General features: G+C 71.8%; 43 protein-coding genes. 12 read left to right on the top strand and 31 right to left on the bottom strand.

What is annotated here, in order from left to right:
• The first annotated feature begins 54 nt into the window (after positions 1 to 54).
• Positions 55 to 1,719 (top strand): ISAzo13 family transposase, encoded by a 1,665-nt coding sequence (locus RB614_RS41230; protein ID WP_308711885.1) that lies wholly within the window; start codon positions 55 to 57, stop codon positions 1,717 to 1,719.
• A 654-nt stretch (positions 1,720 to 2,373) separates the two neighbouring features.
• Here the strand turns inward: RB614_RS41230 and RB614_RS41225 are convergent.
• The 7 genes from RB614_RS41225 to trmD all read right to left on the bottom strand — a co-directional run bounded on the left by RB614_RS41225 (position 2,374) and on the right by trmD (position 7,564).
• Positions 2,374 to 2,697: a DUF2469 domain-containing protein gene (locus RB614_RS41225; RefSeq protein ID WP_173055909.1), complete on the bottom strand. Its 324-nt coding sequence runs from the start codon at positions 2,695 to 2,697 to the stop codon at positions 2,374 to 2,376.
• Positions 2,694 to 3,506, bottom strand: a complete 813-nt coding sequence (locus tag RB614_RS41220) for a ribonuclease HII (protein ID WP_308718168.1) — start codon at positions 3,504 to 3,506, stop codon at positions 2,694 to 2,696. The genes RB614_RS41225 and RB614_RS41220 overlap by 4 nt, the downstream gene beginning before the upstream one ends.
• Positions 3,500 to 4,105, bottom strand: coding sequence for an NUDIX hydrolase (locus RB614_RS41215; protein WP_308718167.1), 606 nt, complete (start codon positions 4,103 to 4,105; stop codon positions 3,500 to 3,502). Before RB614_RS41215 ends, RB614_RS41220 begins: the two co-directional genes overlap by 7 nt.
• A gap of 271 nt (positions 4,106 to 4,376) precedes the next feature.
• On the bottom strand, positions 4,377 to 5,009 hold the full coding sequence (gene lepB, locus RB614_RS41210) for a signal peptidase I (protein ID WP_308718166.1): 633 nt from the start codon (positions 5,007 to 5,009) through the stop codon (positions 4,377 to 4,379).
• Entirely contained in the window at positions 5,006 to 5,965 is a 960-nt protein-coding gene (lepB, locus tag RB614_RS41205; protein WP_428983213.1) for a signal peptidase I, read from the bottom strand. Before lepB (RB614_RS41205) ends, lepB (RB614_RS41210) begins: the two co-directional genes overlap by 4 nt.
• Positions 5,966 to 6,236: 271 nt before the next feature.
• On the bottom strand, positions 6,237 to 6,593 hold the full coding sequence (gene rplS / locus RB614_RS41200; RefSeq protein ID WP_308718165.1) for a 50S ribosomal protein L19: 357 nt from the start codon (positions 6,591 to 6,593) through the stop codon (positions 6,237 to 6,239).
• Between the two features lie 104 nt (positions 6,594 to 6,697).
• Positions 6,698 to 7,564: a tRNA (guanosine(37)-N1)-methyltransferase TrmD gene (gene trmD, locus RB614_RS41195; RefSeq protein ID WP_308718164.1), complete on the bottom strand. Its 867-nt coding sequence runs from the start codon at positions 7,562 to 7,564 to the stop codon at positions 6,698 to 6,700.
• 63 nt (positions 7,565 to 7,627) lie between these two features.
• Here trmD and RB614_RS41190 point away from each other — a divergent pair, with 63 nt between their 5' ends.
• Together RB614_RS41190 and RB614_RS41185 are read left to right on the top strand one after the other, a co-directional pair.
• Positions 7,628 to 7,879, top strand: a complete 252-nt coding sequence (locus RB614_RS41190; RefSeq protein ID WP_308718163.1) for a hypothetical protein — start codon at positions 7,628 to 7,630, stop codon at positions 7,877 to 7,879.
• Between the two features lie 5 nt (positions 7,880 to 7,884).
• Positions 7,885 to 8,196: a hypothetical protein gene (locus RB614_RS41185; RefSeq protein WP_308718162.1), complete on the top strand. Its 312-nt coding sequence runs from the start codon at positions 7,885 to 7,887 to the stop codon at positions 8,194 to 8,196.
• 336 nt (positions 8,197 to 8,532) lie between these two features.
• On the opposite strand, the gene rimM is transcribed toward RB614_RS41185, so the two are convergent.
• The 12 genes from rimM to RB614_RS41125 form a co-directional block, all read right to left on the bottom strand.
• Positions 8,533 to 9,081 (bottom strand): ribosome maturation factor RimM, encoded by a 549-nt coding sequence (rimM, locus tag RB614_RS41180; RefSeq protein WP_308718161.1) that lies wholly within the window; start codon positions 9,079 to 9,081, stop codon positions 8,533 to 8,535.
• A 3-nt stretch (positions 9,082 to 9,084) separates the two neighbouring features.
• Positions 9,085 to 9,345: an RNA-binding protein gene (locus tag RB614_RS41175; RefSeq protein ID WP_173041827.1), complete on the bottom strand. Its 261-nt coding sequence runs from the start codon at positions 9,343 to 9,345 to the stop codon at positions 9,085 to 9,087.
• Positions 9,320 to 9,790 (bottom strand): 30S ribosomal protein S16, encoded by a 471-nt coding sequence (gene rpsP / locus RB614_RS41170; RefSeq protein WP_308718160.1) that lies wholly within the window; start codon positions 9,788 to 9,790, stop codon positions 9,320 to 9,322. The genes RB614_RS41175 and rpsP overlap by 26 nt, the downstream gene beginning before the upstream one ends.
• A gap of 174 nt (positions 9,791 to 9,964) precedes the next feature.
• Positions 9,965 to 10,618: a ribonuclease FAU-1 family protein gene (locus RB614_RS41165; protein ID WP_308718170.1), complete on the bottom strand. Its 654-nt coding sequence runs from the start codon at positions 10,616 to 10,618 to the stop codon at positions 9,965 to 9,967.
• Positions 10,619 to 10,628: 10 nt separating this feature from the next.
• Positions 10,629 to 12,035 (bottom strand): proline--tRNA ligase, encoded by a 1,407-nt coding sequence (proS, locus tag RB614_RS41160; RefSeq protein ID WP_308718159.1) that lies wholly within the window; start codon positions 12,033 to 12,035, stop codon positions 10,629 to 10,631.
• A 33-nt stretch (positions 12,036 to 12,068) separates the two neighbouring features.
• Positions 12,069 to 13,148: an amidohydrolase family protein gene (locus RB614_RS41155; RefSeq protein ID WP_308718158.1), complete on the bottom strand. Its 1,080-nt coding sequence runs from the start codon at positions 13,146 to 13,148 to the stop codon at positions 12,069 to 12,071.
• A 21-nt stretch (positions 13,149 to 13,169) separates the two neighbouring features.
• Entirely contained in the window at positions 13,170 to 13,760 is a 591-nt protein-coding gene (locus tag RB614_RS41150) for a Uma2 family endonuclease (RefSeq protein WP_308718157.1), read from the bottom strand.
• A 108-nt stretch (positions 13,761 to 13,868) separates the two neighbouring features.
• Positions 13,869 to 15,437 (bottom strand): signal recognition particle protein, encoded by a 1,569-nt coding sequence (gene ffh, locus RB614_RS41145; protein ID WP_308718156.1) that lies wholly within the window; start codon positions 15,435 to 15,437, stop codon positions 13,869 to 13,871.
• A gap of 399 nt (positions 15,438 to 15,836) precedes the next feature.
• Positions 15,837 to 16,493 (bottom strand): response regulator transcription factor, encoded by a 657-nt coding sequence (locus RB614_RS41140; RefSeq protein ID WP_308718155.1) that lies wholly within the window; start codon positions 16,491 to 16,493, stop codon positions 15,837 to 15,839.
• Positions 16,490 to 17,584: a sensor histidine kinase gene (locus RB614_RS41135; RefSeq protein WP_308718154.1), complete on the bottom strand. Its 1,095-nt coding sequence runs from the start codon at positions 17,582 to 17,584 to the stop codon at positions 16,490 to 16,492. Before RB614_RS41135 ends, RB614_RS41140 begins: the two co-directional genes overlap by 4 nt.
• 58 nt (positions 17,585 to 17,642) lie before the next feature.
• On the bottom strand, positions 17,643 to 18,467 hold the full coding sequence (locus RB614_RS41130; protein WP_308718153.1) for an ABC transporter permease: 825 nt from the start codon (positions 18,465 to 18,467) through the stop codon (positions 17,643 to 17,645).
• On the bottom strand, positions 18,457 to 19,338 hold the full coding sequence (locus RB614_RS41125) for an ABC transporter ATP-binding protein (protein ID WP_308718152.1): 882 nt from the start codon (positions 19,336 to 19,338) through the stop codon (positions 18,457 to 18,459). Before RB614_RS41125 ends, RB614_RS41130 begins: the two co-directional genes overlap by 11 nt.
• Before the next feature lie 136 nt (positions 19,339 to 19,474).
• On the opposite strand from RB614_RS41125, the gene RB614_RS41120 reads away from it, so the two are divergent.
• Positions 19,475 to 20,617, top strand: coding sequence for a LuxR C-terminal-related transcriptional regulator (locus tag RB614_RS41120; protein WP_308718151.1), 1,143 nt, complete (start codon positions 19,475 to 19,477; stop codon positions 20,615 to 20,617).
• Here RB614_RS41120 and RB614_RS41115 read toward each other — a convergent pair.
• The 6 genes from RB614_RS41115 to ftsY all read right to left on the bottom strand — a co-directional run bounded on the left by RB614_RS41115 (position 20,599) and on the right by ftsY (position 27,501).
• Positions 20,599 to 21,210 carry a DUF3558 family protein gene (locus RB614_RS41115; protein ID WP_308718150.1) on the bottom strand — a complete coding sequence of 204 codons (612 nt, stop codon included), beginning with the start codon at positions 21,208 to 21,210 and terminating at the stop codon, positions 20,599 to 20,601. The genes RB614_RS41120 and RB614_RS41115 overlap by 19 nt on opposite strands.
• Positions 21,211 to 21,353: 143 nt before the next feature.
• Positions 21,354 to 23,573, bottom strand: coding sequence for a [protein-PII] uridylyltransferase (locus RB614_RS41110; RefSeq protein ID WP_308718169.1), 2,220 nt, complete (start codon positions 23,571 to 23,573; stop codon positions 21,354 to 21,356).
• The gene (locus RB614_RS41105; protein WP_173041812.1) at positions 23,570 to 23,908 is read right to left on the bottom strand and encodes a P-II family nitrogen regulator; all 339 of its coding nucleotides are present in this window, start codon (positions 23,906 to 23,908) and stop codon (positions 23,570 to 23,572) included. The genes RB614_RS41110 and RB614_RS41105 overlap by 4 nt, the downstream gene beginning before the upstream one ends.
• Before the next feature lie 25 nt (positions 23,909 to 23,933).
• A complete protein-coding gene (locus RB614_RS41100; protein ID WP_308718149.1) occupies positions 23,934 to 25,295 on the bottom strand; it encodes an ammonium transporter in 1,362 nt (453 codons plus the stop codon).
• Between the two features lie 221 nt (positions 25,296 to 25,516).
• Positions 25,517 to 26,347 carry an aminoglycoside phosphotransferase family protein gene (locus tag RB614_RS41095; protein ID WP_308718148.1) on the bottom strand — a complete coding sequence of 277 codons (831 nt, stop codon included), beginning with the start codon at positions 26,345 to 26,347 and terminating at the stop codon, positions 25,517 to 25,519.
• A gap of 44 nt (positions 26,348 to 26,391) precedes the next feature.
• Positions 26,392 to 27,501, bottom strand: coding sequence for a signal recognition particle-docking protein FtsY (gene ftsY, locus RB614_RS41090; RefSeq protein WP_308718147.1), 1,110 nt, complete (start codon positions 27,499 to 27,501; stop codon positions 26,392 to 26,394).
• Between the two features lie 113 nt (positions 27,502 to 27,614).
• Between ftsY and RB614_RS41085 the strand changes: the two genes are divergently transcribed.
• From RB614_RS41085 to RB614_RS41070, 4 genes are all read left to right on the top strand, one after another.
• Complete coding sequence (locus RB614_RS41085; RefSeq protein WP_308718146.1) at positions 27,615 to 29,333, top strand: alkaline phosphatase D family protein; 1,719 nt, start codon at positions 27,615 to 27,617, stop codon at positions 29,331 to 29,333.
• A gap of 140 nt (positions 29,334 to 29,473) precedes the next feature.
• Positions 29,474 to 30,856: a hypothetical protein gene (locus RB614_RS41080; protein ID WP_308718145.1), complete on the top strand. Its 1,383-nt coding sequence runs from the start codon at positions 29,474 to 29,476 to the stop codon at positions 30,854 to 30,856.
• A 131-nt stretch (positions 30,857 to 30,987) separates the two neighbouring features.
• Entirely contained in the window at positions 30,988 to 31,512 is a 525-nt protein-coding gene (locus tag RB614_RS41075) for a DinB family protein (RefSeq protein WP_308718144.1), read from the top strand.
• 226 nt (positions 31,513 to 31,738) lie between these two features.
• The gene (locus RB614_RS41070) at positions 31,739 to 33,958 is read left to right on the top strand and encodes a putative bifunctional diguanylate cyclase/phosphodiesterase (protein WP_308718143.1); all 2,220 of its coding nucleotides are present in this window, start codon (positions 31,739 to 31,741) and stop codon (positions 33,956 to 33,958) included.
• On the opposite strand, the gene RB614_RS41065 is transcribed toward RB614_RS41070, so the two are convergent.
• The 4 genes from RB614_RS41065 to RB614_RS41050 form a co-directional block, all read right to left on the bottom strand.
• Positions 33,934 to 34,485: a hypothetical protein gene (locus RB614_RS41065; protein WP_308718142.1), complete on the bottom strand. Its 552-nt coding sequence runs from the start codon at positions 34,483 to 34,485 to the stop codon at positions 33,934 to 33,936. The genes RB614_RS41070 and RB614_RS41065 overlap by 25 nt on opposite strands.
• 139 nt (positions 34,486 to 34,624) lie before the next feature.
• Positions 34,625 to 35,221 carry an HAD family hydrolase gene (locus RB614_RS41060; protein ID WP_308718141.1) on the bottom strand — a complete coding sequence of 199 codons (597 nt, stop codon included), beginning with the start codon at positions 35,219 to 35,221 and terminating at the stop codon, positions 34,625 to 34,627.
• Positions 35,222 to 38,803 (bottom strand): chromosome segregation protein SMC, encoded by a 3,582-nt coding sequence (gene smc, locus RB614_RS41055; RefSeq protein WP_308718140.1) that lies wholly within the window; start codon positions 38,801 to 38,803, stop codon positions 35,222 to 35,224.
• Positions 38,804 to 39,084: 281 nt separating this feature from the next.
• Positions 39,085 to 39,279, bottom strand: a complete 195-nt coding sequence (locus RB614_RS41050; RefSeq protein ID WP_173041801.1) for a hypothetical protein — start codon at positions 39,277 to 39,279, stop codon at positions 39,085 to 39,087.
• 370 nt (positions 39,280 to 39,649) lie between these two features.
• Here RB614_RS41050 and RB614_RS41045 point away from each other — a divergent pair, with 370 nt between their 5' ends.
• The 4 genes from RB614_RS41045 to RB614_RS41030 all read left to right on the top strand — a co-directional run bounded on the left by RB614_RS41045 (position 39,650) and on the right by RB614_RS41030 (position 43,433).
• Positions 39,650 to 40,354 (top strand): CAP domain-containing protein, encoded by a 705-nt coding sequence (locus RB614_RS41045; protein ID WP_308718139.1) that lies wholly within the window; start codon positions 39,650 to 39,652, stop codon positions 40,352 to 40,354.
• 58 nt (positions 40,355 to 40,412) lie between these two features.
• Positions 40,413 to 41,786, top strand: a complete 1,374-nt coding sequence (gene pelF / locus RB614_RS41040; protein WP_308718138.1) for a GT4 family glycosyltransferase PelF — start codon at positions 40,413 to 40,415, stop codon at positions 41,784 to 41,786.
• A gap of 61 nt (positions 41,787 to 41,847) precedes the next feature.
• Positions 41,848 to 43,011 (top strand): serine/threonine-protein kinase, encoded by a 1,164-nt coding sequence (locus tag RB614_RS41035; RefSeq protein WP_308718137.1) that lies wholly within the window; start codon positions 41,848 to 41,850, stop codon positions 43,009 to 43,011.
• On the top strand, positions 43,011 to 43,433 hold the full coding sequence (locus tag RB614_RS41030) for a spherulation-specific family 4 protein (RefSeq protein WP_308718136.1): 423 nt from the start codon (positions 43,011 to 43,013) through the stop codon (positions 43,431 to 43,433). Before RB614_RS41035 ends, RB614_RS41030 begins: the two co-directional genes overlap by 1 nt.
• Before the next feature lie 126 nt (positions 43,434 to 43,559).
• Here RB614_RS41030 and RB614_RS41025 read toward each other — a convergent pair whose 3' ends face one another.
• Together RB614_RS41025 and RB614_RS41020 are read right to left on the bottom strand one after the other, a co-directional pair.
• A complete protein-coding gene (locus RB614_RS41025; protein WP_428983212.1) occupies positions 43,560 to 45,755 on the bottom strand; it encodes an MMPL family transporter in 2,196 nt (731 codons plus the stop codon).
• A gap of 397 nt (positions 45,756 to 46,152) precedes the next feature.
• Positions 46,153 to 47,842 (bottom strand): IS1182 family transposase (locus RB614_RS41020; RefSeq protein WP_308710509.1); only part of this gene is annotated, 1,690 nt, incomplete at its 5' end.

The raw sequence follows: 47,842 nt of genomic DNA, 5'->3' as shown, positions 1-47,842 counted from the left end.
GGGATCACCGAAGAATAACTAGCGTTTCTGCTTCGTGCGGGTGTCTGATGTGGTATGGCCGTGACGGTGGAGACCGAGTTGGTGTTGGCGGGGAAGTTTCGGGTGCTGTTTCCGCATTTGGATGAGCGGCAGCGTCGGTTGTTGATGGCTGCCGAGGCTCGCGCGTTGGGGTATGGCGGGATCCGGGCGGTGGCGCGGGCTGCCGGGGTGGCCGAGAACACGGTGGCTCGTGGAGTGTCCGATCTAGACGCTGGCGGTCAGCCGTTGGGTCGCACGCGTCGGCCTGGCGGTGGTCGGAAGCGGCTAGTCGAGTTGGATCCTGAGCTGCGCGCGGCGTTGCTGGCGTTGGTCGAGCCGGACGAGCGGGGCGATCCGATGTCGCCGCTGCGGTGGACGACGAAATCCACCCGCCGACTGGCCGAGGAGTTGACCCGGCAGGGCCACCGCATCGGCGCGGACACTGTCGCTGACCTGCTGCGGGCGGAGGGATTCAGCCTGCAGGCCCCGACCAAGACCATCGAGGGCAAGCGGCACCCGGACCGGGACGCCCAGTTCCGCTACATCAACGACCAGGTCAAGAACTATCAGGACGCTGGAGATCCGGTCATCAGCGTGGACACCAAGAAGAAGGAACTCGTCGGGCAGTTCAGCAACCCGGGCCGGCAGTGGCGGCCCAAGGGCGAACCGGTCGCCACGCGCACGCACGACTTTCCCAGCGACAGCCTGGGCAAGGTCGTGCCCTACGGCGTCTACGATCTGGCCGCTGACGCCGGTTGGGTCAACGTCGGCACCGATCACGACACCGCCGCGTTCGCGGTCGAGTCGATCCGCCGCTGGTGGAACGCGATCGGTCGCGCCGACTACCCGACCGCCGGGCGGCTGCTGATCACCGCGGACGCGGGCGGGTCCAACGGCTACCGCACCCGGGCCTGGAAGACCGAGTTGGCCGCGTTCGCCGCACAGACCGGGCTGCGGGTCACCGTCTGCCACTTCCCACCCGGCACCTCGAAGTGGAACAAGGTCGAGCACCGGCTCTTCAGCCACATCACAATGAACTGGCGCGGCCGGCCCCTGGAAAGCCACGAGGTCGTCGTGCAATCCATCGCCGCCACGACCACCCGCACCGGGCTACGCGTGCACGCCGAACTGGACACCGGCCAGTACCCGACCGGCGTCGAGGTCAGCGACGCCGACATGGCCGCCGTGCCGATCGCCAGACACGCCTTCCACGGCGACTGGAACTACACCCTGCACCCGCAACCAACGATCGGGGACGCCGCCCACCAGCCCGACCGTCCGGCGCCCGACCCAGCCCTGCTATCAGATCCGCTGCTGACCGGACTGTCCACACAGGACCTCCAACAGCTGACCACCGACCTCGACGAGCTGCGCCAAACCCACCGCGACGCCCGACACGAGCAGGCCGCCCGCCTCGCCCAACAGCAAGGCAAACGCACCCACGCGCCAAGGTCCGGCCGGCCACCCCGATTCACCTTGCCCGACCAGGTCTTGGCCACGATCCTGCACCTACGCCTGCAACTGCCTGAGCCGACCCTGGCGGCGATGTTCACCACCAGCCGCCACACCATCCGCCGAGCCATCAACGAAATCCAGCCCTTGCTGAAACTGCACGGAACCACGATCGCACCCATGCCGGAACCGACCACCCTGACCCACCTGTTGCAAACCATTACAGAACAGACAGAGCCTGCGAGTTGATTATCTGCGATCCCTAAGCGGCCTGAGCGGAAATGGGCCGGGCGCTGGACAGTCCGGCCGCCGGGGCAGCGCGTCCGGGCCGATGGCGGCGGCCCGGACGCACCTGGAGCGACAGTGCCGCGTCAGGCACGGCCGCCAACGGGGTCACGAGGGCACTGCCGCAGGTCGGCGGCATGGCCGCCGCCGGAGACGCCACCGCCACCCATCAGGGCAGTGCGGTGGCCGCCAACGTTCATGGGGTGACCAGACGCCGGCGAAGCCGGCAAAAGGTTGGTGGCCACCGCACCAGAGGCTCTGTCAGAACGCATTTGCCCAGCTCATCCGCTTGCCACGCGGCGTCCATCAAACCCTGCCAGCTTCGCCTGCCCCGGCTGGTCACGCGGCCGAAGGCAGCGAAAGAAGCACGCGGCCGAAGGCAGCGGAAGGGGCACGAAGAACCCCGGCGTGCGGGCCCGAGTTATCGCGCCGCGGAGGGCGAGGCCGCGGGAATGCACCCCAAGAAACGCTCCGCTGCGCTCCACGTTTCCTCGGGAGCCCCGCGCAACAGTCTGGACCACGACGCGTCGCGGTAGCTCAAGAATGGTGCAACGGTTTGGGGCGCCGATTGGTGGTGGTTTCCGGCCTGCCGCACGGCGCGGGAAGCCGGGAGCCGCCTTAGCCGCCGAAGCCGTTCTCCGTCGGGAGGGAGATATCGGGCTTTTCCAGCTCTTCCACATTGACGTCTTTGAAGGTCATGACGCGCACGTTCTTCACGAAACGGGCGGGACGGTACATGTCCCACACCCACGCGTCGTGCATCTCGACCTCGAAGTAGACCTCGCCGTCCGAGTTACGCACGTGCAGGTCGACCTGGTTGGCGAGGTAGAAGCGCCGCTCGGTCTCGACCACGTAGGAGAACTGGCGGACGATGTCGCGGTACTCCCGGTAGAGCTGCAGCTCCATCTCGGTTTCGTACTTTTCGAGATCTTCCGCGCTCATCGCACTCCGCCTTCCATGGCCACATCTTCCCCCACTGACAGCGGCAGCCGCGCCCCCTCGGCCAACGCCACGCCGACCGTACCCCCTGCGGGGACCGCTTGCCCCATCGGCTCGAGCACACCGACCGTCGCGGGGCGGCGGGAGCGTGGGGGGCGGGAGTCGCGGCCGGAGACGGTGGCCACATTGACGTACGAGAAGCGATGTTCCGCGCACGGACCGTGACTGGCCAGCGCGGCGTTGTGCTCCGGGGTGACGTAGCCCTTGTGCTCGTCGAAGCCGTACTGGGGGAAGCGCTCGTGCATCTCCACCATGAGCCGGTCTCGGGTGACCTTGGCGAGCACGCTGGCCGCGGCCACGCAGGCGGCCACCTGGTCCCCCTTCCACACGGCCAGCCCCGGCACGCCCAGCCCGTCGACGCCGAAGCCGTCGGTCAGGACGTACTCGGGGCGGGTGGTCAGCGCGGCGAGGGCGCGGCGCATCGCGGCGAGGTTGCAGACGTGCAGGCCGCGGGAGTCGACCTCGGCGGCCGGGATGATCACGACGGCGTAGGCGAGGGCGCGCTTGACGACCTCGGCGTAGACCCGTTCGCGGGCGGCGGGGGTGAGCAGCTTGGAGTCGGTCAGCTCGTCGATCTCGCCGCGCTTGCCCTCGGGCAGCACCGCCGCGGCGGCCACCAGCGGGCCCGCACAGGCGCCGCGTCCGGCCTCGTCGGCCCCGGCCACGATCCGGAAGCCGCGGCGCTGCAGCGCCCGCTCAAGCGCGTAGATGCCACCTTCTCGGCGCACCACCGTGCGCGGCGGGGTCAGCACGGGGACCCCGAGGCACCACCGGTCGGGCGGCGGCCCGGCTCAGACCCGCCCCGTGATGCGCCACCTGGCACGGATCGGGCACCCGACGCGGGCCCGCCACCCATGGCTGTGTCCCCGCCCGACGTGGGCCCGCCGCCCAAAGCGGGCCCACCGGACAGCAGACGCCGCAGTAACGGGGCGAGATCCGTCGGGTAGATCCGCTCATCGGTCGACTCCAGCTCGGCCACCTCCCACCACCGGTGATCGTCGATCGAGTCGCGCTCGACCTGGTCGAAGCCGCGCGTGTCGACCTCCCAGCTTGGCACGCGGACGAGGAAGAACTCCTGCCGCTGCCGGTACCACTGGCCGTCGAACGGGTACTCCGTCACCTCGTCCCAGACCGGCTCGCCCAGCTCCTCGGAGGCCAGGCGCAGGCCGGTCTCCTCGGCGAGCTCGCGGGCGGCGCCGGCCGCGTACGGCTCGTCGGGGTCGAGACCACCGCCGGGCGTGAACCAGTACCGGTGGTGCGGCCGGGCCGGGTCGAAGCCACGAAACAGCAGTACGCGGTCGTCACCGTCGACGAGCAGCACGCGGGCCGCTCGGCGGGGGATAACGTCCACGGCCCCAGCCTATTGCGTCGCCCGCGGACGCCGTGAGCGCCCCGAGGCGCCACAGCACCCCAACACCAGCGCCCCAGACAAGCCCCAGACAAGCGAGCGAGACCACCCGCGAACACCCTGGGGCGCCACCCAGCACCCCAGACCCCGCGAGAAGCAAGGCCACCCCGGAGCCGACCCCCGCCAGCCCGGGGAAGGACCGGAAGGAAACGAAGGACCGGAACGAAAGGAAGGAAAGGAGGGAACAGGCCCGGCCCAGAGGGCGAAAGCGAGATCAGGAGTTGGGGACCTTGTCGAACGGCTCCGGCACGGACAGCCACTTGGCCCGTCCCACCGGCCAGAACACCACGAACGCCCGCCCGATCACCGCGTCTTCGGAGATCGTGGAGGCGTTGAGGTCGCGGGTGCGCTCCCAGTGCTCCAGCGAGTCGCCGGAGGCCGAACGGTGGTCGCCCATCATCCACAGCCGCCCCTTGGGCACGGTGATGTCGAACGACTCGTCGGCCGCCAGGTCGGTGGTGCCCCCCTCGGAGAAGATGTACGGCTCGTCGAGCGCCTGCCCGTTGATGATCAGGCGCTGGTCGGGGTCGCAGCAGACGATGTGGTCGCCGCCCACGCCGATGACCCGCTTGATGAAGTCTTCGCCGTCCGGGTTGCTGCGCCAGTCGGCGGGCGCTTCGAAGACCACGATCTCGCCCCGGTGCGGTGAGCGGAAGTCGTAGACCAGCTTGTTGACGAGCACCCGGTCGTAGATGTCGAGGGTGTGCTCCATCGACGGCGACGGGATGTAGAACGTCTGCAGCACGAAGGCACGCACGAGCACCGCGACCAGGATCGCTACGCCCAGCAGGATGGGAAGCTCGCGCCAGAACGACCCGCGGCGCTTTTCGGTCTGCTCGTCAATCACGGACGGAGCCTACGACGGCGACCTGGAATTGCGCCTCGGGAACGCGCGGAGAGGCCCAAAGACCAACGCGCGAAGGCACCCAAAGACCGCGCAAAGCCGCCCGGAGACCGGCGCCGGGAACGCCCGTAGCCGTCCCGGGACCACAGCGACGTGAGCCGCGTGGTGAAGGCCAGGGGCAGCAGGAGCGGCAGGACGACAGCGAAACCTCCCTGGTCAGGCAGGCGAGGCGAAGACTGCGCCGGCGGTCCGAGCGCCGCGGCCCGCGGCACGTCGTCGAAGTTGGCCGGGACGCCGAGGCCGGCCCACCGGTCGTACGGCCAGACGATCACGAAGGCCCGGCCGATCACGTTGTCAATCGGCACCTGGCCCTGGCAGCGCGAGTCCTGCGAGACCAGGCGGTGGTCGCCCATCACGAAGAGGTTGCCGGGCGCGACGGTGATCTCGTCGAACTGCCGTGAGCGGCACTCACGCGGGTTGGGTGGCAGGTCGGGATCGGAGTTCTCCAACACGTACGGCTCGTCCATCGACTTGCCGTTGACCTGGACGCGCCCCTGGTCGTCGCAGCACTTGACCTTGTCGCCGGGCACGCCGATGACCCGCTTGATGAAGTCTTTCTCCCCGGGGCGGCTGACACCGACCAGGTCGCCGACGGTGCGGCCGAGCTTGGCCATGAAGCCGACCTGCGGCTCGTCCTGGAACTCGGGCGTCCAGTTGGGCGGGCCGCGGAAGACGACGACCTCGCCACGCTCGGGGTCGCGCACGTCGTACACGATCTTGTTGACCAGCACGCGGTCGCCGACCAGCAGCGTGTCCTCCATGGACCCGGAGGGGATGAAGAACGCCTGGAGCAGGAACGTGCGGATCAGCACCGCCAGGCAGAACGCCACGATGAGCAGCAGCGGCAGCTCCTGCCAGAGCGGCATCTGCCGGCGCCGGCCGGGGGTGCGGCGGGGCATCCGCCACGGATCGACGTCGCCATCTTGCTGCACGTCGCGCGCCCCCCGAGTCCGAGATACAGCACTACCGCCCGCGGCGCCTCCTCCGCGGAGGCTCGGCGAGCGGTAGTGCGGGGGTGTCGCGCCGCCGCGGCGTTGGCCGCGGACGAAGCGTTCGTCGTACGTCACCGCGGACAGCGTATCCGGCCGGCACCCGAAGCGGCCAATACCAAGAACACAAACCCGGGGCGGCCACTGTGGGCACCCGGATCGATGTCAGGAGGGGCCAGCCTCAGCTGGCCTGCTTCTCCCGCTTTTCCTTGATCTTGGCGGCCTTGCCGCGCAGCTCGCGCAGGTAGTAGAGCTTGGCCCGGCGGACCGCGCCGCGGGTCACGACCTCGATGCGGTCGATCGCCGGGCTGTTGACCGGGTAGGTGCGCTCCACGCCGACGCCGAAGCTGACCTTGCGGACCGTGAAGGTCTCCCGCAGGCCGCCACCCTGGCGCCGGATGACCACGCCCTGGAAGACCTGGACCCGGGAACGGTTGCCCTCGACCACCCGCGCGTGCACCTTGACGGTGTCACCGGCGCGGAAGTCGGGGATGTCGGTCCGCTGCGACTGGGCGTCCAGTGTGTCGAGCGTGTTCATCGCAAGGCTTCCTCATGGCTCGTTGGGGCGATCACCACCCGGCGGCGGCCGGGAGATGAGCACGCGGGCACACCGAAGAGCGGTGGCTGGTCGCGGCAACCTCACTACTTTGCCATATCGGCACCCCGGACCTGAAATCCGGCCCCGGAGAGGAGGGCGACATCGCGCTTGTCCAGGGTACCGGGGTCGAGCGTGGCGAGCAGGTCCGGGCGCCGCTGTGCCGTGCGTAACAGCGCCTGGTCCCGCCGCCACCGGGCGATCCGGCCGTGGTCGCCGGAGCGGAGGATCTCGGGTACCGGGTGCCCGCGCCACTCCGGCGGCTTGGTGTACACCGGCGCCTCCAGCACCCCCTGCGTGTGCGACTCCTCGGCCAGCGAGTCCGCGTTGCCCAGCACCCCGGGCAGCAGCCGCACGATCGCCTCGCACATGACCAGCACCGCCACCTCGCCGCCGAACAGCACGTAGTCGCCGAGCGACACCTCGGTGACCGGCATCCGGGTGGCCGCGTGGTCGAGCACCCGCTGGTCGATCCCCTCGTACCGGCCGCACGCGAAGATCAACCACGATTCGGCGGCGAGCTCGTGCGCCATCGCCTGGGTGAAGACCTCACCCGCCGGTGTGGGCACCACCAGCCGCACGCCGCCCTCCGGCACTCTGCCAGCTGGCTCGCTTCGCTCGCTTTGGCCCCGGCTGCCGGCGCGCTCCGCCCTCGTCGCTTCGCTCCTCGGACCGGAGCTTGCCGGCCCCGGGACCAGCGCGTCCAGCGCCTCACCCCACGGCTCCGGGCGCATGACCATGCCCGGCCCGCCGCCGTACGGGGTGTCGTCGACCGTCCGGTGCACGTCGTGCGTCCACGCCCGCAGGTCGTGTACGCCCACGTCGAGCAGCCCGCCGGCCCGTGCCTTGCCGATCAGCGACAGGTCGAGCGGGGCAAGGTACTCCGGGAAGATCGTGACAACGTCGATCCGCATCCCTTTTCGACCTCCGCATGGTGGCGGATGTATCCGCACTCGCTCTGGCCGAGTCTTTAACCCATGTACGGATCACCCGAGCAGGCACTCTACGTGCTGGACCAGGCGGCGGAAGTGCGCGCCCGGGCCGACGTCACCTGGCGCTCGGCGATCAGGCAAGCCCTCGCCAGCGAGGCGTCGATCGAGCAGATCGCCGACCGGGCGCACACGACCGTGGAGCAGATCCTCGCGATCGTCGCCACCCCCCTCCCCACCCCCACATCCGAGTCTCCGCGTAGTGGCGGATGTTTCCCCCGCAACACCGGGCGATGGTGAGAGCCATGCCCCGGCTGGACATCACCACGACGCGGTGTGAGGCGCTGTTCGTGTCCGATCTGCAGCACTCGCAGCGCCCCAGCGCGGAGCAGGTACGCGCCGCGGTCGTCCGGACGGTTCGCGCGTACGGCGCGAAGACCTGCGTGGCCATGGTCGCGCAGGAGTTCGGCGACCACCCCGACACCGCCGTCGCCCGCATGCGCTGGGCTCGTGCGGCGGTCGCGGCGGCGTACACGGTTCGCGTAACCGGATGGTCGACCCGAACGACCATCTGCCACATGGCCGCTCCCGCCCTGCCTCCGGCCAAGGCGGCCTAAACAGCCGGTCATCCCCCCGACCGGTGACAGCCCCCCAGGTGGAGGACGTACCACGCCTCCCCTCCACCTGGGGGGTTCCTAAGGAACCCACGCCTCCGGGTTCCGGCGGAGAAGGAAATGACCCCGACCCCGTGGCCAGGGAACTGGGCCCTGGCCACGGAAGGAGGGGCAACTTCAGGACAAGAGATTCCGAGCTGCCGCGACGTCCGCGGTGGTCCGGACCGTTGCTCCCGCGGCCTCACCCTTCGCGTCTGGTCGCGGTCGTCCCTCGTGCGGCTCGCGAGAAAACGCTCCGCCGCGCTCCACGTTTCGGCCGTGCCCCCGGACCCCAGGCTTCTAGAGGTCGAAGAGGCCCTCGGGCGGGTCGACGATCACGCGACCGCCGGCCAGGTCGACCTCGGGCACGATCGCCTTCACGAACGGGACCAGCGCCGTCCGCCCCTCGGGCCGGCGCAGGACCAGCAGGTCGGAGGCGGGCGCGTGGTCGATGCGGGCCACCTCGCCGAGCGTCTCGCCGGCCCGCGTTACCGCCGTCAGGCCGACGAGCTGGTGGTCGTGAAACTCGTCCGGGTCGGAGAGCGGGCCCACGTCGGCGCTGTCGACGCAGAGCAGCACGCCGCGCAGCGCCTCGGCGACGTTGCGGTCGTAGACCCCGTCGAACGCGACGATCAGCCGGCCCTGGTGGGCGCGCACCTCTTCGATCCTGAGGCGGTCCGGCACCTGGTAGGCGGCCGGGTCGGTGGCCGTGGACGGCACCGCCCCCGGATCGGTCGCCAGGACCTTTCCGGGGGCGAAACGCTCGTCCGGGTCGTCCGTCCGCACCTCCACGATGACCTCACCGCGGATGCCGTGCGGCCGGACGATACGCCCGACGTAAAGAAGCATCTATCAGTACGAGTCGACGATGTCGACGCGCACGCCACGGCCGCCGATCGAACCGATGACCTGCCGCAGGGCCTTGGCGGTGCGCCCGCCGCGGCCGATCACGGTGCCCAGGTCTTCGGGGTGCACGCGCACCTCGAGCCGCTTGCCGCGGCGTGAGTCGATCATGCGCACCCGGACGTCGTCCGGGTGGTCGACGATGCCCTTGACGAGGTGCTCCAGCGCGGGCCGGAGTGCCACCTCAGACCTGCTCGCCGGAGTCCGCACCGGCCTGCTCCTCGGTCTTGTCAGCGGAGGCGCCGCCCTCAGCCGAAGCCGCCGCCTTCTTGGTCGCCTTCTTCGCGGTCTTGGCCGGGACCGCCTCCGCGACGCCGGCGGCCGCCTTGGCCTCCGCCTCGTACGCCGCCTTGCGGTCGGCCCGCTCGGGGGCCACCAGCAGCGGCGGCGGGGCCGGCTCGCCCTTGAACTTCTGCCAGTCGCCGGTCTTTTCCAGGATGCGCTGGACGGCCTCGCTGGGCTGCGCCCCGACGGAGAGCCAGTACTGCACCCGGTCCGACTTGACTTCGATCACCGAAGGGTCTTCCTTCGGCTGGTAGATACCGACGTACTCGATCGCGCGACCATCGCGCTTGGTGCGCGAGTCGGCGACGACGATGCGGTACTGCGGGTTGCGGATCTTACCCATCCGCAGGAGCCGGATCTTTACGGCCACGTTTGTTTTCGCTCCTGTGCGATAACGGATGAGCTGACCGGCTCGCCACGTGGGGTTGTGGCGCCGGAGCTCGGGTGGACTGGCCGCACGTCCGGGTTAGAGGGCGCGAACGTGGAACCGGATACCAGCGAACCATTGTGCCAGACCCGTGCGGAAAGCTCCGACCGGGGGTAATCAAATCCGCGCCGGCGGCCGATCCCACCCCACGGGCAGTACCGGCGGAGGAGCCCAGGCCGGATCGGGGGTGAAGTCGGTCCAGGTGCCGTCGAACGGGAACTCGCCCGCCTCGATCCGTTTGACGACCCGCCAGCCCTCGGCCCAGACCGCCGCCTCGTCGGCCACCCAGTAGTGATCCGGAAAGCCGAGCCGCTCGGCGAACTCGTCCTCGTCCTTCCACGCCCAGGACAGGTCCGGCCGGACCACGATGTCGAGGTCCTGGTCGACGATGTCGATGCCGGCCACCTCGCCGTCGTCCCAGCGCACGCCGGGCTCTTCGAGGTTGACGTACCAGTTGGCGAAGCGGTCCGCCTCGTCCCGAAACCACCAGACCGAGTGGTTGGCCCCCGCCGGCAGGAACTTGAGCACCGACGGGCCGGCCCAGGTGCCGGGCGCGACCCGGTAGGGGCCCTGCTCGATCCACTCGGCGAACGGCATCGACCGCAGGCCCCGCCCGTCGGCGGCCACCTCGCCGGCCACCGGCGTGCCCCGGGCGACCCACACGAGCAGGCCGCGCTCGTCGTCGGCGACCACGCGGGCCGGGCGTACCCAGGCGATGCGGCCGCGGTGGACGTTGCGGTGGACGATCAGCTGACCGGGCGTGAAGCCCATCACGGCGCGCTCAGTAAGCCCGAGCCAGGATGGCCCGCAGCTCCGGCTCGTCTTCCGAGTCGGGCACCGAGCCGTCGGCGCGGATGAGGCAGCGGACGGTCACACCCTGCCCGTTCGCCTCCTTCTCACCGGCCGGCCCGACCTCGGACCAGGGCACGTCGGCCCAGCCCGTGGCGCTGGCCTCGATCGCCTCCGCCAGCGTCCCCACCGTGACGGTGCGGTCGAGCCGCAGCTTCAGCGCCTCGTCGTAGAGCGCCTGCTGGTCGGCCTCGAGCGCGCCCAGCACCGCCTTGACCACGTCGGGCACCGCCACCGGCGTCTTGGAACCGTCGGTGCGGCGCACCAGCACCGCATTGCCGGCGGCCAGGTCGCGGGGGCCCACCTCGACCCGTACCGGATAGCCCTTGAGCTCGGCGTCGACGGCCCGGCGGCCGAACGGGGTGTCCACCCGGTCGTCGAACCCGACCCGGACCCCGGCGTCGCGCAAGGCGTCGCGGAGCTTGGCCGCCGCCTCGCCCACGCCCTCGCCGTCCTTGACGATCATCACGTACGCCTGGACCGGCGCCAGCCGCGGCGGCACCCGCAGCCCGTTGTCGTCGCCGTGGCACATGATCAGGCCGCCGAGCATGCGGGTCGAGGTGCCCCAGCTCGTGGTCCAGGCGTGCTCGACCCCGCCGGTCGCCGACGAGTACGTGATGTCGAACGCGCGGGCGAAGTTTTGCCCCAGCTCGTGCGAGGTGCCCAGCTGCAGGGCCTTGCCGTCGCCCATCATGCCCTCGAGCGTGTACGTATTGGTGGCGCCGGCGAAGCGCTCACCGGCCGTCTTGCGCCCGACCAGCACCGGGATGCCGAGCACCCCGACCATGAAGTCCTCGTACACCTCGTGCAGGATCTTGCGGGCGTAGGCCCGCGCGTCGGCCTCGGTGGCGTGCGCGGTGTGCCCCTCCTGCCACAGGAACTCGCTGGTGCGCAGGAAGACCCGCGGCCGCAGCTCCCACCGCACGACGTTGGCCCACTGGTTGAGCAGCAGCGGCAGGTCGCGGTAGGAGTCGACCCACTTGGCCATGAACTCGCCGATCACCGTCTCGCTGGTCGGCCGCACCACCACCGGCTCGGCGAGCTGCTTGCCGCCACCGTGGGTGACCACCGCCAGCTCCGGCGAGAAGCCCTCGACGTGCTCGGCCTCGCGGCGCAGGTAGCTCTCCGGGATGAAGAGCGGGAAGTACGCGTTTTCCGCGCCGGCCGCCTTGATCCGGTCGTCCATCTCGGACTGCATGCGCTCCCAGATCGCATACCCCGTCGGTCGGATCACCATCGTGCCGCGCACCGGGCCGTTGTCGGCGAGCTGCGCCTTCGCGATGACGTCCTGGTACCAGCGGGGGAAGTCCTCCGCACGGGGAGTGAGCACACGTGCCATGAGCCGACATCCTATCCGGGACGTTCCGCCGTTCTACGGGAGCACCCGGCCGCGCAGCACCATCCGCTGCGGGGCGCGGACGACGCGCAGGTCGCGGCGGGGATCCTCGGCGTAGACGACAAGATCGGCCAGGCCGCCCTCGACCAGCCCGGGAAAGCCCAGCCACTCCCTGGCCCCCCAGGACGCGGCGCGCAGCACGTCGAACGGCGCCATGCCGGCCTCTTCGTGCAGGCGCAGCATCTCGTCGGCGATCCGGCCGTGGGTGATCCCGCCGCCCGCGTCGGTGCCGGTGTAGAGGGGCACGCCCGCCTCGTACGCGGCGCGGACGACGGCCGGGAAGCCGTCGTGGAGGGCGCGCATGTGCCGCGCGTACCCGGGGAACTTCTCCTCGGCCCGCGCCGCGATGTCACCGAAAGTGGCAATGTTGATCATCGTGGGCACCAGCGCCGTGCCCCGCCGGGCCATCTCGTCGACCAGGTCGAGCGAGAGCCCGGTGCCGTGCTCGACACAGTCGATGCCGGCCCGCACCAGCACCGCGACGGCCTCCTCCGAGAACGTGTGCGCCGTGATCCGCGCCCCCGCCGCCTGCGCCGCACCCACGGCCGCCTCGAGGGTGGCGGCGTCCCAGGCCGGCGCGAGGTCACCGACCGCGCGGTCGATCCAGTCGCCGACCAGCTTCACCCACCCGTTGCCGGCCCGCGCCTGGGCGGCCACCTCACCCGGCACCTCCGGCGCCTCCACCTCCGCGCCGATATCCCGCAGATATCGCTTGGGCGGCGCGACATGGCGGCCAGCGCGGGCCAGTCGCGGCACGTCGGGGTCGTCGTCGAGCATCGGGTACGGGTACGGCGAACCGCAGTCCCGGATGGCGAGCACCCCGCTGTCGCGGTCGGCGGCGGCCAACTCCTTGGCCTGCGCGATCCCCCCGATCGGCGCCCCACCGGGCGCGATGCCGATGTGGCAGTGCGCGTCGACCAGGCCGGGCAGGACATAGCCACAGTCCGCGATCGTCTCGGCCCCCGCGACGGGCGAAAACGTCACCCGGTCGCCGACCAGCCAGAGGTCGCGCTCTTCGTCGTCCGGCAACAGGACCCCACGCACGTGAAACGCCATGCGCACAGTCCTACCTGATCGTCAGGCCTCGACCTTCGTCCGGGCCAGGAAAGCGTCGCGCCGCGCCGTCAAGGCCGGCAGGTCGACGACGATCCGGTACGGCTCGTCAGTGGTGAAGACCTCGGTGGTCTGCCGGGCGATGGCATACCGCCGGTGCGGCTTCGACTCCAGAACATGCTCGGCGAGCGAGATCTTGTCGCCCAGCGGGTCGATCACCCAGTAGTGCCTGACGCCGGCGGCGGCATACATGCCCGCCTTGTCGTAGACATCGCGCACGTTCGAGTCCTTCGACACGACCTCGACCGCGAGCACCGCGTCCTCGACGGGCGGCGGGTGCTGGTCGACGTGGGAAGTGTCCATCACGACGACGTCCGGCCGAGGTTCGCTGTAGCGGTTTACATCCAGGGACAGGTCTACGACGGGGGCCCAGCCGTCCGGGCAGTTGGTCCGCAGTGCGAAGGCTATCTCTGTGCAGACGAACTGATGGATGAAGGTGGGCGACATGAGGAGCAACCTTCCGTTGACGAGCTCGTACGGAAGGTCAGGCGGCAGCTGGGAAAGATCGTCGACGGTCCACACCTCGCGCTGCGGCAGGCTCAGTGCTGCGGTCATGGGGGCTTTCCTTCCGTGAGGATGCGTCACCGTAACCACCTCACGTCTCATCCTGCCGCCCCGAAAGCGTTGGTCCCAGTCCCCCAATTCGTTAGCCGGCTTGGCGGACTACTTGTCGGTGTCCTTGTCTTTCTTGCCGAGCTTGCCGAAGTCGAGCTTCGGGAGCTTGAAGCCAGGTGGCAGGCCGCCGCCGCCCAGCGCGCTCGGGTCCATGCCCGGGGGGAGCTGGGGCATGCCCGGGGGCATCCCGCCCGGCATCCCGCCCGGCATGCCGCCGGGGATGCCGGCCGAGCGGGGACGGCCGCCGCCCTTGGTGCCCTTGCGCTTGTTCTTCGGCGACTTGGTCGCCTTGCGGCGGGCGCCGGGCAGGCCCATCATGCCGCCCATCTGCTTCATCATCTTTTGCGCTTCGGTGAAGCGGTTGAGCAGCTGGTTGACGTCCATCACGGTCACGCCGGAGCCGTTGGCGATGCGGGCGCGGCGGGAGCCGTTGATGATTTTGGGGTTGGTGCGCTCGCCCGGTGTCATCGACCGGATGATGGCGGTGACCCGGTCGAAGTGCTTGTCGTCCAGCTCGGCCAGCTGGTCCTTCATCTGGCCCATGCCCGGCATCATCGACAGCACGTTCGCGATCGGGCCCATCCGGCGCACGGCGATGAGCTGGTCGAGGAAGTCTTCCAGCGTGAAGCTCTGGCCGCCCATGAGCTTGGCGGCCATCTTCTCCTTCTGCTCCTCGTCGAACGCCTGCTCGGCCTGCTCGATGAGCGTGAGCATGTCACCCATGCCGAGGATGCGGCTGGCCATCCGGTCGGGGTGGAAGACGTCGAAGTCCTCCAGTTTTTCGCCGGTGGACGCGAAGAGGATCGGCTGGCCGGTCACGTGCCGTACGGAGAGGGCGGCACCGCCACGGGCGTCACCGTCCAGCTTGGACAGCACCACGCCGGTGATGCCCACGCCGTCGCGGAACGCCTCGGCGGTGGTCACCGCGTCCTGGCCGACCATCGCGTCGATCACGAACACGACCTCGTCGGGCTGGACCGCGTCGCGAATCGAGGCGGCCTGCGCCATCATCTCCGCGTCGATGCCGAGCCGGCCGGCGGTGTCGACGATGACGATGTCGCGGGCCGCCCGCTTGGCATGCTCGATCGAGTCGCGGGCCACGCGCACCGGGTCGCCGACGCCGTTGCCGGGCTCCGGCGCGTACACCTCGACACCGGCCCGCCCACCGAGCACCTGGAGCTGCCCGACGGCGTTGGGGCGCTGGAGGTCGGCAGCCACGAGCAGCGGCTGGTGCCCCTGGGCCTTGAGCCAGCGGGCGAGCTTGCCGGCGAGCGTGGTCTTACCGGAGCCCTGGAGGCCGGCCAGCATGATCACGGTCGGCGGCTGCTTGGCGAACTGGAGCCGCCGCGCCTCGCCGCCGAGGATCGCGACCAGCTCCTCGTGCACGATCTTGATGACCTGCTGGGCCGGGTTGAGCGCCTGGGAGACCTCGGCGCCGCGCGCCCGCTCCTTGACGTTCGCGATGAAGGCCTTGACGACCGGCAGCGCGACGTCGGCCTCGAGCAGGGCGAGGCGGATCTCGCGGGCGGTGGCGTCGATGTCGGCGTCGGAGAGGCGCCCCTTGCCACGGAGCTTGGTGAAGATCCCGGAGAGCCGGTCGCTCAAGGTGTCAAACACGCCACAACATCCCGTTTGTCGTCATTTGGCGGGCACGTAGCGGGCCGGCTCACGAGCCGGCCGCGCTCCTAGCGTAACCGGACACCTCCGCCCCGGCCCCGCGCCAGCGCGGGCACGCCCGTCGGCGCCGGAAATGTCGCCGCGAACCCCATCTAGTCGCACGGACACGACCGGCGATCGACGGCTGCGCCTCTGTCCAGCGGTACCACAAGTACGTTATGGCGGCCTCATAACGTACTTGTGGTACCGCTGGTGCGTCCGGGGGCCGCTGACGCCGTCCCCCGGCCGGCCGGTTTCGCCTCGGCCGCCTGTGATCGAAGCTCCCGTCAAGTCGCTAGAACGCCTTGACGGGAGCTTCGATCACACCCGAGGGGTGTTTCGATCACACCCGAGGGGTGTCTAGAAGTCGACGAGGCCGGACTGGTAGGCGAAGACGACGAGTTGGGCGCGGTCTCGGGCGCCCAGCTTGATCATCGCGCGGCTGACGTGGGTGCGGGCGGTCGCCGGGCTGACCACGAGCCGCTCGGCGATCTCGTCGTTGCTCAACCCCTCGCCGACCAGCCCCACGATCTCCCGCTCCCGCTCGGTGAGCGTGTCGAGCTGGGGGTGCGGCTTGTGCACGCGGCTGGGCCGGGTGGCGAACTCGCGTACCACCCGCCGGGTCACCGACGGGGACAGCAGCGCCTCGCCGCCGGCGACGAGGCGGATGGCGTGCAGCAGCTCGGCCGGCTTGGTGTCCTTGATCAGGAAGCCGCTGGCGCCGTGGCGGAGGGCGTCGAAGACGTACTCGTCGAGCTCGAAGGTGGTCAGCACGACGACGCGGGTCTCGGCGAGCGAAGGGTCGGCCACGATGCGCCGGGTGGCCTCGATGCCGTCGATGCCGGGCATGCGGATGTCCATCAGCACCACGTCGGGGCGCTCGCGCCGGGCCGCCTCCACCGCTGCGAGCCCGTCGGACGCCTCGCCGGCCACCGCCATGTCGTCTTCGCTCTCGACGAGCGTGCGCAGCCCGAGGCGCACCAGGTCCTGGTCGTCCGCGATGAGTACCCGGATCATGGCAGCGGCAGCCTCGCGTACACCCGGAATCCGCCGCCCTCGACCGGCCCGGCGGTGAATTCGCCGCCCAGCGCCGCGACCCGCTCGCGCATCCCGACCAGGCCGTGCCCGCCGCCGGGCGGGCCGGCCGCGCCGCGGCCGGTGTCGACCACCTCCACGCTCACCTCCTCGGGCAGGTAGGCCAACCGGACGGTGGCGGACGCCGCGCCGGCGTGGCGCAACACGTTGGTCAGCGACTCCTGCACCACCCGGTATGCTGCCAGATCCACCGCCGCCGGCAGGTCCCGCCGGTCGCCGGTGACCTCGACCTCGACCGGCACGCCGGTCTCGGACATCCGCGCCACCAGGTCGTCGAGACGGGCCAGGCCCGCGGTGGCCGCTCTTGTCTCACCTTCCCGGGTACGCCGTACGAGTGCGAGCGTCACGCGCAGCTCGTCCAGGGCCTCCCGGCTGGTACGGCTGATCGCGGTGAGCGCCGCCTCGGCCTGCTCGGGGCGCTTGCCGAGCAGGTGGAGGGCGATCTCGGCCTGCATGTTGATCGCGGAGAGGCCGTGGCCGACCACGTCGTGCACCTCCTGGGCGACGCGCAGCCGCTCCTCGTCGGCGTACCGGCGGGCCAGGTCGTCCCGGGCCTGCGCCGCCGCCTCCCGGCTGATCCGCACGGTGACCCCCACCGCGAACGGGACCGCCACCCACGCCGCCGCCGGCCCCAGGCCCATCGTGTTGCCGTCGACCACGGTGTGCACCAGCAGGACGGTGAGTGCCGCGCCGGCGGCGATCGCGGCCGGCTTGAGCGGCCGGTGCCGGGCCACCGTGTAGACCGACACGAGGAACGAGAAGAAGATCGGCCCATACGGGTAGCCCAGCGACAGGTAGATCGAGACACCGACGGCCGCGACCCCGAGCGTGACCAGCGGCCAGGACCGCCGCACCACCAGCGACAGCGCCACGACCGCGACCAGCACGAACGTGAACGCGGTGACCGGCCGCTCCTGCACCAGCCCCGCCGCCCGGGTGCCGCCCATGCCGATCACGAGGAGCACGCCGGCCAGGAGGGCATCGGCTGCCCACCTCCGGCGTGCCTCGTTCATGACCACATTCTTCCTGTCACGGCCGGTCCTTGCCGGCGCCGACCCTCGCCGCCGCCGGTCAGAGGATGTCCCGCCGGCGGAGCAGGAGGCCGCCGACGCCGACGAAGAGGATCAGGTACCCGGCCAGCACGGCGACCGCGTGCCCGTCCCCGACCAGCGTGGCCACGCCCGGGGTGTCCGGCGAGGTGCCGAGCGACGCGGCGAGCGAGCCGGCGTTCGGGCCGGGCAGCCACTCCTGCAGCTTCGCCACCCAGTCCAGCAGGGGCGCGGCGATGGCGGAGAGGAGGTTTTGCACCGCCATCAGCCACACCAGGCCCAGCCCGATCGGCAGCGCCACGCCGCGCAGCGCGACGGCCAGCACCACGCCGAGCCCGGCCCACATCGCCGCCATCAGCCAGCCCGCCCCGATACCGGCGGCCAGGTCGACGAACGACGGCCAGTCGGCCGGTGCCCCCTCGGCCGCCGCGATCGCCGCGCTGGTCACCGCACCGGTCGCGAAGAGCGCCAGTACGACGGCGAGGCTGGCCAGCGCGACGGCGGCGATCTTCGCGCCGTACACGGTGAGCCGCGACGGCCCCTGGGCCAGCAGCGTCTTCCAGGTGCCCCAGCCGTACTCGCCGCCGACCGCCAGCACGCCGAGGATCAGCAGGATCGCGCCGGCGAACACCGGCAGCCCGCCGATCGAGTTGCCGACCAGGTGCTCGGGCAGCGTCTCGGCGACGCCCCGGGTGGCGTTGGGCGCCCCGTCGGCGGCGCCGTTCGCACCGGCGTACGGGACCAGGTAGGTGAAGGTCAGGCTCAGCACGACGGCGACGGCCAGCAGCAGCCAGCTCGCCGGGCGCCGCACCAGCTTGGTGATCTCGGCTCGCGTACTACCCAACATGTGTCAGCTCCAAGAAGACGTCTTCCAACTCCCGTTCGCGCACGCCCAGCTCACTCACGTCGATGCCGGCGCCCACCAGCTCGGCGTTGATCCAGGCCGCCTTGCCCGCCTCGATGTCCAGCTCCAGGGCGCCGTCCTCGACCCGTACCCGGTCCTGCCCCACCAGGGCCCGTACCCGGGCGGCCGCGTCCTGGATCGGATCGGCGACCACCCGCAGCCGCGCACCCCCGCGCAGCTCGGCCACGGTGCTCTCGGCGATGAGGCGGCCGCCGGAGACGACGCCGACCCGGTCGCAGATCTGCTGCACCTCGCCGAGCATGTGGCTGGAGAGCAGCACGGTCTTGCCGGCCGCGCCGAGCCGCCGGATCAGCCGCCGCATGTCCGCCATGCCGGCCGGGTCGAGCCCGTTGGTGGGCTCGTCGAGGATCAGCAGCTTGGGGTCCTTGAGCAGGGCGGCGGCCACGCCGAGCCGCTGCTTCATGCCGAGGGAGTAAGTGCCGTAGCGGTCCCCGGCCCGGTCGGTCAGGTCGACCAGGTCGAGCACGACGCCGACGCGGCCGGCGGGGCACCCGGCGTAGCGGGCGAGGACGCGCAGGTTGTCCCGCCCCGACAGGTACGGGTAGAACGCCGGCCCCTCGATCAGCGCGCCGACGTCGCCCAGGCTCTGCCCGACGTCCTCGCCGAACAGCCGGACCGTGCCCGACGATGGCCGTACCAGGCCGAGCAGCATCCGCAGTGTGGTCGTCTTCCCCGCCCCGTTCGGGCCGAGGAACCCGTAGACCTCTCCGGGCCGTACGGTGAGGCTCACCCGGTCGACGGCGACCAGCTGGCCGTACCGCTTGGTGAGCTCGCGGGTCTCTACTGGAAACATGCGGCCAGCCTCGCCCGAACCGCGCCGAACGGCGTCCGCAGCGAAGCGTGAGTCGGTGTACGCCCGCCGACGTACACGCGCGACGGGGGCGATCGGCCTATCCCGGGGATCGGGGATCGCTACCTAGCATCACCGCATGCCCACCCTGACCGCCGACGCGATCCAACGCGGCCTGCGACGGATCGACGGTGACCTGCGCACCGCCGAAGCGACCCTGGACGTCCTCCAGGCGGCCACCGGCGGCATCACCCGGCTGGTGCCGGCCGACGTCTGGTGCGGGGTGGTCCTGGATCCGTCGACCCTGCTGGACACCGGCGGTCAGCACGCCAACGGCTTTCCGGAGACGACGATGCCTCGGCTGTTCGAGATCGAGCACATCGAGCAGGACGACGTCGACAGCTTGCGCGCGCTGGTCCGCCGCCCGGATCCGGTCAGCCTGCTCAGCACCTCCACCGGCGGAGACCTGTCGACGAGCAAGTACTACCGCGACATCCTGCGGCCGTTGGGCCTGCGGGACGAGCTGCGGGTCGTGTTGCGCCAGGGCGGCCGCACCTGGGGCCTGCTGGTGCTGTGCCGGGCGGCCGGCTCGCCCGCGTTCACCGAGGCCGACCTCGTCGCCGCCCGGCAGGTCAGCACACCGGCCACGGCGGCGCTACGACGCTCCCTGCTGCTGGGTGGCTCCGACACCGGCGGCGTCGCCGACGCGCCCGGACTCGTGGTGCTCGACGGGCGCTACGACGAGGTGACCGTGTCGCCGACCGCCCGGCGGTGGCTGGACGACCTGCCGGAGCACCATCCCGGCCGCGGCCCCGCCCTCCCGTACGTCGTGCGTGCCGTCGCCGCGCGGGCCACCGCCGACACGGCGACGCCGGCCCGGTCGCGGACCCGCACCCGCAGCGGCCGGTGGGTGGCGCTGCACGCCTGGCGGATCGGCTCGGCCGAGGCCCCGATGACCGCGGTGGCGATCGGCCCGGCCGAGCCGGGCGACCTCGCCGCGATCGTGCTCGACGCGTACGGCCTGTCGCAGCGCGAGCGCCAGGTCACCCAGCAGGTCCTGCTGGGCAACTCCACCGCGCGGATCGCCAGCGCGCTGGCGATCTCGGAGTACACGGTGCAGGACCATCTCAAAGCGGTGTTCGACAAGACCGGGGTCCGCAGCCGCCGCGACCTGATCAGCACCCTGTTCACCCGGCACTACCTGCCACAGCTGGCGCGGCCGTCCACCTCGACGGACGGCCGCGTGGTAGATCCTGACGGGGATCACGCCGCCAGTGCCTGAGCCACCGCGCTCGCCAGTGCCGTCATCTGCGCACTCAGGTCGGCGCCAAGACGATCCATGAGCTTGATGCCGCCGATCTGCGTCGACACACCCCACTTGGCGGTCTTGAATGCCAGCGTGAGTGCTCCGCCCATCTCCTGGTAGTAGACGGCTTCGTCCCATGGGCCCTCGACCTTGCGGAAGTCGGGGTTACCCGTGCTGCCGGCCAGTTGCGTGTAGGTCTGTTCGCCGCCCTCCGCCCAGGGGTACACGTTGATCTCGTAGCTTCCACCGCCGGCGCTGTAGTCGGCCGTCTTGAGCTCGCAGCCGGTCTTGCTCTTCTCCGAGTCCACCACCGTGATCCCGAGCGTGGACTCCACGAGTTCCTTCGGCACGAGTGCGCACGGGTCGACCGGGAATCCGTCGCTGTCGGTCGCGAGTGCCGATGACGCGGCTGTCGACGACGCGACGGTGGCCGGATCGGCTGGCGGCGCGGCCGGATCCGCCGAGTCACCGCCGCAGCCGGCGCCCACCGCCAGTACCGCCGCGGTCGCGCCCACCGCCAGCAGCCGGCGCGCTGCCCTGGCTCCGGGCGTGCTCACCGAAAGTGCCATCCCACGCATCACGGTTCTCCTGTTTTCCGTCGCAGCCCATGCCGATCCGCCCGGCCGGTCCGGCCGAGAGCTGGAACGCTAGTGCGCGCGGGCCGGCGTTCCCATCCCAACAATCTGGGATCGGATCGGAGCGAAGTGGCGGGCTACGTGCCGGCGGCGCCGAGGACGGCGGCCTCGACCTTGTCCCGTTCGGCGTCGTCGGCCCACGTGCCGACCAGGTAGAAGGCGTCGACCACGTCCGTGCCGAGCGTGGAGATCCGGGCGGCGCGGACCTGTGCGCCCGCCTCGTCCAGGGCGGACGTCACCCGGTACAGCAGGCCCGGCGCGTCGGCCGCGCGCAGCTCCAGGATCACCGCGTCGGTGGCCGCCTCCCGGTGCCACACCACGCGCGGGGCGGGCTGCGCGCCACCGGGGCGGGCGGCGAGGGCGCGGCCGCGCAGGCGTTGGGTCACCGAGACGTCGCCGGAGACGGCCCGGCGCAGGTCGCTGGCGAGCGCGAGCGAGTCGGGCGGGGTGCCGTACCGGGGGCGGACCCGGAACTCGACCAGCGCCCGGCCGTCCACCGTGGACGCGTCCGCGGTGAGGACCTCCAGACGGTGCAGGGCCAGGCAACCCGCGACCGCGGCGAGCAGGCCACGCCGGTCGGCGGCGGCCACCGCGACGCGTTCACCATCCAGGTGTACGACCGGAAGGGGGCCGGCCACCAGCGACGGATCGGGCTTGGGGGGCGCCGGCAGCACGCCGGTGTCGAGGGCGATGTGCACGCGGCGCACCAGGTCGGCGATCAGCCGGCCCTTCCAGTCCGACCAGGCGGCCGGGCCGGTGGCCTGCGCGTCGGCGCGGGCCAGGCCGTGCAGCAGGCTCAGCGTCGTGGTGTCGCCGACCGCGTCGGCCACCCCGCGGATGGTCACCGGGTCGGAGAGGTCACGGCGGGTGGCCACGTCGGGCAGGAGCAGGTGGAGGCGGACCAGCTTTTCGATCACCGCCACGTCTTCCGGGGGCAGGCCGATGCGCTGGGCGATCGCGGCGGCGACCGGCGCGCCGGCGACGCTGTGGTCGCCGGGCAGGCCCTTCCCCACGTCGTGCAGGAACGCACCGATCAGCAGCAGGTCGGGGCGCCCCACCTCGCGGGTGAACGCGGTCGCCTCGTACGCGGCCTGCACGAGGTGGCGGTCGAGCGTGAAGCGGTGCACCGGGTTGTGCTGGGGCAGGCTGCGCATCCGGGTCCACTCCGGCAGCCAGCCGTCGACCAGGCCGTACCGGTCGCAGGTCTCCCAGGTCGGCACCAGTCCCAGGCCGGCGCCGAGCAGCGTGACGAACGCGTCGCGGGCGGCCGGTGGCCAGGGCGCGGGCAGCGGCGGGCAGTACGCGGCCAGCCACTCGGAGGTGGCCCGCGCGATCGGCAGCTGGGTGACCGCCGCGGCGGCCGCGACCCGCAGCGACAGGCTCGGGTCGGGGCGTGCGCCGATCGCGGTGCGGGCGAGCACCAGCTCGCCGTCCTGCTCCACGACGTCGCGGGCGACCGGTCGCCGCTGCGGCTTGCCGTCGGCGCCCCGGCGCCGCCCGGAGCGGAGCCGGTCGGCCATCCGCCAGCCGTCGTCGAGCGCGTGCGTGATCGTACGGGCGTCGCTGGCGACCCGGCGCAGCAGCGCGTCGCCGTCGTCCAGGCCGAGCATCCGGGCCACGGAGGCGCGCTCCTGGGCCACCAGCCGGTCGACCCGCCGCCCCACGCTGGCGTGCAGGGCGTCCCGGGTGTCGAGCAGGCGCAGGTGCGCGGCGCGTACCGCCGGGCGCATCGTGTCGGCCAGCCCACCCTGGGCGATGGCCCGCAGGATGCCGACGTCGCGCAGGCCACCGGCGGCTTCCTTGAGGTCGCCTTCGAGCAGGAACGCCAGCTCGCCGTGCGCCTTCCAGCGGGCCAGCGTGATCTCGCGCAGCCGCACCAGCTGGCGTACCGCGGTGCGCCGCCACTGCTCGGCCGCCGCCTCGACGAGCTGCCGGGTGAGGTCGCGGTCGCCGGTGACGTGGCGGGTGTCGAGCAGGCTGAGGGCGACCTTGACGTCGTCGTGCGCGACGGAGAGCGCCTCGGGGATGGTGCGCACGGAGTGGTCGAGGCCGATCCGCGCGTCCCAGATCGGGTACCAGAGCGAGGCGGCCAGCTCGTCGATGCCAGGCACGCCGGTGTGCAGCAGGATCAGGTCGAGGTCGCTGTGCGGGGCGCACTGGAGCCGGCCCAGCCCGCCGAACGCGACCAGCGCGACTCCGGGCGGCCAGGCCGGCACGAGCGAACGGAGCCACATGTCAAGCGCCGCCGCACGCTCCACGCGTGCGGCGGCACCGACTTCGTCGCTTACCTCTATCAGAGCGCGTCCAGGCCGCGCTCGCCGGTGCGGACCCGGACGACGTCTTCCACCGCCGTGACCCACACCTTTCCGTCACCGATCTTCCCGGTGCGCGCCGCCGTGACGACCGCGTCGACGACCTTCTCGACGTCGATCTCGTCGGTCAGCACCTCGACCCGGATCTTCGGAAGGAACTCCACCGTGTACTCGGCGCCCCGGTACACCTCGGTGTGGCCCTTCTGGCGCCCGTAACCCTGGACCTCGCTGACGGTGAGGCCGGCAACGCCGAGGGCGTGCAGCGCCTCCTTCACGGCGTCCAGCTGGTACGGCTTGATGACCGCGGTCACCAGCTTCATGCTCAATCCCTCCATCGGTCCGAGGTTAACCGGAGACCTTTTCGCTCACCGGCGCCTTGTCCGGCGCCGCGCTGTTGGCCGACGGAGCGATGCCCGCCTGGGCGAACGCGCCGCCACCCGCGGCCGGGGACAGGTCGTAGCCGCTCTCCGCGTGCTCCGCGACGTCGATGCCGTCGACCTCGGACTCGGTCGAGGTGCGCAGGCCGATCGTCACCTTGATGATCAGGGCGATCACCGCGGCGATGACACAGGAGTAGACCGAGACGATCGCGCTACCGGCGAACTGCCGGCCGAGCTGGGTCGCCCCGCCGCCGTAGAACAGGCCCTCGTTGGCGCCGAGCACCTCCTCGATCGCCCCGTTGACCTGGAGCGTGGCGAACAGGCCGATCCACAGCGAGCCGATCCAGCCGGCGACGAAGTGCACGCCGACCACGTCGAGCGAGTCGTCGTAGCCGAGCTTGTACTTCAGGCTCACCGCGAACGCGCAGACCGCACCGGCGACGAGGCCGAGCAGGACCGCCGGGAGCGGGGCGATGAAGCCACAGGCCGGGGTGATCGCGACCAGGCCGGCGACGGCGCCGGACGAGGCGCCCACCAGCGTCGGCTTGCCGTCGCGGAACCACTCCACGATGATCCAGCCGAGCACACCGGCCGCGGTGGCGACCTGCGTGTTGACGAACGCGGCACCCGTCGTGCTGTCGACAGTGAGCTCGGAACCGGCGTTGAAGCCGAACCAGCCGAACCACAGCAGGCCGGCACCGAGCATGACGAACGGCACGTTGTGCGGCTTGAAGCTCTCCTTCGGCCAGCCGACCCGCTTGCCCAGCACGAGCACCAGGCCGAGCGCGGCCGCACCGGCGTTGATGTGCACCGCGGTACCACCGGCGAAGTCGAGCGCGTGGATCTTGGCGCCGATGAAGCCGCCGCCCCAGACCCAGTGCGCGACCGGGACGTAGACGAGGGTGAACCAGCCGAAGGCGAACAGCAGCCAGCCGGAGAACTTGAGCCGGTCGGACGCCGCGCCGCTGATCAGGGCGACCGTGATGATGGCGAACATCATCTGGAACGCCAGGAACACGTAGACCGGGATCCCGGTCTCACCCCAGAGGTCCCCGACGAAGTCGGTCTCGGTGCCGAGGTACTGGGTGAAACTACCGATGATGTTGTTGACGCTGGCGTTGTCGTTGGCACCGAACGCCAGAGTAAAGCCGTAGATGACCCACAGAACGGAGATGAGCCCGATGGCGCTGAAGCTCATCATCATCATGTTGAGCACGCCCTTGGACCGGTTGAGGCCACCGTAGAACAGGGCCAGACCCGGCGTCATGAGCAGCACGAGCGCAGACGACAGGAGCAACCAGGCGGTATTCCCGGTGTCGATCTCCACGCTGCCTCCTCTCGGTTAGGTTGCCTCCCTCCGGCAGATCCGGGGCAGCGTTGCCCGTACGCCGGTTGCGCGGAAGCTTTCAGGGCCGAGGTTTCGCGCACGGTGCCTGCGCGATTTCCGACAGGTCACGCTTTGTTTCGTACGTGTGAAGAAAGCCTCAAACTCGCTGGACGGATGGGGGTCCTCTCAACCGAACGTACGGTCGGGTTTGTCACCCCTCGTCACCGGAGTGCGTACTCGAGCGTGTGCCGTTCGTAGTCGAGGAGGCGAAGATCACGCATGGGCCGACGAAGGTGCCCCTTGTGCACGATCCGGACGAACGCCGGGTCGCCGGCCGCCGCCATCCGCCGGATGCCCTCCACGTGGTCGACGATCCGCTTTCGGATCGTGCGCACGAGGCGGTGGCGGTCGCGCGGGATCAGCCCGTACGCGTCGGCGAACAGGCGCAGCCGCCGGGGCCGGTTGGGCCGCTTCCACCCGAGCGTGTACGAGTCGCGGTCGGAGAAGAGAGGCACCCACGTCCAGGCCGCGTACGCCACGTCGTAGATCCGCGCGCCGGGCGAGGCGAGGTCGAAGTCGATCAACGCGAGCGTGCCGTCCGGCCGCCAGATGACGTTGTGCGGGGCGGCGTCGTGGTGGCAGATGACCTCGGTGTCCGGCGGCGGCGGGCCGAAGGAGCGCCACACCGCGCTCGGCGGCGGGGTGAACCCGTACTGCGCGTCGTGAAACATCCGCAGCATCGTCGCGACGGTGACCAGCGCCTCGTCGGTCACCCAGTGCGGGGCCAGCGGGTACTCCCCGCACTCACCCTCCAGATAGGAGAGGACCTCGCGGTTGCGCTCGTCCATGCCGAGGGCGCGGGGCGAGCCGGTGAAGCCGACGTACTCCAGATGGCGCAGCAGCGCGTGCACCGACGGGGTCCACGGGCCGGCGTTGCGCCGCACGGTGTCCCCCACCCGCACCACGGTGCTGACGTTCCCGCCGCGGAGCGGGATCTCATGCGAAGTCACGTATGGTCTCCCGAGGCGCGGCGCCCGATCGTGGTAAGTCACCCGAGGTTACGCGTCCCTGTCGAATGAGGCGTCGACACTGAGTCTCATGCTTCGTCTCCGCTGAGAAGCGCGTCGACGAAGGTGCGCGGCTCGAACGGGGCCAGGTCGTCCGGGCCCTCGCCCAGGCCGACCAGCTTTACGGGAATGCCCAGCTTGCGCTGCACGGCGATGACGATGCCGCCCTTGGCGGTGCCGTCCAGCTTGGTCAGCACCACGCCGGTGACGTCCACCACCTCGGTGAAGACGCGGGCCTGCTCCAGGCCGTTCTGCCCGGTGGTGGCGTCGAGCACGAGCAGGGTCTCGTCGACCGCCTGCTGCTTTTCCACGACCCGCTTGACCTTGCCGAGCTCGTCCATCAGGCCGACCTTGTTTTGCAGGCGGCCGGCGGTGTCGACCAGCACCGTGTCGACGCCGGTCTCGACGCCCCGGCGCACGGCGTCGAACGCCACGCTCGCCGGGTCGGCGCCCTCCGGCCCGCGCACCACCTCGGCACCGACCCGGCCGCCCCAGGTGGCGAGCTGGTCGGCGGCGGCGGCGCGGAACGTGTCGGCCGCGCCCAGCAGCACGGTGCGCCCGTCGGCCACCAGCACCCGGGCGATCTTTCCGCAGGTGGTGGTCTTGCCCGAGCCGTTGACGCCGACCACGAGCACGACCGTGGGCTTGCCGTCGCTCTTCAGCGCGCGGTCCAGCTCCGGGTCGAGGGCGGTGACCAGCTCCTCGGTCAGCAGCCCGCGCAGCTCGTCGGGGGTGCGGGTGCCGAGCACCCGGGTGCGCTCGCGCAGCCGGTCGACGATCTCCCGGGTAGCCTCGACGCCCACGTCGGCCGTGATCAGGCTCTCTTCGACCTCGTCCCAGACGTCGTCGTCCAGCCGGTCGCGGGAGAGCAGGCCGAGCAGGCCCTTGCCGAGGACGGTCTGCGACCGGGACAGCCGGGCCCGCAGCCGGACCAGCCGGCCCGCCGTGGGCTCGGGAACCTCCAGCTCCGGAGCGGCCGGCACCGCTTCCGGCTCGACCTCCACCGGAACGGGCGCCGTCTCCACCTGGGTCGGTGGCGGCGGCAGCTCGGGGCGGCGGCGCAGGCGGGGCACGACGAGCCCCAGGCCGCCGAGCACGAGCACGCCCAGCAGGACGAGCGCGATGACGACGTACTCCATGCGGAAATCCTGACAGATGGCTGCGCGTCCCACACCGTGAGGCTCGCGCCTAGCGCATAGGAATGTCGGGTAGAGAGGATGGTCCCCAGTCCCCCGAGCGGAGGTTTGATCCGTTGTCCGCTGAGCTTGTCATCGGCCCGGTGCTGCGCCGGGTGGTCGGTACGCGCGCCACCGTCTGGGTGGAGACCAGCGCGCCGGCCACCGTCCGGGTCTCCGCCGGGGAGGCCGCTGGGGAGGCGACGACATTCAGCGTGTACGGCCACCACTACGCGATCGTGGTGGTCGAAGGGCTCACCCCGGGCGGCGCGACGCCGTACGAGGTGTTCGTCGACGACGCCCGCGTGTGGCCCGAGCCGGGCAGCCCGTACCCGCCGAGTGTGATCCGCACCCGCGAGGGTGACGACACCGACCAGCCGGTGCGGCTGGTCTTCGGGTCCTGCCGGGAGACCACCCAGCACGCGACGCCGCGCAAGCTACCCCCGGACGCGCTCGACGCCTACGCCCGGCGGCTGATGTCCGGCGCGGTGCCCGCCCCCGACCTGCTCGTCCTCCTCGGCGACCAGGTGTACGCCGATATCCCCTCGCCGGCCGTCAAGCGCTTGCTCAGCAAGGCGCGGCACTCCGAGCACGACCACCCCGAAGACGAGGTGGTCACCTACGAGGAGTACACGCAGCTCTACCTGGAGTCGTGGCGTGACCCGGAGATCCGCTGGCTCTTCGCCACCGTGCCGAGCGCCATGATCTTCGACGACCACGAGATCATCGACGACTGGAACTCCTCCGCCTCCTGGCGCCGCGAGGTGCGCGAGCAGCCGTGGTGGCCGGAGCGGATCTCCAGCGGCCTCGCCTCGTACTGGGTCTACCAGCACCTGGGCAACCTCGACCCGGACCAGATCGCCGCCGACCCGGTGTACCAGAAGGTGATGGCCGCCGCCGACGACGCCACGGACGTCCTGCGCGAGTTCGGCACCGCCGTCGACAGCCCTCCCAGCCCTGTTCGTCGTTTGGCGGGGTCGCCAAACGACGAACAGGGACCCGAAAGACATGAGGCCGACGGCGCGCCCGGCTACCAGTGGAGCTACGCGCTCGACCTGGGCCGCACCCGCCTCGTCGTACTGGACAACCGGTGCAGCCGGGTGCTCGACCCGGGCCACCGCGCGATGCTGCCGCCGGGCGAGTGGGCCTGGTTCGCCGGGCTCGCCCGGGGCGACTTCGACCACCTGGTGGTGGGCTCGTCGCTGCCCTGGCTGCTGCCGCCCGGCATCCACCACATGGAGGCGTGGAACGAGCGGCTGGCCGGCTCGGCGCGGCCCCGGGTGGCGGCGTTCGCCGAGCGGCAGCGCCGGGCGTTCGACCTGGAGCACTGGGCGTCGATGCAGGGCTCGTTCGACGCGCTCGCCGGGCTCTTCGCCGAGGTCGGCTCGGCCGGGGTCGCCTCGATCAGCGTGCTCTCCGGCGACGTCCACCACTCGTACGTGGCCCGCGCCCTCTACCGGGACCGCCCGGTCGCCGCGCCCGTGCACCAGCTGACCTGCTCGCCGGTGCACAACCAGATCCAGTCCTTCATGCGCCCGGTGCTGCGGCTGGGCTGGTGGCGGGGCCCGACCGCGGTCGCCCGCACGCTGGCCCGGGCGGCCCGGGTCGCGGCGCCCGCGGTGCGGTGGCGCAAGCTCGCCGGCCCGTACTTCGGCAACGCGGTGAGCACGCTGGTGCACGAGGGCCGGTCGGCCCGGGTGCTGATCGAGGGCACCACCACCGGCGGTGACCTGCGCGAGGTGGCCGCCGTAGAGCTCACTGCGCGGGCACCTTCGGGGGCCGCCAGCAGCGGCTGAGCAGGGCTCCGGCGGCCTTCACATTTCCTTCACAGGAGCCATACAGAAACTGGACCGGAGTTTGATCGAGGTTCATCCAACCCGGGCCCACCCTGTCTCCGTCAGGAAGGTGAAGATTCCGCACCTGATGGAGGCCCGGATTGTCCACCCACACGGGTAGCCTGCTCGACCGGCCCGCCGCGTACCCCGCGGCGGACCGGGTCCATCGCCTGGTGGCGGGCGGCTCGGAGCTCGGCGTGCAACTCGCGCGTGCGCTCGACCTACCCCTGCGCGACTACCTGCGCGCGCTGGTGCCCGCCCCGCGGTCCCACCCGAACGCGCACCGGCTGCGGCTGGCCCGGGCGGTGGAGACGTACCTGCGCCGGCACGGTGACCCGGACGTGGACGCGACCTGCGACCACCTGCTCCGGGTACCGGTCATCCAGCAGGCCGACCACTCCAACCTGCTGCTGGACGCCGAGACGTTCCTGCACAACTACCTCTTCCACGTGGCCAGCCGGGAGGCCGGCGCGCGGGTGGCGCTGGTCAACCAGTGCTCGATCGTGAGCTGCCTGGCCCGCCGCTCGCCGGTGCTCGGGCCGACGTTCCTGCGCAGCCGCGGCGGGCTGTTCGGCGTGTACCCGCTCTCCAAGACCACGCTGAAGAACTCCTCGTTCTGCGCGCTGCCCGGCCCGCTGGAGATGGTGTTCGAGCCGCTGGAGGGTACCCGCCACGAGGTCGCGTCCGACCCGGTGCTCGGCCCGCTTTCCGGGCTGAAGGCGCCGGACGCGCCGACCGCGTACCGGATGGCCAACGACGAGATCTGGGCGAGCCTGGACCTCGACCACGGGGTACGCCGGGTGCAGATCGACGAGGACGTCGTCTCCGAGTGCGTGGCCCTGCACGTGGCGGACCCGGCCAGCCCGGTCTTCGCGCTGCTGTTCGACCCGGCGGTGCGGGACGCGTTTCTGCGCGCCAAGCGGGACCTGGTCGCCGACCCGAGCAACCTGGCCGTCAACAACGCCTCCCCCGACTTCCTCTGGCTGCGCAAGGGCAGCCGCCTGCACCAGGTGGTGCTGACCGGCTCCGGCGCGGGTGCACAGTGGACCGTCGAGAGCAGCGGCGCTCCGCTGCCGGTACCCATGGAGCCGGCCGCCGTGGCCGCCGCCCTCCGCGCGGGCGTGCTGTACGCGGACCGGATCCTGGCCTACTTCGTGCGCTGCCTGCTGCCCGGCGTGGTCGCGGTCGGCGGCACCAGCCAGCAGGACTACGTGGCGCTGTACCGGCGGATGTTCGTCACCGCGGACGCGGAGGCACCCTTCCTCGACCGCTCCGACCTGGACCGCATCCGCCAGCCCGGGCACAGCGTCACTGGCGGGCGGCCGCTGCTCGAGCCGTACGGCGAGGCGCTGGAGCTGATCCGCCACCTGGGGCCGAAGATCCGCCTCGCCGACCTCGACGACGCCTACCTGGACCGCCCGGTCGGCGAGACGATCGGCGAGCTGCGCTGCGTACGCCACCTGGAGCGGGCGCTCGACCGCTGACGGCGGAACCGGGCGACCGTGACCAAACGCGGAGGGTGAGGCCGCGGGAGCAACGGTCCGGACCGAGACGGACATCGCGGTAGCTCATATTTGTATCCACGAATAGAGCCATCAGCGGTCAGAATGCTCGCATGACCTGGACCGCACCCGAGATAGAACGCCGCAACGAGCCGTACGTCGCCGCCGAGCGGGCCATGCTGGAGGGCTGGCTCGACTACCACCGCGACACGCTGCTGTTCAAGTGCCAAGGGTTGACCGTCGACCAGCTTCGCCGGCGCAGTGCCGAGCCGTCGTCACTGAGCCTGCTGGGGCTGGTGCGGCACATGGCGGACGTGGAGCGCGGCTGGTTTCGGCGCCGGGTGGGCGGCGAGGCCGGCCTGCCCCCCATCTACCGCAGCAAGGGCAACCCGGACGGCGAGTTCGACGACGTGGACAGCGCGGACGCCGAGGCCGACTTCGCGACATTTCTCGCGGAGGTCGAGCTGGCCAAGGCGGCCGCCGGCGGGCACGCGCTGGACGAGACGTTCCGCCACGAACGGACCGGCGCCGAGATCAGCGTCCGCTGGGTCTACGTGCACATGATCGAGGAGTACGCCCGGCACAACGGCCACGCGGACCTCATCCGCGAACGGATCGACGGCATGACGGGAGAGTGACAGACCGTACGGCGAAGTTTTCCGGCGCTCGGCGGCCTCGCTTGATACTGTGTGCGCTGTTGTTGATCAGCCCAGGGCAGCATGCTGGCAGGGGGCGATAGCGATAGAGGAGCCTGCCCCGCCGAGGGATAGCAGAGCCTCTGGGGTCGCGTCCGCCCTCTTCGTCGCCGCTGGCGTAGCAGCGAGCGTACTCTACGTCGCCGCGGGTTCTGATACGGTCGCGGCGGTGCCGTTCGCCCTCATGGCGCTCGCCGCGGTCGCCGCCACCCTCGCCGCGCCGCGCCTGCACCGGGCCACGCCACACCACCCGTGGTACCTGCTCGGCGCGGCCGGCGCGATGTTCCTGGTCGGCGCGCTGCTGCGCCCCTGGTCGGTCGAGCGCACCGGCTGGCAGGCGCTGCTCGGCGACGCGTTCACCGTGCCGGGCTACCTGCTGATGGCCCTGTCTCTGGCCGGGCTGCTGCTGGCCCGCAGCGGCATCCAGCGGCACGCGCTCATCGACGGGCTGATCGTCTGCGTGGGCGCCGCCCTCGCCACGACGCTGCTGCTGGCCATGCCCGCCGCCGCGATCGACGGCCGGCCGCAGGTCGTCTCCGTCCTGGCTGGACTGTATCCGCTCTTCGACGTCGTACTGGTGCTGCTGCTGGTCAGCCTCGCCTTCACCACCACCGGCCGCCGGCCGGCGTACGTGCTGCTCCTATGTGGAATCCTGCTGCTGCTCGCCGGCGACCTGGCGTACGCGATCATCGGCGCGGCCGGGCACCTCACCGGCGGCCGGATCATCGACGTGCCGTTCCTGCTGTCCTGCACGGCGATCGGCGCGGCCGCGCTGCACCCGTCGGTGGCCGGCCTGAGCCGCGCGGCGGCGGTACCCGTGCAGACCTGGTCGGCCCGGCGGCTGCTGGTGATCGTGCCGGCGATGGTCGTGCCCTTCGCCCTGATCCCGATCGTCGCCCACAAGGGCACCGTCGAGCGGATCGTGCTGACGGCCGGCGGCGTGGCGATGGTGGCGCTGCTGTTCGCCCGGGCGGTCGCGGCGGTGCGGGACTACGCGGCCGCTCAGCTCAGGTCCGAGCACCAGGCCACCCACGACCCGCTGACCGGCCTGCCCAACCGGCTCATGCTGGCCCGCGAGATCAGCCGCCTGCTCTCCACCGTCCCGCCGGCCCAGACGCCCTCCGCCGAGCCGGCCGTCTGGGTGCTCTTCCTCGACCTCGACGGCTTCAAGCTGGTCAACGACTCGTGGGGGCACGAGGCCGGCGACCACCTGCTGGTCGAGGTGGCCCGGCGGCTGCGCGACACCGTGCCGGAGCCGGCCATGGTGGCCCGGGTCGGCGGCGACGAGTTCGTGGTCGCCCGGCTCGGCACCCGCCAGGAGACGGTCACGCTGGTCGAGCGGATCATGGAACGGCTCAGCGCGCCGGTACAGGTCAGCAGCGCCGAGGTGGTGATCACGCCGTCGATCGGGGTGGTCGGCACCACCGCAGGCATGGCGCCGGTGCCGGCCGTGGCCGCGGTGACCGCCGAGGCGCTGATGCGCGACGCCGACACCGCGATGTACCGGGCGAAATCGGACGGCCGGGGCCGGTGGACCGAGTTCGACGCGTCGATGCACGAGCGGGTGCGCGAACGGGTCGAGATCGAGCTCGCGCTGCGGCAGGCCCTCGCCACCGGCCAGCTGCACCTGGCGTACCAGCCGATCGTCGAACTGGCCAGCGGCAAGCTGGTCGGCGCCGAGGCCCTGATCCGGTGGAGCGACCCGGTGCGCGGCCCGATCTCACCGGCCGTCTTCATCCCGATCGCGGAAGACAGCGGGCTGATCGCGGCGATCGGCCGCTGGGTGCTCGACGAGACGCTCCGCCAGGTGGCCGCGTGGCGCGCCGACGAGCTGGTCGGCGAGGATTTCTGGGTCTCCGTGAACGTCTCTCCCCGCCAGCTGCGCGACCCCACGCTGCCGGGCAAGGTCTCCGAGGCGCTGGAGCGGTGGGACGTGCCGCAGAGCAGCGTCGTCCTGGAGATCACCGAGTCCGTGATGATCGATGCCTCCACGGTCACCGACCAGGTCCTCTTCGACCTGCGCCGGCTGGGCGTGAAGATGGTGGTCGACGACTTCGGCACGGGCTTCTCCGCGCTGGGCTACCTGCGCCGCCACCCGGTCACCGGCGTGAAGATCGACCGGTCCTTCGTGGACGGTCTGGGCACCGACGCGGAAGACGAGGAGATCGTCCGCGCGGTGGTCGCGATGAGCACCGCGCTCAAGCTCACGGTCGTGGCCGAGGGGGTGGAGACGCCGGCGCAGCAGGACGTACTGTCCGCATTGGGCGTGACGGTGGGGCAGGGTCACCTGTGGAGCGTGCCGGTGAGCGCCGAGGAGTTCACCGAGCGGTGGCTGGTGGCGCTCGCGGTGGTGCCGGAGAGCACTCAGGACGCCGCCGGCAGCTCGTAGCACCAGTACGCCTGGGTGTCGAGCCGGTGACTCCGCACCGTGCCGAGCCGGTCGAGCGCGCCGTGGATCGCCTGCGGCAGCTTGTACCGCTCCTCGTTGCGCCGGCAGAAGTCGAGCCCGACCATGCTCGGCCGCTGGGTACCCACCACCTGGTGCATCGCCTCGACGATCAGCTCGAAGATGCCGCTGCCGCGGTGGTCGGGGTGGATCGCGTTGAAGGGGACGTACCAGATCCGCCGCTCGGCGTACTGCACCGGCCACCGGTGCCGGAAGTAGTCGGGCGAGATCAGCGGCACCGCGTCGAGATCGTTGGTGATCGTGGCGAGCGCCGCCAGGTGCTCCTCGTTCGGGTGCCGGACGACGTACTTGTGGATCCGCTGGTCGGCCATGTGCTCGTCGAACTCGGCCCGGGTCATCACGTGCCGTTGCACCGCCACTGTGCGCAGCTCTTCGAAGGCTTCGGCGTACAGCCGCCACGCCCCGTCGAGCATGGCCTCCGGCAAGACCTCGTGGGTCTCGATCCGCATAGCCTGCCCCTTCTATGACACAGGTGAGCCCGGTTTGGGCCCACCCAATATCAAAAATAACCGAGGGGCCTTCACCTACTCCTCGCGCCGTCAGTAAGGACATAACCGGCGAACGCCGCTTACCGGCGGCCCGGCCGGCTCAGCGTAGGTCGAGGGCGGCGCGCAGGTAGGGCAGGTCGGCGGGGCCGTTCCAGCGGTACGCGGAGAGGCCGGCCACCCGGGCGCCGCGCACGAAGCGGTCGGAGTCGTCGACAAGCAGCACCTGGCTGGGGGCTCGGCCGAGGGCCTGGCAGGCGGCGGCGAAGAACTCGCGGGTCGGCTTGTGCGCGCCGACCACCGAGGAGCTGACCACCGCGTCGACCTCGCCGGTCAGGCCGAGCGCGGCGAGGTCGGCGTCGAGGAGGTCGGTGGCGTTGGTGGCGATCGCGGCCGGTACGCCGGCGGCCCGCGCCTCGCGGACGAACGCCAGCACGTCCGGGTCGACGTCACCGCGGTACCGCTGCCACTCGGCGACCGCCTCCGGCGCGTCCAGTGCCTCGGCCACGCCCGCCATCCAGCCGGCGTGGCTGACCTGGCCGGTGATCGCCGGCAGGAGGCGGGACCACTCCATCGCGGTCTTTTCCAGCGCGCCCGCCGGCAGCCCGTACGCCGCCTCGACCCGCGCCGGCACCTCCGGGTCCCACCGGCGCAGTACGCCGTCCAGATCGACCAGCAGGGCGGTCGGCCGGGCGCGCACTCAGCCTTCCTCGTCGTTGGCGAGGCGCTGGCTGATCACCTCGGTGACACCGCTGCGCATGGTCACGCCGTACAGCGCGTCGGCGACCTCCATCGTGCGCTTCTGGTGGGTGATGATGATCAGCTGGCTCTTCTCCCGGAGCTGCGCGAGGAGCGTGATGAGCCGGCCCAGGTTGACGTCGTCGAGGGCGGCCTCGACCTCGTCCATGATGTAGAACGGGCTGGGCCGGGCTCGGAAGATCGCCACGAGCATCGCGACGGCGGTCAGCGAGCGCTCGCCGCCGGAGAGCAGCGAGAGCCGCTTGATCTTCTTGCCCGGCGGGCGGGCCTCGACCTCGACGCCGGTGGTGAGCATGTCTTCCGGGTCGGTGAGCACGAGGCGCCCCTCACCACCCGGGAAGAGCACCGTGAAGACCTTCTCGAACTCGCGGGCCGTGTCCTCGTACGCGCTGGTGAAGACCTCCAGGATCCGGTCGTCGACGTCCTTGACCACGGTGAGCAGGTCGCGGCGGGTGGCCTTGAGGTCTTCGAGCTGGTCGGAGAGGAACTTGAAGCGCTCCTCCAGCGCCGCGAACTCCTCCAGCGCCAGCGGGTTGACCTTGCCGAGCAGGGTCAGCTCGCGTTCGGCCTTGGCGGCCCGCTTCTCCTGGGTCGGCCGGTGGTACGCGACCGGCTCCGGCGCCGGCTTGCCGTCGGCCTCGGCGGCGTTGACCTCGGCCTGCGTCGGCGGCACGGGCTGCTGCGGGCCGTACTCGGCGACCAGCGTCTCGACGTCGAGCCCGAAGTCCTCGGCCGCCTTGATCTCCAGCTGCTCGATGCGCATCCGCTGCTCGGCGCGGGCCACCTCGTCGCGGTGCACCTCGCTGGTGAGCCGCTCCAGGTCGGCGCCGAGGCGCTTGGCGGCCCCCCGTACCTCGGATAGCTCGGCCTCCCGCGTGGACCGCGACTGGGCGATCTCGTCTCGGGTGCGCTCCGCGTCGGTCAGCGAGACCGCGACGCGGGCGAGCGCCTCGCGGGCGCCGACCTCGACGGCGCGGGCGATGCCGGCACCACGGGCCCGGGCGGCGCGGCGGGCGGCGGCGCGCTCGCGGGCGGCCCGCTCGGCGGCAGCCTGGCGGGCCAGCGAGTCGGCCCGGCCGGCGATCGAGGCGACCCGCTCCTCGGCGGTGCGGACCGCGAGGCGGACCTCCATCTCGTTTTGCCGGGCCTGCGGCACGGCGGCGGCGAGCTGGTCGCGCTCGTCGGTGTCCGGCTCCTCGTCGACCGCGGTGTCTTCGGCCAGCCGCAGCCGCTCCTCCAGGTCGTCGAGGGCGGCCAGGTCGCGCTCGCGGGCCTCCTCGGCCTTGGCCCGGGAGGCGGCCAGCCGCTCGGTCTCCGCCTTGGCGGAGCGGGCCGCGGCACCCAGCTCGGCGAGGCGCCGGGCGGCGGCGTTGCGCTGCCCCTCGGCCTCCTTCTTGGCCGCCGCGGCGACCGTCACGGCCTCCTTGAGGACGGCCACCTCGGCGCGGGCCTCGGTGAGCTCCTCGGCCGCGTCGGACATCACGTCTTCGGCCTCGGCCCGGCGGGCCTTGGCCTCGTCGACCGCCGCCTGGACCTCGATGTAGCTCGGCGCCTTGGCCGAGCCGCCGGCCGCCGCGTAGGCGCCGACGACGTCGCCGTCGGGCGTGACCGCGCGCAGCTCCGGGTTGGCGGCCACGAGCCGGCTCGCGGCGGCCAGATCCGGCACGAGTACGACGTCGCGCAGCGCCCGGTGCACCGCCGGGCGGATCTGGTCGGGGCAGCCCACCACGTCCGGCGCCCACTTCGCGCCCTCCGGCAGGGCCGGGCGGAGCGCGTCGAGCGACCCGATCATGCCGGGACCGCCGGGGCTGCCGACCAGCAGGCTGGCCCGGCCGGCGTCCTGGATCTTGAGCAGCCGCATCGCCTCGGTCGCCTCGTCGACGCCGGCCACGGCCACCGCGTCGGCCAGGCCGCCCAGCGCCGCGGCGAGCGCCGCCTCGTGGCCGGGCGCCACGGTCAGCATGCCGGCGAGGCTGCCCAGCAGGCCGGGCACCTGGTCGGCGCGGGCCAGCAGCGCGCCGGCACCGTCCTTGCGGCGCAGGCTCATCGACAGGGCGTCCTCGCGCGCCTTCCAGGTCGCGGCCTCCTTTTCGGCCGCCCGCTCGGCGTCGCTCAGCGCCCGCACCCGGGCGGCCGCCTCGTCGTGCGCGGTCACCGCCTCGTCGTGCCGCGCGTCGAGGTCGGCGTTGTCGCGGTCGGCCTCGCTGGAGAGCTCGGCCACGGCGTCCACCTCGGCCTGTGCCTTCTCCGCACGGGACTGGGCGTCGGAGTGGGCGGCGGCGAGCCGGGAGATCTCCTCGGCCGCGCTGGTGGTGCGCGCCCGGGCGGCGTTGACCTGGCCGGTCAGCTTGGCCAGCCCTTCGCGGCGGTCGGCGATCGCCTTCGCTGCGGTACGCAGGGCCCGCTCGGCGTCGGCGAGCTGGCGCTCCAGCTCCTGGCGGCGCTCCACGGCCTCGGCGAGGTGCGCTTGGTCGGCTTTGAGCGCGGCGCGCAGCTCCTCCTCCTGGGCCCGTACCTTTTCCGCCTCGGCGGCCAGCTGCTCCGGGTCGCGGCCCGGGCGCTCGTCGTCGGGCGTGGCGGACAGGTGGCGCAGCCGCTCGCTGGCCAGCTGCTCGGTGGAGCGGAAGCGCTCCTGCAGGGCGGAAAGCTTGTACCAGGTGTCCTGCGCGGCGGCGAGCAGCGGGGCGTCTTCGGCCAGCGCCGCCTCCAGCTGGGCCAGCCGCCGGCCGACCTCGCCGTACTGGTGCTCGATAAGCTCACGCCGCTCGCGCAGCGCGGTCTCGTCGGCGATCTCCTTGTCCAGAGTGGAGCGCAATGTGGACAGATCGTCGGCAAGCAGGCGCAGCCGGGCATCGCGCAGGTCTGCCTGGATACCGGCGGCGCGGCGGGCCACCTCGGCCTGCTTGCCGAGCGGCTTGAGCTGGCGGCGCAGCTCGGCGGTCAGGTCGGTGAGCCGGTTGAGGTTGGCCTGCATCGCGTCGAGCTTGCGCAGCGCCTTTTCCTTGCGCTTGCGGTGCTTGAGGACGCCGGCCGCCTCCTCGATGAACGCCCGCCGGTCTTCGGGCTTGGCGTGCAGCACGGCGTCGAGCTGGCCCTGCCCCACGATGACGTGCATCTCCCGGCCGATACCGGAGTCGGAGAGCAGCTCCTGGATGTCGAGCAGGCGGCAGGAGCTGCCGTTGATCTCGTACTCACTCTCGCCCGACCGAAACATCCGCCGCGTGATCGACACCTCGGTGTAGTCGATCGGCAACGCGCCGTCGGTGTTGTCGATGGTGAGCGTGACCTCGGCGCGGCCCAGCGGCGCGCGGCCGGCCGTGCCGGCGAAGATCACGTCTTCCATCTTGCCGCCGCGCAGCGCCTTCGCGCCCTGCTCGCCCAGCACCCAGGCGATCGCGTCGACGACGTTGGACTTACCGGAGCCGTTGGGGCCCACCACGCAGGTGATGCCCGGCTCCAGTCGCAACGTCGTGGCGGAGGCGAAGGACTTGAAGCCCTTCACCGTCAGGCTCTTTAAATGCACGTCTTTCTATCCGCTCGCAGAGACTCTTCCCTTGGCAGGGTAACCCGACCTCGGGCGACGCACTTGACACGCCGCACGGTAAGGACAACGACAATCCCCTCGGCACCGCTCTCCCCGCACCGTCACGCCTCTCCCCGCACCGTCACGCCGCGACGAGCCGCACGCCCGGCGAACTCGGCCAAAAAGCTGCGCGCCGCCACTTGTTGTGTCGGCGCGCGATGTGTGTGCGATGCGATTGAGTTGTAAGGCGGTGGGCGCCGGCAGCCCCGGCGCCCGGAAGCTCAGGTCAGAGCCGGTTCGGGCAGCCTCAGCAGGTCTCCTGCCTCGGCAGCGGCCGCCGCGAGCCGGTCATTTTCAGCACGCAGCCTAGTGACCTCGAACTCCAGTGCCTGAACCCTGGCACGCAGTCGGGTGACCTCGTCGAGGAGGCGCCGATCGGGCGCCGCACCAACGTGGCCGTAGAGGGCCTTCGCCATATCGTCTCCTTGTAATGCGCTGCCGGAGTGGCCGGCCAACGCGCGCCCAGCTATCTTCGCGACTATCAGCCCACGGGCACGCGTGGGCATGATTGGGCGCGACTGGCGACGCCCCTATACTCCGCCGAGACGCCCACTTCGTCAAGTTAACCGGGCCCACATCACCCCCACGCTGCTCTGATTGGCGTTCTTGTCCAGTCTGATCCCCATGATCGATAGCATCCTTGGTGCTGGCTTAGATCTTCCTTAGGGCGATTGCCCAGGTGGGAGCCCACCCGTACCGTCCGGCACGGCCCACCTACCCGGGAAGGACCCCATGGACGCCGATGCGCCGTCGAGGCACACCGGCCGGCACCGGTCAGCACGCCGGTTGCCCGGCCCACTCGCGCTCGCGGTGCTGGTCGGCGCCCTTCTGCTGGCCTTGGGCGCGGCGGTACTGCGCCCCAACCTGACGGGCGATTCAGGGGCCAATCGGACCGCTTCGGAGCGTACCGACGAAGCGGGCGGAACGGGCAGTTTCGGTACCGCGCTGGGCGCGACCGCGAACCCCACCCAGAGCCCGGCGGCGAGCCCCAAGCCGTCGCCGACCGCCAAGGCCAAGCCCCGCACCCCGGCCAGCCCGACGCCCAGGCGCTCGCCGAGCGCGACTCCCACCCGCCCGCCGACCGAGAGCGGCAGCAGCCCGACCCAGTCGGCCGACGAGAACAAGGTCGTCGAGATCGCCAACCAGGAGCGGGCCTCCGCCGGCTGCGGACCGGTCAAGGTCAACGCCAAGCTCGCCGCCGCGGCCGGGCTGCACAGCCAGGACCAGGCCGAGCACGACAACATGTCGCACACCGGCAGCGACGGCAGCACCCCGTGGGAGCGCTCGGAAGAGGCCGGGTACACGAACGCGATCGGCGAGAACGTGGCCGCCGGCTACCGCACCCCGGCCGCCGTGATGGACGGCTGGATGAACAGCGAGGGGCACCGCGCCAACATCCTCAACTGCGACGCCAAGGCGATCGGCGTCGGGCTGGCGTACGCGGGCAACGGCACCCCGTACTGGACACAGATGTTCGGTTCGGTGGTCTGACACTGTCGCGTAGCTGACACCTCAGCTATAGGGGTACACCTCGATCGTTGCCCCCTGCATGCGCGTCGCGCTCATCACGGACGACTCCTACCCGTACGTCAAGGGTGGCGCCGGCGACTGGTGCCACCGGCTGGTGCACGGCCTCGACCGGCACACGTTCCACCTGGTCGCGCTCGCTCCCGGCAAGCGGCGCCGGGAGCCCGCGTACGCCCTCCCGCCCAACGCCCTGCTCCACCCGCTCGGCGACCGCCGCCCCGCACCGGCCGGGCGGCTGGCCCGCAGCCACCGCCACCGGGCCGCGACCGCCGCCGCGCTGCTGCTCTGCCGGGGGCTGCTGACCGAGGGCGGGCCGGGCATGGCGATGTTCGCCGAGAGCCTGCGCCTGCTCGCCGACCTGGCCGCCGCCGGTGGCGCCCCGCTGCGCGGCGTACCCCTGGCCGACGTGCTGCTCGACGCCTGGCAGGCGTCCCGCGGCGAGCCGGCGCTGCCCCGCCTCTCGATCCGGGACGCCCGCCACGCCGCCGACCACCTCGACCGCGCGCTGGAGCCGCTCGCGGTACGCGCGCCGGCCGCCGACCTCTGCCACGCCGTCACCGCCGGGCCACCGCTGCTGGTCGCGCTCGCCGCGCGGTGGCGGGAGGGGACGCCGTTCCTGCTCAGCGAGGACCGCCCGCAGGTCGGAGCGGAGGGGCCGGCCGCGGTCAAGGCGGTGCTGCTGCGCTACCACCGGGCGCTGCGCCGCCTCGGGTACGCGGAGGCCGCGCTCGTCGCCTCGGCCAGCCGCTTCCACCAGCGGTGGGAGCTGCGCGACGGCGCCGACCCGGCCAAGGTCGTGGTGGTGCCGGGCGGCGTGGAGCCGGTGCGGTACGCGCCGCTGGAGACCGAGCCGGCCGCGCCGGCGCTCGTCTGGGTCGGGCAGATCGCGCCGCACAAGGACCTGCACACCCTGATCCGCGCGTTTCGCCAGGTCCGCGACGAGGTGCCGCACGCCGGGCTCCGGCTCGCCGGACCCACGACCGACATCGGGTACGCGGGTACCTGCCGCCGCCTCGTCGACCGGCTCCGGCTCGGCGACAGCGTGGTCTTCACCGGGCCGGTGCCGTCCAGCCGCGAGGCGTACGCCACGGGGCACGTCGTCGCCTCCTCCAGCGTCGCCGAGCACACCCCGGACGCGCTGGTCGAGGCGATGCTCTGCGCCCGGCCCACGGTCAGCACCGACGTGGGCGCGGTGGCCGAGGCGGTCGGCGAGGCCGGTGTGGTGGTGCCGCCCGGCGACCCGGTCGCGCTCGGCACCGCCTGCGCCGAGCTGCTGCGCGACCCGCGGCGGCGCCACCTGCTGGGCGCGGCCGGGCGGGCACGGGCGCTGCGGCTGTTCACAGTGGACGGGATGCGCCGCGCCTACGACCACCTCTACCAGGACGTGGCAGCATGAGCGAGCGAATGCACAGCGCGTCTGGAGCCTCATGGCCGCCCGCAGCGAAGCGAGGACGGCCATGAGTGAGTCCACAGTGGCCGAGCTGGCCAAGCGGTTCGAGCGCGGCGTGTCCGATGTGGATGAACTGGTCGCCGCGCTGGAGGCGGCCGGGATCAACGACCGGGTGGCCGCCCGGCGGTACGGGCAGCCCACCGTATTCGCGCTCGGCGAGGCGGTGCTCGCCCGGCTGGAGCAGCCGCCGGCGCGGGCGCCCCGCCCCAAGCCGTACGTGTGGGCCGCCCTGCGCCGCTCCGCGCTGCTGCTCACCCCGGTCGCCTGCGCGCTGGCCGCCGCGGACGAGGTGGCCCGGGTCGGCTGGGCGGTACCGGCGCTGGCGGCCGTGCTCGGCTGGGCGGCCGCGCGCGGGCGGGTGTACGCGGCGGCCGGCGCACCACTGGTCGCCACCGCGTGCGCGCTCGCCCCGGCGTCCGTGGTGGGCCCGGCCGGCGACCGGGGACTGGCGCTGGCCGTCGGCCTGACCGGGTACGCGCTGGTCGCCGGCCTCGGGGCGGGGCTGCGCTGGGCGGTACCGGCCTGGGTGGCCGCCGGCGCGCTGCTGGCCGGCGCCGGGGACCGGGTCGAGGTGCTCCCGCTGGCCGCCGCGCCGATGCTCGCCGGCGCGCTACTGGTGCGGGAACGCGCACCGGTGACCGGCGTCGTCGCCGCGCTCGGCCAGGGCGCCCTGGCGGTACTCGTGTGGCGAGCCGCCCCGGACGCGGCGGTACTGGCGTTGGGCGTACCGCTGCTGGTTTTCGTGGTGTGCTGGCACGAAGCCCGCGCCGCCACCGCGGCGGACGCCCACGACGACCTGCGGGCCTTTCACCGTGAGGTGCGTGACCTCGGCACGGTGACCGTCGGGGCGCTGGTGCCGCCGCTGGTGGCGGGTGTCGCGCTGGGCGCGGCGGCCTACCGGCTGCCGTACCAGATCTCCGGCCATCCGGGCGCCCGCGGCCTCGTGCTCAGCGGCGCGGCGGTGCTGCTGCTCGGCGGCGTGCTGGCGCTGACCGCGCTCCTGGTCGCCCGCGCGCGCCCGGTCGTGGCCGCGGTGGTGGCGGCCGGCCCGCTCTCCGCGCTCGCGGCCGGTGGCACGCTGCTGCCGGCCACCGTCGCCGCGCTCGCGGTCACCTACCTGGTCGGGCTGATGCTGGCCGCGCACGCCGTCTTCGACCCCGAGCGCTACTGATGGACCGGCTGGTCAAGGTCGACCTGGAGTACGGCGAACGGCCGCTCGCCGATGTCCTGGAGGCCGTGCAGCGGCGGGCGGCGCACCCGCATGGCGGGATCTTCCTGGACCGGGCGCCCAGCGACCTGGCCGGGCTGGGCGGTGTCGCGCTGGCCGTACGGGTGGCCCGGCGGGCCGGGTTCGGGCTGGTGGTGCTCAACCCCGGGTGCCCGGTGGACCCGGCGTACCGGGCCCTGGAGGCGGCGATCTGCGTCTTCGACGGCGACTGGTCCGACTACCAGCGCTGGTCCGGCGAGGGCGCCACGGCGGGTGACGGCCACCTCGTGTACAGCGTCCCGGCGGCCCAGGCGGAGACCGCGCGCAAGATGATGGAATGGCGCGGTGCGGGCTTCGGCGTGGTCGCCGAAACCCGCACCTGGTAACGCTTTCACCGCTCGGCGCGGCCGCCGCCGCTCGCGGAGAGCCGCTCGCGAGAGCCGCTCGCGGTGATCGAAGCTCCCCTCATGTCGCTAGAACGACTTGGGGGGAGCTTCGATCACGCCAGCTCCTCAGTGGACGGACACCAGCTCGCGCTCCGGCTCCTGGGCGTGGCGGGCCGGCGGGCGGCGGCGCAGGAAGCGCGGTGCCCACCAGTTCGCGTCGCCGAGCAGCGTCATCACCGAGGGGAGCACGACCGCCCGGATGATGGTCGCGTCGAGCAGGATCGCCGCCGCCAGGCCGATACCGAGCTGCTTCATGTCGATCGTGCTCAGCGTCGCGAAGATGGAGAAGACCGCCACCATCACGATCGCCGCGCTGCTGACCGTGCCGGCCGAGCTCGTGATGCCGTACGCCACGGCGTCCCTGTTGGACACTCCACGCTGGACCGCCTCGCGGATCCGGCTGACCACGAAGACGTGGTAGTCCATCGAGAGTCCGAAGAGGACGACGAAGAGGAAGAGCGGCAGCCAGGTCACGATCGACTCCATCGACGTGAAGCCCAGCGGCCCTTCCGCCCACGTGCCCTGGAAGACGAGCACCAGCAGGCCGTACGCGGCGCCGACCGAGAGCAGGTTGAGCAGGATCGAGGTCAGCGCGACCACCACCGAGCGGAACGTCAGCACCATCACCACGAACGTGAGGATCAGCACGAACGCCATCACCAGCGGCAGCTTCTGCCGGATGTGCGCGGCGTAGTCCACGCTGCCGGCCACGTCGCCGCCGACCGCGTAGTCCACGTTGGACAGGCCGGCCATCGCCTCGGGCACGTACACGTCGCGGAGCTTGTCGAGCGACTGCCGGGCCTCGTCGGTGCGGGTATGGTACGGGGTCGCCACCTGCAGCACGCTGACCGTGCCGTCGGCGGACTGCTCGATCTCCGGCCCGTCCGCCTCGACCGGGGCAAAGAGCGGGTCGCCGCCCGCCTTCTCCGCCAGCCCGGTCAGGGCCGCCTTCACCTGTGCCGCCTCGGCCGCCGGTGCCTCCACGGCGAGGTAGTGCGCCGTACCGGTGCTCGGGAACGCCGCGGTCAGCCGGTCGTACGCCTGCATCGCAGGCGTGGTACGGGGCAGGTCCTCCATGCCCGGAAACTTCATCTTCATGCCGGCCGCGGGCACCGCCAGCGCGAGCAGCGCGCCGACCGAGATGACCAGGGCGAGCAGCGGGCGGCGCAGCGCCGGGCGGAGCAGGGCCGGCCAGATGCGCGGCGCGCCGGAGCGGCGGGCCGAGAGGCGCCACAGCAGCGGTACGCGCGGGCGGTCGACCCAGCGGCCGAGCTTGGCCAGCAGGGCCGGCAGCACGGTCAGCGAGCCGATCACCGAGACCGCGACCACCAGGATCGAGCCGACCGCCAGCGAGGAGAAGACCACGTCGGTGGCGAGGAACAGGCCGGCCATCGCGATCATCACGGCGATACCGGAGACCACCACCGCGTGCCCGGACGTCTCCGCCGCGATCTCCACCGCGTCGAGGTGGCCGCGCCCCTTGGCCCGCTCCTCACGCTCGCGCCGGATGTAGAACAGCGAGTAGTCGACGCCGACCGCGAGGCCGATCAGCAGGATCACGCTGTTGGTGGTGTCGGTCGCCGGCAGCAGGTGGGAGGCGAGCGTCGACAGCCCCATCGCCGCGAACACCGACGACATCGCCAGCAGCACCGGCACCCCGGCCGCGATGAGCGCGCCGAACGCGACGATCAGGATCGCCAGCGTGACCGGCAGGCTCAGCAGCTCGGCCCGCTGGAAGTCGGCGCCGAGCGTGTCGTCGAGCGCCTTGTTGATGGACGGCCCGCCGACCTCCTCGATCCGCACCCGCGGGTGCGCCTGCCGCAGCGCCTCGGTCGTGTCCTGCAACGGCTGGAGGCGATCCGAGGCGGTGTCCGGGTCACCGGCCATGGTGATCCCGATCAGCAGCGCCGAACCGTCCCGCGCCGGCACCGGCTCGTCCACCTTCGCCACGCCCGCGGTGGCCTTCATCCTCGTGATCGCGTCGGCCGCCGCCGCGTCCGCCGCCGCCCGGTCCAACTCCCCACCCGGGGCGGTGATGAGGACGTTCTCCACCGCCGGGTCGTCGAAGTCACCGTGAATCTCGATCACCGACGCGCGACCGGCCTCGCCGATCGCCTGGTCCTCGTCGGTCGCCTCGTTGAGGCCGGCCGCGTTGCCGCCCACGAAGCAGACCGCCACGAACACCACCCACAGCGCGATGGCGCGCCACGGGTGCTCCGCGCTCCACCGCGCGACCCGCACCGTCATCGGTCGCTTGCCCATCGCGGGCTCCCCCTCCGCCAGAGTCCTGTTCACAGCACCTGACGCTAGGGAGCGGTGCGCTCGGCTACATCCGGGACCGACCCGCCCCACCCCCGGATCCGGCACCCGGGAAATACCCCGACCAGAGACCTTCGGCATCGGGGGCCCAACCCTTCCTCAGGACTGACGTGCCCCGGTCCGCGGGCACCGCTCCGGCCGGCGGCGACGCCGCTACGCGATCCAGATCCAGAACGTTCAGGTCGCGTTGGCCGCTGGTGATCGTTCACCCAAACCCACCCCTTTTGCCGGCGTATCACGCGCCGACCGCCCGTTCCCCTTGATCGACGCCCTGAGAGCAACCCAGGACGCGGATCGTGGTACACAACTGCCCCTACAAGACTCTGCTGGCGAATTGGTGTTAGGCGGCGAGGTCGTATTGGAGTTGGGCGAAGCGGCTGTGGCGGGTTGGGTGGAGTGGGTGGCCGGTGATCCAGGCGTCGGCGCGGGCGATGTTGATGGCGGTGGCGGTGAGGAGGCTGTTTAGGTGGGTTTTGGGTTGTCCGGTGTAGCGGGTTCGGCGTAGTCGGTAGGCGCGGACGGCTTGGGAGATGGTGCCTTCGACGCCGGCGCGGGTGGCGTAGCGGCGCTGCCAGGTGGTGGTTTGTTGGTCGGTGCGGGCTTGGGTGAGGGCTTGTTGTTGTTCGCGGGGGGCGAGGCTGATGCTGCGCGCCCCTGAGGTGTTGCGGGTGCATTTGGGCCGGTCGGGGCAGGGCATGCAGTCGGTGCGGGAGAACAGCACGGTGGTCTTGCCGGGTTGGCTGGGGTGTTGTTTCCAGCTGATGCTGGTGGCGCCGGCTGGGCAGGTGGCCTGCTGCTGGTCCCAGTCGATGGTGAAGGTGGGCAGGGTGTGGCCGCCGTCGGTGTGGGCTTGCCAGGAGGCGTCGGGCAGGACCGGGCCGGTCAGGGTGATGCCGTGGTTACGGCGGGCGGTGATGAGTAGTTCGGCGTCGATGTAGCCGGCGTCGACCAGATGTTCGTCCGGGGTCAGGTCCCGGGCCGCCTGGGCTTGGTGGATCTGGTCGGTGACCTGCACGTCGCAGACGGTGGCGGCGGTGGTCAGCACGGCGGTGATCAGGTGCGGGTGGTCGTCGGTGCAGGTCTCGCAGAGGTGGACCTTGTAACCCTCCCAACCGTGCCCGCGTTTCATCCCGTACCGGGCGTCGGTGTCATACGCAGAGACGATCCTGTCGGCGGCGGGGGCTAACCCGTCCTCCTTCGGCTCACGCAGCCGCGCCCCGCGCTCGTCGCGGTAGAACTGCTGGATCCACACGGTCCGTAGGGTCTGCACGGCCGACAGTTCCGCCGCCCAGGCAGGCGCGTCCGGCCGGGACAACGCTCCGGCCAGCGTGTATCCATCCTCGGCGATGGTTTGTGTGAGGGTGACACGTTCGGTCTCGCTCTTGGGTAGCCGCCACTGGTCGATCCGGGGCCCGTACCGCTCATACCAATCGGTCGGCACCCAGCCCGCCAACCACGGCCCGGCCACCCCCGCGAGGGCCTCCAACGCCGCCCGCAGCGTCTCACCAACCAGTTCCAGGCGGTTCAACGACCGGACCGCGGCCAGCACATGCGTCGAGTCGCTGCGCTGACGACGGGCCCCGCCCAACATGCCCGCCTCGCGCAGGATGCCCAACACCCGATCGAAGATCAACCGTTCGGCGGCGTCCGCATCGACCAGCCGGGACCGGAACTCACTCAACACCGAGGCGTCGAACCCGGCATCGTCCAACTCCAGACCGAGCAGGTACTTCCAGTCGATCCGGCCCCGGACCATGTCAGCAGCCTGCCGATCGGTCAGGTTCTCCATGAACTGCAACACCGACACCAACGCCAGCCGCGCCGGCGACAGCCCGGGCCGACCCCGCACCGCGAACAACTCCCCAAACTCGCGATCATCAAAACGAACCCGCAGCTCATCACGCATCCGCAGGTACACATTCCCCCGCCGGAACGCAGCCCGAGCCAGCCGCGCGGTCTGCTCCGGAACCCCACGATCCTCACCAGGCCGCAGCGACACCACGCCACCATCCACAATCGACACCAGACCA

It is taken from the genome of Phytohabitans maris (genome assembly GCF_031085175.1).
GTDB lineage: Bacteria > Actinomycetota > Actinomycetes > Mycobacteriales > Micromonosporaceae > Phytohabitans > Phytohabitans maris.
Note: the sequence above shows the minus strand (reverse complement) of the source record. Positions and strands in the feature narration are given on the sequence as shown.

What these genes read in the sequence shown, in the direction of transcription:
- RB614_RS41120 (WP_308718151.1), top strand. Translation starts at nt 19,475, where the DNA reads ATGCCCACCCTGACCGCCGACGCGATCCAACGCGGCCTGCGACGGATC.
- RB614_RS41075 (WP_308718144.1), top strand. Translation starts at nt 30,988, where the DNA reads ATGACCTGGACCGCACCCGAGATAGAACGCCGCAACGAGCCGTACGTC.
- RB614_RS41185 (WP_308718162.1), top strand. Translation starts at nt 7,885, where the DNA reads ATGCCCCGGCTGGACATCACCACGACGCGGTGTGAGGCGCTGTTCGTG.
- RB614_RS41030 (WP_308718136.1), top strand. Translation starts at nt 43,011, where the DNA reads ATGGACCGGCTGGTCAAGGTCGACCTGGAGTACGGCGAACGGCCGCTC.
- rimM (WP_308718161.1), bottom strand. Translation starts at nt 9,081, where the DNA reads ATGCTTCTTTACGTCGGGCGTATCGTCCGGCCGCACGGCATCCGCGGT.
- RB614_RS41150 (WP_308718157.1), bottom strand. Translation starts at nt 13,760, where the DNA reads ATGACCGCAGCACTGAGCCTGCCGCAGCGCGAGGTGTGGACCGTCGAC.
- RB614_RS41225 (WP_173055909.1), bottom strand. Translation starts at nt 2,697, where the DNA reads ATGAGCGCGGAAGATCTCGAAAAGTACGAAACCGAGATGGAGCTGCAG.
- trmD (WP_308718164.1), bottom strand. Translation starts at nt 7,564, where the DNA reads ATGCGGATCGACGTTGTCACGATCTTCCCGGAGTACCTTGCCCCGCTC.
- RB614_RS41230 (WP_308711885.1), top strand. Translation starts at nt 55, where the DNA reads ATGGCCGTGACGGTGGAGACCGAGTTGGTGTTGGCGGGGAAGTTTCGG.
- RB614_RS41140 (WP_308718155.1), bottom strand. Translation starts at nt 16,493, where the DNA reads ATGATCCGGGTACTCATCGCGGACGACCAGGACCTGGTGCGCCTCGGG.
- RB614_RS41035 (WP_308718137.1), top strand. Translation starts at nt 41,848, where the DNA reads ATGAGTGAGTCCACAGTGGCCGAGCTGGCCAAGCGGTTCGAGCGCGGC.
- RB614_RS41025 (WP_428983212.1), bottom strand. Translation starts at nt 45,755, where the DNA reads ATGGGCAAGCGACCGATGACGGTGCGGGTCGCGCGGTGGAGCGCGGAG.
- RB614_RS41065 (WP_308718142.1), bottom strand. Translation starts at nt 34,485, where the DNA reads ATGCGGATCGAGACCCACGAGGTCTTGCCGGAGGCCATGCTCGACGGG.
- RB614_RS41135 (WP_308718154.1), bottom strand. Translation starts at nt 17,584, where the DNA reads ATGAACGAGGCACGCCGGAGGTGGGCAGCCGATGCCCTCCTGGCCGGC.
- RB614_RS41155 (WP_308718158.1), bottom strand. Translation starts at nt 13,148, where the DNA reads ATGGCGTTTCACGTGCGTGGGGTCCTGTTGCCGGACGACGAAGAGCGC.
- RB614_RS41115 (WP_308718150.1), bottom strand. Translation starts at nt 21,210, where the DNA reads ATGGCACTTTCGGTGAGCACGCCCGGAGCCAGGGCAGCGCGCCGGCTG.
- RB614_RS41190 (WP_308718163.1), top strand. Translation starts at nt 7,628, where the DNA reads ATGTACGGATCACCCGAGCAGGCACTCTACGTGCTGGACCAGGCGGCG.
- rplS (WP_308718165.1), bottom strand. Translation starts at nt 6,593, where the DNA reads ATGAACACGCTCGACACACTGGACGCCCAGTCGCAGCGGACCGACATC.
- RB614_RS41130 (WP_308718153.1), bottom strand. Translation starts at nt 18,467, where the DNA reads ATGTTGGGTAGTACGCGAGCCGAGATCACCAAGCTGGTGCGGCGCCCG.
- RB614_RS41105 (WP_173041812.1), bottom strand. Translation starts at nt 23,908, where the DNA reads ATGAAGCTGGTGACCGCGGTCATCAAGCCGTACCAGCTGGACGCCGTG.
- ftsY (WP_308718147.1), bottom strand. Translation starts at nt 27,501, where the DNA reads ATGGAGTACGTCGTCATCGCGCTCGTCCTGCTGGGCGTGCTCGTGCTC.
- lepB (WP_428983213.1), bottom strand. Translation starts at nt 5,965, where the DNA reads ATGCCCCGCCGCACCCCCGGCCGGCGCCGGCAGATGCCGCTCTGGCAG.
- proS (WP_308718159.1), bottom strand. Translation starts at nt 12,035, where the DNA reads ATGGCACGTGTGCTCACTCCCCGTGCGGAGGACTTCCCCCGCTGGTAC.
- RB614_RS41050 (WP_173041801.1), bottom strand. Translation starts at nt 39,279, where the DNA reads ATGGCGAAGGCCCTCTACGGCCACGTTGGTGCGGCGCCCGATCGGCGC.
- RB614_RS41125 (WP_308718152.1), bottom strand. Translation starts at nt 19,338, where the DNA reads ATGTTTCCAGTAGAGACCCGCGAGCTCACCAAGCGGTACGGCCAGCTG.
- RB614_RS41165 (WP_308718170.1), bottom strand. Translation starts at nt 10,618, where the DNA reads ATGGGCTTCACGCCCGGTCAGCTGATCGTCCACCGCAACGTCCACCGC.
- pelF (WP_308718138.1), top strand. Translation starts at nt 40,413, where the DNA reads ATGCGCGTCGCGCTCATCACGGACGACTCCTACCCGTACGTCAAGGGT.